Source organism: Streptomyces microflavus (assembly GCF_014650075.1).
GTDB lineage: Bacteria > Actinomycetota > Actinomycetes > Streptomycetales > Streptomycetaceae > Streptomyces > Streptomyces microflavus.
In genome coordinates this window covers 344,284-401,954 of record NZ_BMUG01000006.1, presented here as the reverse complement: position 1 = coordinate 401,954, position 57,671 = coordinate 344,284, and the positions used below count along the sequence as shown (strand labels likewise).

At 72.1% G+C, this 57,671-nt stretch carries 44 protein-coding genes (2 of these 44 only partly in view); 22 read left to right on the top strand and 22 right to left on the bottom strand.

The annotated features are described in order from the left end of the window. From IE264_RS19770 to IE264_RS19730, 9 genes are all read left to right on the top strand, one after another. On the top strand, nucleotides 1-840 hold the 3' portion of the coding sequence (locus tag IE264_RS19770; protein WP_031127237.1) for an iron-containing redox enzyme family protein. Its footprint begins 207 nt before the window's first position; the window shows 840 of its 1,047 coding nt (coding positions 208-1,047); its start codon lies off the left edge, out of view; the stop codon is at nucleotides 838-840. A 32-nt stretch (nucleotides 841-872) separates the two neighbouring features. Continuing rightward, entirely contained in the window at nucleotides 873-1,565 is a 693-nt protein-coding gene (locus IE264_RS19765) for a 2OG-Fe dioxygenase family protein (protein WP_015612333.1), read from the top strand. Between the two features lie 71 nt (nucleotides 1,566-1,636). Then, entirely contained in the window at nucleotides 1,637-2,539 is a 903-nt protein-coding gene (dapF, locus tag IE264_RS19760) for a diaminopimelate epimerase (RefSeq protein WP_229887642.1), read from the top strand. Then, nucleotides 2,536-3,678, top strand: coding sequence for a pyridoxal phosphate-dependent aminotransferase (locus tag IE264_RS19755; RefSeq protein ID WP_051821681.1), 1,143 nt, complete (start codon nucleotides 2,536-2,538; stop codon nucleotides 3,676-3,678). Before dapF ends, IE264_RS19755 begins: the two co-directional genes overlap by 4 nt. Before the next feature lie 2 nt (nucleotides 3,679-3,680). Beyond that, the gene (locus IE264_RS19750) at nucleotides 3,681-6,860 is read left to right on the top strand and encodes a non-ribosomal peptide synthetase (RefSeq protein WP_032753791.1); all 3,180 of its coding nucleotides are present in this window, start codon (nucleotides 3,681-3,683) and stop codon (nucleotides 6,858-6,860) included. Continuing rightward, the gene (glyA, locus tag IE264_RS19745; RefSeq protein WP_032753789.1) at nucleotides 6,853-8,244 is read left to right on the top strand and encodes a serine hydroxymethyltransferase; all 1,392 of its coding nucleotides are present in this window, start codon (nucleotides 6,853-6,855) and stop codon (nucleotides 8,242-8,244) included. The genes IE264_RS19750 and glyA overlap by 8 nt, the downstream gene beginning before the upstream one ends. Next, nucleotides 8,241-10,652 carry a non-ribosomal peptide synthetase gene (locus IE264_RS19740; RefSeq protein ID WP_032753788.1) on the top strand — a complete coding sequence of 804 codons (2,412 nt, stop codon included), beginning with the start codon at nucleotides 8,241-8,243 and terminating at the stop codon, nucleotides 10,650-10,652. Before glyA ends, IE264_RS19740 begins: the two co-directional genes overlap by 4 nt. Next, nucleotides 10,649-11,464 (top strand): thioesterase domain-containing protein, encoded by an 816-nt coding sequence (locus IE264_RS19735; protein WP_032753786.1) that lies wholly within the window; start codon nucleotides 10,649-10,651, stop codon nucleotides 11,462-11,464. Before IE264_RS19740 ends, IE264_RS19735 begins: the two co-directional genes overlap by 4 nt. Then, nucleotides 11,461-12,780, top strand: coding sequence for an MFS transporter (locus IE264_RS19730; RefSeq protein ID WP_032753784.1), 1,320 nt, complete (start codon nucleotides 11,461-11,463; stop codon nucleotides 12,778-12,780). Before IE264_RS19735 ends, IE264_RS19730 begins: the two co-directional genes overlap by 4 nt. A gap of 71 nt (nucleotides 12,781-12,851) precedes the next feature. On the opposite strand, the gene IE264_RS19725 is transcribed toward IE264_RS19730, so the two are convergent. Next, nucleotides 12,852-14,474 (bottom strand): AfsR/SARP family transcriptional regulator, encoded by a 1,623-nt coding sequence (locus IE264_RS19725; protein WP_229887639.1) that lies wholly within the window; start codon nucleotides 14,472-14,474, stop codon nucleotides 12,852-12,854. A gap of 890 nt (nucleotides 14,475-15,364) precedes the next feature. Here IE264_RS19725 and IE264_RS19720 point away from each other — a divergent pair. Then, a complete protein-coding gene (locus IE264_RS19720) occupies nucleotides 15,365-16,105 on the top strand; it encodes a TetR/AcrR family transcriptional regulator (RefSeq protein WP_032753776.1) in 741 nt (246 codons plus the stop codon). On the opposite strand, the gene IE264_RS19715 is transcribed toward IE264_RS19720, so the two are convergent. Both IE264_RS19715 and gcl read right to left on the bottom strand, forming a co-directional pair. Beyond that, nucleotides 16,106-17,023, bottom strand: a complete 918-nt coding sequence (locus tag IE264_RS19715) for a pyridoxamine 5'-phosphate oxidase family protein (RefSeq protein WP_032753775.1) — start codon at nucleotides 17,021-17,023, stop codon at nucleotides 16,106-16,108. A gap of 146 nt (nucleotides 17,024-17,169) precedes the next feature. After that, the gene (gene gcl, locus IE264_RS19710) at nucleotides 17,170-18,954 is read right to left on the bottom strand and encodes a glyoxylate carboligase (protein ID WP_015612322.1); all 1,785 of its coding nucleotides are present in this window, start codon (nucleotides 18,952-18,954) and stop codon (nucleotides 17,170-17,172) included. A gap of 308 nt (nucleotides 18,955-19,262) precedes the next feature. Between gcl and IE264_RS19705 the strand changes: the two genes are divergently transcribed. The 3 genes from IE264_RS19705 to IE264_RS19695 all read left to right on the top strand — a co-directional run bounded on the left by IE264_RS19705 (nucleotide 19,263) and on the right by IE264_RS19695 (nucleotide 20,820). After that, nucleotides 19,263-19,973, top strand: a complete 711-nt coding sequence (locus IE264_RS19705; protein ID WP_015612321.1) for a hypothetical protein — start codon at nucleotides 19,263-19,265, stop codon at nucleotides 19,971-19,973. A gap of 76 nt (nucleotides 19,974-20,049) precedes the next feature. Further along, a complete protein-coding gene (locus IE264_RS19700) occupies nucleotides 20,050-20,613 on the top strand; it encodes a GNAT family N-acetyltransferase (RefSeq protein ID WP_015612320.1) in 564 nt (187 codons plus the stop codon). A 9-nt stretch (nucleotides 20,614-20,622) separates the two neighbouring features. After that, entirely contained in the window at nucleotides 20,623-20,820 is a 198-nt protein-coding gene (locus IE264_RS19695; protein ID WP_032753772.1) for a hypothetical protein, read from the top strand. 34 nt (nucleotides 20,821-20,854) lie between these two features. Here IE264_RS19695 and IE264_RS19690 read toward each other — a convergent pair whose 3' ends face one another. Both IE264_RS19690 and IE264_RS19685 read right to left on the bottom strand, forming a co-directional pair. Beyond that, nucleotides 20,855-22,471: an AMP-binding protein gene (locus tag IE264_RS19690; RefSeq protein ID WP_032753973.1), complete on the bottom strand. Its 1,617-nt coding sequence runs from the start codon at nucleotides 22,469-22,471 to the stop codon at nucleotides 20,855-20,857. Between the two features lie 53 nt (nucleotides 22,472-22,524). Next, complete coding sequence (locus IE264_RS19685) at nucleotides 22,525-24,201, bottom strand: AMP-binding protein (RefSeq protein ID WP_032753770.1); 1,677 nt, start codon at nucleotides 24,199-24,201, stop codon at nucleotides 22,525-22,527. A 133-nt stretch (nucleotides 24,202-24,334) separates the two neighbouring features. Here IE264_RS19685 and IE264_RS19680 point away from each other — a divergent pair, with 133 nt between their 5' ends. Next, on the top strand, nucleotides 24,335-25,177 hold the full coding sequence (locus IE264_RS19680; protein WP_032753769.1) for a response regulator transcription factor: 843 nt from the start codon (nucleotides 24,335-24,337) through the stop codon (nucleotides 25,175-25,177). A gap of 53 nt (nucleotides 25,178-25,230) precedes the next feature. On the opposite strand, the gene IE264_RS19675 is transcribed toward IE264_RS19680, so the two are convergent. Beyond that, complete coding sequence (locus IE264_RS19675; protein ID WP_032753767.1) at nucleotides 25,231-26,367, bottom strand: winged helix DNA-binding domain-containing protein; 1,137 nt, start codon at nucleotides 26,365-26,367, stop codon at nucleotides 25,231-25,233. A 119-nt stretch (nucleotides 26,368-26,486) separates the two neighbouring features. Here IE264_RS19675 and IE264_RS19670 point away from each other — a divergent pair, with 119 nt between their 5' ends. Further along, a complete protein-coding gene (locus IE264_RS19670) occupies nucleotides 26,487-27,365 on the top strand; it encodes a DMT family transporter (RefSeq protein WP_032753765.1) in 879 nt (292 codons plus the stop codon). 7 nt (nucleotides 27,366-27,372) lie between these two features. Here IE264_RS19670 and IE264_RS19665 read toward each other — a convergent pair whose 3' ends face one another. Further along, nucleotides 27,373-28,410 carry a glutathione S-transferase family protein gene (locus IE264_RS19665; protein ID WP_032753763.1) on the bottom strand — a complete coding sequence of 346 codons (1,038 nt, stop codon included), beginning with the start codon at nucleotides 28,408-28,410 and terminating at the stop codon, nucleotides 27,373-27,375. Further along, nucleotides 28,407-29,906 carry an MFS transporter gene (locus tag IE264_RS19660; RefSeq protein WP_032753762.1) on the bottom strand — a complete coding sequence of 500 codons (1,500 nt, stop codon included), beginning with the start codon at nucleotides 29,904-29,906 and terminating at the stop codon, nucleotides 28,407-28,409. Before IE264_RS19660 ends, IE264_RS19665 begins: the two co-directional genes overlap by 4 nt. 89 nt (nucleotides 29,907-29,995) lie before the next feature. Between IE264_RS19660 and IE264_RS19655 the strand changes: the two genes are divergently transcribed. Together IE264_RS19655 and IE264_RS19650 are read left to right on the top strand one after the other, a co-directional pair. Next, complete coding sequence (locus IE264_RS19655) at nucleotides 29,996-30,391, top strand: VOC family protein (protein ID WP_032753761.1); 396 nt, start codon at nucleotides 29,996-29,998, stop codon at nucleotides 30,389-30,391. A gap of 157 nt (nucleotides 30,392-30,548) precedes the next feature. Beyond that, nucleotides 30,549-31,634: a glycoside hydrolase family 5 protein gene (locus IE264_RS19650; protein ID WP_032753760.1), complete on the top strand. Its 1,086-nt coding sequence runs from the start codon at nucleotides 30,549-30,551 to the stop codon at nucleotides 31,632-31,634. A 22-nt stretch (nucleotides 31,635-31,656) separates the two neighbouring features. On the opposite strand, the gene IE264_RS19645 is transcribed toward IE264_RS19650, so the two are convergent. The 8 genes from IE264_RS19645 to IE264_RS19610 form a co-directional block, all read right to left on the bottom strand. Next, on the bottom strand, nucleotides 31,657-32,691 hold the full coding sequence (locus IE264_RS19645; RefSeq protein WP_015612309.1) for an aldo/keto reductase: 1,035 nt from the start codon (nucleotides 32,689-32,691) through the stop codon (nucleotides 31,657-31,659). After that, a complete protein-coding gene (locus IE264_RS19640) occupies nucleotides 32,688-36,551 on the bottom strand; it encodes an ABC transporter ATP-binding protein (RefSeq protein ID WP_032753759.1) in 3,864 nt (1,287 codons plus the stop codon). The genes IE264_RS19645 and IE264_RS19640 overlap by 4 nt, the downstream gene beginning before the upstream one ends. Continuing rightward, nucleotides 36,548-37,939, bottom strand: coding sequence for an LLM class flavin-dependent oxidoreductase (locus tag IE264_RS19635; RefSeq protein WP_032753756.1), 1,392 nt, complete (start codon nucleotides 37,937-37,939; stop codon nucleotides 36,548-36,550). Before IE264_RS19635 ends, IE264_RS19640 begins: the two co-directional genes overlap by 4 nt. A gap of 45 nt (nucleotides 37,940-37,984) precedes the next feature. After that, nucleotides 37,985-38,734: an ABC transporter ATP-binding protein gene (locus IE264_RS19630; protein ID WP_032753755.1), complete on the bottom strand. Its 750-nt coding sequence runs from the start codon at nucleotides 38,732-38,734 to the stop codon at nucleotides 37,985-37,987. Continuing rightward, on the bottom strand, nucleotides 38,710-39,600 hold the full coding sequence (locus IE264_RS19625; protein ID WP_032753754.1) for an ABC transporter permease: 891 nt from the start codon (nucleotides 39,598-39,600) through the stop codon (nucleotides 38,710-38,712). Before IE264_RS19625 ends, IE264_RS19630 begins: the two co-directional genes overlap by 25 nt. Further along, the gene (locus IE264_RS19620; protein WP_032753752.1) at nucleotides 39,597-40,646 is read right to left on the bottom strand and encodes an ABC transporter substrate-binding protein; all 1,050 of its coding nucleotides are present in this window, start codon (nucleotides 40,644-40,646) and stop codon (nucleotides 39,597-39,599) included. The genes IE264_RS19625 and IE264_RS19620 overlap by 4 nt, the downstream gene beginning before the upstream one ends. Before the next feature lie 74 nt (nucleotides 40,647-40,720). After that, on the bottom strand, nucleotides 40,721-41,224 hold the full coding sequence (locus IE264_RS19615; RefSeq protein ID WP_032753751.1) for a flavin reductase family protein: 504 nt from the start codon (nucleotides 41,222-41,224) through the stop codon (nucleotides 40,721-40,723). Nucleotides 41,225-41,578: 354 nt separating this feature from the next. Further along, nucleotides 41,579-42,883 carry an ROK family transcriptional regulator gene (locus tag IE264_RS19610; RefSeq protein WP_032753749.1) on the bottom strand — a complete coding sequence of 435 codons (1,305 nt, stop codon included), beginning with the start codon at nucleotides 42,881-42,883 and terminating at the stop codon, nucleotides 41,579-41,581. Nucleotides 42,884-43,406: 523 nt separating this feature from the next. Between IE264_RS19610 and IE264_RS19605 the strand changes: the two genes are divergently transcribed. Then, nucleotides 43,407-45,815, top strand: coding sequence for a DUF8508 domain-containing protein (locus tag IE264_RS19605; protein WP_032753747.1), 2,409 nt, complete (start codon nucleotides 43,407-43,409; stop codon nucleotides 45,813-45,815). A 25-nt stretch (nucleotides 45,816-45,840) separates the two neighbouring features. Here IE264_RS19605 and IE264_RS19600 read toward each other — a convergent pair whose 3' ends face one another. From IE264_RS19600 to IE264_RS19590, 3 genes are read right to left on the bottom strand one after another with little or no spacing between them, the layout of a single operon-like run. Beyond that, the gene (locus IE264_RS19600) at nucleotides 45,841-46,740 is read right to left on the bottom strand and encodes an alpha/beta fold hydrolase (protein WP_032753746.1); all 900 of its coding nucleotides are present in this window, start codon (nucleotides 46,738-46,740) and stop codon (nucleotides 45,841-45,843) included. Between the two features lie 20 nt (nucleotides 46,741-46,760). After that, nucleotides 46,761-48,035: a beta-ketoacyl-[acyl-carrier-protein] synthase family protein gene (locus tag IE264_RS19595; protein ID WP_032753744.1), complete on the bottom strand. Its 1,275-nt coding sequence runs from the start codon at nucleotides 48,033-48,035 to the stop codon at nucleotides 46,761-46,763. Then, complete coding sequence (locus tag IE264_RS19590; RefSeq protein WP_015612298.1) at nucleotides 48,032-48,265, bottom strand: acyl carrier protein; 234 nt, start codon at nucleotides 48,263-48,265, stop codon at nucleotides 48,032-48,034. The genes IE264_RS19595 and IE264_RS19590 overlap by 4 nt, the downstream gene beginning before the upstream one ends. Before the next feature lie 239 nt (nucleotides 48,266-48,504). Between IE264_RS19590 and IE264_RS19585 the strand changes: the two genes are divergently transcribed. From IE264_RS19585 to IE264_RS19570, 4 genes are all read left to right on the top strand, one after another. After that, nucleotides 48,505-48,951 carry a nitroreductase family deazaflavin-dependent oxidoreductase gene (locus IE264_RS19585; protein ID WP_015612297.1) on the top strand — a complete coding sequence of 149 codons (447 nt, stop codon included), beginning with the start codon at nucleotides 48,505-48,507 and terminating at the stop codon, nucleotides 48,949-48,951. Between the two features lie 73 nt (nucleotides 48,952-49,024). After that, nucleotides 49,025-49,630: a GOLPH3/VPS74 family protein gene (locus IE264_RS19580; RefSeq protein WP_032753743.1), complete on the top strand. Its 606-nt coding sequence runs from the start codon at nucleotides 49,025-49,027 to the stop codon at nucleotides 49,628-49,630. A 79-nt stretch (nucleotides 49,631-49,709) separates the two neighbouring features. Then, nucleotides 49,710-50,441: a nitroreductase family protein gene (locus tag IE264_RS19575; protein WP_032753735.1), complete on the top strand. Its 732-nt coding sequence runs from the start codon at nucleotides 49,710-49,712 to the stop codon at nucleotides 50,439-50,441. A 262-nt stretch (nucleotides 50,442-50,703) separates the two neighbouring features. Next, on the top strand, nucleotides 50,704-52,257 hold the full coding sequence (locus tag IE264_RS19570; RefSeq protein WP_032753733.1) for an N-acetylmuramoyl-L-alanine amidase: 1,554 nt from the start codon (nucleotides 50,704-50,706) through the stop codon (nucleotides 52,255-52,257). Nucleotides 52,258-52,322: 65 nt separating this feature from the next. Here the strand turns inward: IE264_RS19570 and IE264_RS19565 are convergent, their stop codons facing one another. From IE264_RS19565 to IE264_RS19555, 3 genes are all read right to left on the bottom strand, one after another. Continuing rightward, a complete protein-coding gene (locus IE264_RS19565; RefSeq protein ID WP_229887637.1) occupies nucleotides 52,323-53,252 on the bottom strand; it encodes an endonuclease/exonuclease/phosphatase family protein in 930 nt (309 codons plus the stop codon). Nucleotides 53,253-53,316: 64 nt separating this feature from the next. Then, nucleotides 53,317-54,000, bottom strand: coding sequence for a hypothetical protein (locus IE264_RS19560; RefSeq protein WP_032753730.1), 684 nt, complete (start codon nucleotides 53,998-54,000; stop codon nucleotides 53,317-53,319). 87 nt (nucleotides 54,001-54,087) lie between these two features. Beyond that, nucleotides 54,088-57,671, bottom strand: partial view of a S8 family peptidase gene (locus IE264_RS19555; protein WP_229887635.1) — the 3' portion only. Its footprint extends 175 nt past the window's final position; 3,584 of the gene's 3,759 nt are visible here — the last part of the coding sequence; its start codon lies off the right edge, out of view; it ends in the stop codon at nucleotides 54,088-54,090.

The following is a 57,671-nucleotide window of genomic DNA, read 5'->3' as shown; positions in this document are numbered from 1 at the left end:
CAGTTCCTGCTCGACCGGGTCTACCGGCTGCACACCAAGCTCACGGATCAGGAGACGGCCGAGGGCTCGGTCGTCGTGCACGAGCTCGGCCGGCAGCTGGAGGCCGCGACCGCCGAGGCGCAGGACCGGCTGATCGAGCCGGGGCTGCTGGAGGAGGCCCCCACCGAACCGCGGGCCTACCTCTCCTGGCTGAAGAAGACCGCGCGTGAGCACCGGGTGTACAAGCACCCCTACTACCACGAGTTCATCCGCAACCAGGCCGACGAGTCCGACCTGCGCAACTACGTGATGCAGGAGTCCGTGGTCGACGGCCGCTTCGACGATCTGCTGGCGATGATGCAGGTCGGTACGGCGGGTGCGGCGAAGATGGAGATCGCCTCCAACTTCTGGGACGAGATGGGCAACGGCGACCACGCCCAGGTCCACACCACCCTCTTCAACAAGATCTTCGAGGTCTTCGAGATCCCGGACGAGGAGCTGGAGCGCTCGCTCACCGCCAACTCCCTCCTCAACGGCAACCTCGCGGTGCTGCTGTGCCGTTACCGCGCCCTGTACCCCGAGGCCGTCGGCTACCTCGGCATGACCGAGTGGATGGCGCCGGACCGGTTCGTCCAGGTCGTGCACGCCTGGGAGCGGCTCGGCCTGCCGGACGTCGGCATCGTCTACCACCGCCTGCACATCACCATCGACTCCCAGCACGCCCAGGGCTGGTTCCACAACGTGGTGCTGCCCGCCGCCGAGTCCCCCAGGATGCGCCGGGCCATTGCCCGCGGCATCCTGTGGCGGCTCAACTCCTCGGCGACGTACCTGGACGAGCGCATGCCGTCGATCACCGCCTGATTCCACCACCACCCACCAGGAGGGGAGAGCACATGCCGCTCGGCGCCGAAGGATTCACCGTCATCGACCTGCCCGAGGTCGCACCCGACATCCTGCCCAGCTACGACAACTGCCCGGTCGACGACTACATGGGCAACGGGACCCGTTTCAAGCGGTTCTCGCAGTACAAGCTCACGCCCGCCGAGGACGAGAACTGGTCGTTCAAGCGGCTTCCGCACCGCGACTACACCACGTACAAGAAGTTCAACTCGGTCGGCGGCGGCATCCGCCGCGTCTACGAGCCGATCGAGGTGGACTTCACCCCGCTGATCTCCGAGGGCATCCGCGAACTCGGCCTGGACCGGTCCGAGCCGTGGCAGATCAACGTGCACCAGAACCGGACCCGTGCCGAGGGCGGCAGGCCCGGCCCGCTCACCCCGGAAGGGGTGCACCACGACGGGCACGAGTTCGTCATGATCGCCATCCTGAACAAGGTGAACGTGGCGGGCGGCACCACCCGGCTGTGGAAGCCGGGGGCGGAGGCGCCCTTCTGGTCGGGCACGCTCGACGCCGGCCAGGCGGTCCTGCTGGACGACCGGGGGCTCGCCCATGACGTGACCGACGTCCTCTCCGCCGACGGCGGACCGGGCCACCGCGACATCGTGATCATCGCCTTCTCCCGCTGGGCGGAGAAGTGGTACGGCGAGGAGCACGACGCGGCGGCCCTCGAAGCGCAGGACGCCTGATGTACGGGGCCGTTCCCGTCCGGACCTCACCGGGAACGGCCCCGTCCCCCGCCACCTACCTGAGACGAGTCATGACCGACTTCTTCAAGTATCAGGCACTGGGCAACGACTACGTGGTGATCGACCCCCGCTACACCGACCTCCCCGTCACGCCGGAGTCCGTACGGCTCGTCTGCGACCGGCACTTCGGCATCGGCGCGGACGGGGTGCTGCACGGCCCGTTGGAGGAGCCCCGCCCCGGGGTCCCGGTCCCGCTGGCCCTCTTCAACTCGGACGGCAGCGTCTGCGAGCGCAGCGGCAACGGGCTGCGGATGTTCGCCCTGCACCTGGCCGAGCTCGAGCCGCAGGCCTGGGCGGGCGGTGAGCCGTTCACGCTCCGCACGACCGCCGGCGACAGCCCCGTACAGATCCTCGACGCGGCCGCCGGGATCGTACAAGTAGGCCTGGGACGACCCACGTTCGACGCCGCCGCCCTGCCACTGCTGGACGAGGACGGCACCCCCGCCGAGGGGCCGACGCTCTCCGTGCCGCTGACGGTCGGGGAGCACAAGCTCACGGTGACCGCACTCCACAACGGCAACCCGCACACGGTGGTGCCCGTGGCCGAGCCCACCCCCGAACTGGCCCGGAGCCTGGGCCCGCTGATCGCCGGACACGCCCGCTTCCCGGGCCGCACCAATGTGACGTTCCTGCGGGTGGTGAGCCGCGAGCTGCTGGAGATCGAGGTGTACGAGCGTGGCGCCGGTTACGCGCTGGCCTCGGGCAGCAGCGCCTGCGCCGCCGCCTCCGCCGCCCGCGAACTGGGGCTCTGCGCGGACCGGGTGGAGGTCAGGATGCCCGGCGGCAGTGTGGGCGTGGCCCTCGCCCCGGACGGGTCGGTGACCCTGACCGGGGAATCCCAGCAGGTGGCGACGGGTGTGTTCGCCCCGCCGCTGCGCGCCCGGCTGGACCGCACCCCGGAGGCCGGCCGATGACCGCCGCCGCCGGAACGGCCGGCGAGTACCCGATGCAGCGGTGGGTCTTCGAGGACGCCGCCGGACGCTTCGACATCGACCTCGGGGACAGCAACATGCTCCCCGGACGGCTCGACGACCTCACCGTCGACCCCGGTCTGGAGCTGGACTACGGACACGACCGGGGCATCGGCGCGCTGCGCGACCGGGTCGCGGGCCTCTACGACGGCGATCCCGCCTCCGTACTCATCACCCAGGGGGCGCAGCAGGCCCTCTACCTCGTCTACGCCACCCTGCTCGCCCCCGGTGCGCAGGTGATCGTCTTCCGTCCGGGGTGGCAGCAGTCCTGGGACATCACCGCCGATCTGGGCTGCCAGGTCGACTGCGCCCCCTACCGCGAGGATCTGACCTTCGACGTCGAGGCCGCCGCCGCGCTGGCCGGCCCCGGTCTGCGGCTGATCGTCGCCAACTCCCCCTGCAACCCGACCGGCCGGCGGATCGCGGACGCGGACCTGAAGGGGCTGCTGGAGCTGGCGGAGCGGCGGGACGCCTATCTGCTGCTGGACGAGGAGTACGCGCTCGACCTGAGGGACTCCCCCGCACGCTCCAGTGACCGGGTGATCTCGGTCTCCAGCCTCTCCAAGGTGTACGGCTTCCCCGGTCTGCGGGTCGGCTGGCTGTACGGGCCGCCGGAGGTCGTCGAGGGGTGCGCGCGGCGCAAGTTCCTCTCCACCATCGCCAATTCGGTGCTCTGCGAGACGCTGGCCTGCGATGTCCTGGACCACCGGGACCGCTATCTGCGCCACTACGCGGAGCTGACCGGCCAAGGGCTGAAGCTGGTAAGGGAGTTCGCGGAGCGCAACGCCGACGCGGTGCAGCTCGTGGAGCCCGAGAACACCCCCTTCGCCTGGCTCCGGCTGACCACCGGGGAGCAGCCGCTCGCGCTGTGCCGCCGGGTGCTGGACGCCGGGGTGCTGCTGATGCCCGGCGAGACCCTCGGGGCCTCGGACGGTTTCCGGATCTGTTTCGCCCGCGATCCCGAGGCCGTGACCGAGGGGCTGAGACGGATCGAGCCGCTGCTCCGCCCCTCCCCCCAAGTTCCCCCGTCCGCTGCACCACTCAGCGGACAGAACAGCAATCTGCCGAACGGAGTCCTGTGACCATGAGCGCGTCGGACGCTGACGAGTCCCGAATGCATCTGTCCTTCGGGCAGGAGCAGTTGTGGTTCCTGGACCAGATGAACCCCGGGGAGACCACCTACAACGTCCCCACCGCCTACCGGCTGCGCGGCCCGCTGGACCTGCCCGCGCTGGAGGGAGCGCTCAACCTCCTGGTGGCCCGCCACGACCAGCTGCGGGTGACCCTGCACGCCGTGGACGGTGTCCCGCACCAGGTGATCGCACCGGCCGAGGACACCCCGCTGCCGCTCACCGACCTGTCGGGGCTCACGGAGGACGAGCGGGAGCAGGCGCTCGACAAGGCGCTCAAGGCCGAAGCCGACACCCCGTTCGACCTGGCGGCGGGCCCGGTCCGCAGGTTCCAGCTGTTCAAGCTGGCCGAGCAGGAGCACGTCCTCTCCCTGAACTACCACCACATCGTCACGGACGGCTGGTCCGGCGGGGTGATCAGCCGGGACATCACCGAGGCGTACCGGCAGCTGCGGGCGGGCCTCACCCCCGACCTGCCGGCCCCGGCCGCCACCTACGCCGAGCATGTGGAGCGCCAGCGGGAGCAGCGCGCCTCGGGGCAGTGGGAGAGCGAGCTGGACTTCTGGCAGGAACGGCTGGCCGGTCTGGAGGCGCTGGAGCTGCCCGCCGACCGGGTGCGCCCGGCGGAGCCCACCCGGAACGGCGAGACCTTCACGGTCAGCTTCCCCTCCGGCCTGCTGGGCCAGGCGCGCTCCCTCGCGCAGGAGCAGGGCGCCTCGCTGTACATGGTCGTGGCGGCGGCGCTCAAGGTGGTGCTGGCCCGGTACAGCGGTCAGGACGACATCGCGATCGGGGTGCCGATGCTCGGCCGTACCGATCCCGAACTGGAAGACGTCGTCGGCCTGTTCATCAATATGACGGTGCTGCGCTCGGACCTCTCCGGCGGGATCACCTTCGCCGAGCTGATCGAGCGGATCGCCGACAACAACCTGGATGTGTACGACAACCAGGACGTGCCTTTCGACCATGTCGTCGACCGGGTGCAGCCGGTGCGGGACGCGGGGCGCAACCCGCTGTTCCAGATCGCCGTGCAGCTGCTCGGTGAGACGACGACCGGGGACGCGCTCCAGCTGGACGGGCTGGAGACCGAGTCGATCCTGGTCTCCGGCGGGCGCTCCCGCTTCGACCTCTCCTTCAGCTTCATCGAAGGTGCGGACCGGCTGCGGCTGATCGTGGAGTACGCCACCGACCTGTACGACCGCCGCCGGGTGGAGGCGATGGTCCAGCACTTCGAGACCGTGCTGGGCGCCGCCGCCGCCGACCCGGACACCCCCGTCTCCAAGCTGCCGCTGCTCTCCGACGAGGAGCGCCGGGAGCTGCTGGAGGCCGGGCGCGGGGCCGACTTCGACTACCCGACCGAGCCGGTGCACGCCACCATCGCCCGGATCGCCCGGGAGCACCCGGAGCTGGTCGCCACGGTGTGCCGCGGCAAGGAGATGACGTACGGCGAGCTCATCCGGCGGGCCGGGAAGCTGGCGCGGCACATCCGCTCGCGGGGGGTGAAGCAGGAGCAGGTCGTCGCCATCGCGATGGACCGCGACCTCGACGCGCTGGTGGCGATCGTGGGCGTCATGGTCTCCGGGGCCGCGTACACGATCATCGACCCGTCGCACCCGAACGCGCGCCTGGACCACATGCTGCGCGACACCGCGGCGCCGCTCGTCATCACCCGGGACGCCAATGTGGGTGATCTGCCGCCGTCCAGCGGGTGGGAGGTCCTGCGGATCGACACCGAGTGGGAGACGGTGGAGGCCGAGGCCGACGACGTACCGCTGGAGGAGTGGGCGGAGCCCTCGTCCCTCGTCTACGTCCTCTACACCTCCGGCTCGACCGGCAAGCCCAAGGGCGTGATGATCGAACAGCGCGGGCTGCGCATGTTCATCGAGGCCTACCGCAGGACGTTCGGCGAGTGGGGCCACGAGGACCGGCTGCTCCAGCTGCCCGCGCTCACCTTCGACATGTCGCAGGGCGAGATCTTCGCCGGTCTGATCAGCGGTTCCGCGATGGTGCTGGTGGCGCCCGAGGACGCCTCGTCGCCCGAGTCGCTGGGGGCGCTGATGCGCGATCAGCGCGTCACCTACGCGGGTCTCTCGCCGGCGATCCTCTCGCTCGTGGAGGCGGAGCCGTACCCGGACCTCAAATACATCATGGGCGGGGCGGAGGCGCTCCCGGCCGAGCTGGTCAACAAGTGGAACCTGCCGGGCCGCAAGTTCGTGAACCTCTACGGGCCGACCGAGGCGTCGGTGGCGACCACGGAATACCTCTGTGAGCACCGCGAGTGGAAGTCCTCGCCGCCGATCGGGCGCCCGGAGTTCAGCCGGCTGCACTATGTGGTCGACAAGGAGTTCAACCTGGTGCCGGTCGGTGTCCCGGGTGAGCTGCTGATCGGCGGGGACGACGGCCTCTCGCGCGGCTACCTCAACCTGCCGGAGCTGACGGACGAGAAGTTCGTGCCCGACCCGTTCCTGGGCGAGGGGCGTGTCTACCGCACGGGTGACCTGGTGCGCTGGACGCCCGATCTGCAGATCGACTTCATCGGGCGCCTGGACAACCAGGTGAAGCTGCGCGGTCTGCGCATCGAGCTCGGTGAGATCGAGTCGGGGCTGCTGACCCACCCGAAGGTCCGGATGGCGCTGGTGCTGCTGCGCGAGGACGACGGGGAGAAGCAGCTCGTCGGGTACTACACCATCCTCGGGGACACCTCCCCGACGGTCGCGGAGCTCCGGGACCACCTGGGGCGGACCATGCCCGAGTACATGGTGCCGACCGCGTGGGTGGAGCTGGAGGAGTTCCCGCTGACCCCGGCGCGCAAGATCAACCGGGCGGCGCTGCCCGCGCCGGTCAGCGCGGGCGGTGCGGCGGACGCGTACGTCGCCCCGGTCACCCCGACCGAGGAGAAGGTCGTCGAGGTCTTCGGGACGGTGCTGGCGCAGGAGCGTGTGGGCACCGGTGCGAGCTTCTTCGAGCTGGGCGGCAACTCGCTCCAGGCGATGCGGGCCGTCAGCCGGCTGAACAAGCACTTCAAAGTGAAGGTCAACGTCCGTCTGCTGTACGGCGGTGCCACGGTCGGCGCGCTCTCGACCGCCATCGACGAGCTGGTGGCGAAGGCCGGAAAGGCGGGCGGCCGTGCCTGAACCCGTCCTTTCGCAGGCGGAGCTGGCGCAGCAGGGGTCGGCCGCGCTGAGCGCGGCCGATCCCGAGCTGGCGCGGCTGCTGGACGCCGAGGTGGTGCAGCAGCACGCGACGCTCGCCATGGTGGCGTCCACCAGCATCGCCGACCCCTCGGTGCTGGCGGCCGCCGGATCGGCCCTCTCCAACGTGACGGCCGAGGGCTATCCGGGGGCCCGCTACCACCCCGGCGCCTCGCAGTTCGACCTGGTGGAGCGGCTCGCCGTGGAGCGGGCCAAGCAGGCGTTCGGCGCGGCGTACGCCAATGTCCAGCCGCACTCCTGCTCCTCGGCCAACCAGGCGGTGCTGGCCGCGCTGGTCCGTCCGGGCGGGACCATACTCGCCCTGGACCTGGACTCCGGGGGGCACCTCACCCACGGCTCCCCGGCCTCGGTGACCGGGATGCACTACAAGGCCGTGCACTACGGGCTGGACGGCGAGGGGCGGATCGACTACGAGCAGGTGGCGGCGCTGGCGGAGCAACACCGGCCGAGCGTGCTCATCGCGGGGGCCAGTGCCCATCCCCGTACGCTCGACTTCGCGCGCTTCCGGGCGATCGCGGACTCGGTGGGCGCTTACCTGGTGGCCGACATCTCGCACATCGCGGGTCTGGTGGCCGCCGGGGAGCACCCGACGCCGGTCGATCTGGCACACGCCACGACGACCAGCACGTACAAGCAGCTCGGCGGGCCGCGCGGCGGGCTGATCCTGATCGGGCGTGAGCACGCGACGCCCGGCCCCGACGGCCGCACCCCGCTGTCGCGGCTGATGCAGCGGGCGGTCTTCCCGCTCTCCCAGGGGACGCCGAACCCGGCGGCTATCGCGGCGAAGGCCCGGGCGCTCGCGCTGGTCGCGGAGCCCGCGTTCAAGGAGACGATGCGGCTGGTCGTCGACAACGCGGTGGCGCTCGCGGACTCCCTGTCCGCGCTGGGCCACCAGGTCCTGACCGGCGGCACCGACAACCACATGGTGCTGATCGACCTGACGGGCCGGCCGATGACCGGGGTGGTCGCGGAACGGGCCCTGGAGGAGTGCGGGATCCTCGCCAACCGGAACCGGGTCCCGGACGACACCCGGCCGCCGCTCGTCACCAGCGGGCTGCGCCTGGGCACCAACATCCTGGCCCAGCGGGGCATGGGCCCGGCCGGGATGCGCAGCTGTGCCGCGCTGCTGCACCGGGTACTGGAGGCGACGACGGTGAAGAACGAGCGGGAGTACGTGCTCGACGCCGGGGAGCGCGACGCGGTCCGGGCTGGCGTGGCGGAGCTCTGTGCCCGCTACCCGCTGCCGCTCGGGGCGCTTCCCACAGCTCCGGCGGCCTCCGGTGCGCGGGCGGGAGGGGCGGCGTGACGCTCCCTCAGGAAGGTGGCGCCGGGCCCGTCCCGGCGCCCCCCGCGCTGCTGCCCACCGACCGGCCCCGGCAGAGCGAGCCCGCCGGGTGCACCGCCCGTCAGCGGCTGGTGCTCGACGGCGCGGCCGGGGCGGCCCCGGAGGAGCTGCTGCTCGCCGGGTTCGCCGCGCTGCTCCACCGGTACACGGACCAGGCGGAGTTCGGCTTCCGGGTCCGGACACCCGGCGCGGGCTCCTTCCGGCTGAACTGTGCTCTCGGCGAGGGGACGACACCGGCCGCGCTGGCCCGGTCCGTCCTGGAGGGCCGTGAGCCGGTTGCGGAGGGCGAGGAGCCCGCCGACTTCGAGCTGGTGCTGCTGCCCCGCAACGACGGGTCCTACGTCCACCGCATCGTCCAACTCCGTTATGACGCGACCCTGTTCGACCAGGAGACCGTTCTGCGGCTGCTCACCCACTTCCGGACACTGGTGGAGGACGCCCTCGGACGGCCGGACGTCCCCGTCTCCCGGCTGCGGCTGCTCACCGACGGAGAGCTGCGCCGCACCCTGGTGGACTGGAACGACACCGCGGCCGAACTCCCGTACGAGCGCTGCCTGCACGAGGCGTTCGAGGAGCGGGCGGCCGCCGCCCCGGAGGCCGTCGCGCTGATCCGTGGCGCCGAGGAGTGGACGTACGGGGAGGTCAACGCGGCGGCGAACCGGCTGGCGCGTCATCTGCGCGGGCTCGGCGCGGGCGTCGGCGGCCGGGTGGGGATCTGCCTGGACCGCTCGCCCGAGCTGCTCGTGGCGGTGCTGGGCGTGCTCAAGTCCGGCTCCGCCTATGTGCCGTTGGACCCGGACTATCCGGAGCAGCGGATCGCGGCGATGGTGACGGGCACCTCGTGTGCGGTGATCGTCTCCCGGAGCGGGTTCGGGTCGCGGCTCGCCGGGGTGGGTCAGCGGATCGTGGAGCTGGACCGGGACGCGGCCCTGTGGGCCGAGGCCCCGGCGGGGGACGTCGACAGCGGGGTGGCGCCCGGGGACCTCGCGTACGTCATCCACACCTCGGGGTCGACGGGGGCGCCCAAGCCGATCGCGCTGCGCCACCGCGGGGTGATGAACAACATCGCGGACCTCAACTCCCGTTACGCGGTGGGCCCCGGGGACCGGGTGCTCGCCCTGTCGTCGCCCAGCTTCGACATGTCCGTCTACGAGTTCCTGGGGCTGACGGCCGCCGGGGGCACCGTCGTACTCCCGGAACCCGCGCTCGCCAAGGACCCGCAGCACTGGGCCGAGCTGCTGGCCACCCACCGGATCACGGTCTGGAACTCGGCCCCGGCCCTCCTCGAACTCGTCGTGGAGCAGCTGGAGCAGGCCGCCGCCCCGCCGCTGGAGGCCCTGCGCCTGGCCCTGCTGGGCGGGGACTGGGTGCCGCTCTCGCTGCCGGACCGGACACGCCGGGCCGCTCCCGGGCTCCGGTTCGTGGCGCTCGGCGGGGCCACGGAGAGCTCGATCCACTCCACTGTGTACGAGGTCGGCGAGGTCGATCCGGCGTGGACGAGCATCCCGTACGGGCGGCCGATGGCCAACCAGCGCACATACATCCTGGACGGATCGCTCCAGCCGGTGCCGCCCGGTGTCGCGGGCGAGCTGCATCTGGCGGGCATCGGTCTGGCCACCGGCTATCTCGACCGGCCGGAGCTGACCGGGGAGCGGTTCTTCGACTGGTCCTGCGGTGAGGTCACCGGGGAGCGGCTCTACCGGACGGGCGATGTGGCGCGGTACGGCCCCGACGGGCTGATCGAACTGCTCGGCCGGTCCGACTTCCAGGTCAAGGTGAACGGCCATCGCATCGAACTGGGCGAGATCGAGGCGGTGTTGCGGTCCCATGAGGCGGTCAGGGAGGCGGTCGTCGCCACCCGCAGGGACGCGGCCGGTGATCTGCGGCTGGTCGGGTACGTCGTCCCGCACCCGGGCCGGACGGTCCGGCCCCGGGTGATCAGCGCCCATCTCGCGGGCGCCCTGCCGCAGTTCATGGTGCCGGGCGCGGTCCTCGTCCTGGACAGGCTGCCGCTCTCCGCCAACGGCAAGACCGACCGCAGGGCGCTGCCGGCTCCGCCGCCCCCGGACGACGGGGAGGCGTCCTACGCCGCGCCGGCCACCCCGACCGAGAAGGCGGTCGCCGACATCTTCTCCACCGTGCTGTCGGCCCCCAAGATCGGGGCGAACAGTTCCTTCCTCGCGGCCGGCGGCGATTCGCTCCAGGCCATGCGGGCGGTCAGCCGGCTCAGCAAACACTTCGGGATCAAAGTGAACGTACGTCTGCTCCACGGGGGCGGCACCGTCAGCGGTGTCGCCGCCGCCATCGACCAGCTCCTGAACTCCGCTCCCCCTTCGGCGGAACCGAACGACGGAGGCCGGAAACGGTGACCGCCATCCCCACCGACAGCCTCGTCCCGCTCCGCGCGGACGGCGATCTGCCGCCCGTGTACTGCGTCCACCCGGTCTCCGGGTCGCCGTACTGCTACGCCGACCTGGCCCGGCGCATCGACCCGGGCTCCCCGGTGTTCGGCTTCGAGGCCCCCGGCTTCGACGGGATCGACGAGCCCGCCCAGTCGATCCGGGAGCTGGCCGAGGTGCACACCGCCACGCTCAGGGCCGCCCGCCCGCACGGGCCCTACCAGCTGCTCGGCTGGTCCCTGGGCGGGGTCGTGGCCTTCGAGATGGCCCGGCTGCTGGCCGCCGAGGGCGAGGAGGTGCCGCTGCTGGTCGTGATCGACGCGGCGCTGCCCGGCACCCAGCCCTTCCCGCCGGGGCCCGCGCTGGTCCGGTACTTCCTCCACGACTTCCTGGGGCTGGTGAGCGGCGGGGCACCGGAGCTCGACAAGGCGCTGGCGGCCCTCGATCCGGAGGCGGGGCCGCAGGAACGGCTTGAGGCCATAGCGGACTCGGGGACCGTACCGGAGGAGTTCGACGCGGAGTTCCTGCTGGAGCGGTTCACCCTGTTCAGGGCGCACGCGCACGCGATGGTGGACCACGTCATCGACGGGGCCCACGACGGCCCGACCACCCTGGTCAAAGCCGAGCGGTCGGAGCCGCACCTGCTGCTCTGGGAGCCGTACGCGACCCGGCTCGACCAGCACACCGTGCCCGGTGACCACCACTCCATCTGGCGGGAGCCGGGGCTCGTCGCCATCGCGGACATCGTCAACCAGGCACTGCGCAGGGGAGCTTCGGTGTGAGCGAGGACAGCGGCCGTACCGACGGGTCCACCGCCACCGCGAAGGAGGCGGAGCCCCCGCCACCCCGCAGCCTGTGGCACAACCGGGACTTCCTGGTGTTCTGGGTGGGCGAGGGCCTCTCCCTGTACGGCACCCAGATAGCCAACCTCGCCCTGCCGCTCACCGCGGTCCTGGTCTTCGAGGTCGGACCCGAACAGCTCGGCATGCTCCGCTTCGCCCAGCTGGTGCCGTTCCTGGCGCTCGCCCTGGTCTTCGGGGTCTGGGTGGACCGGGTGCGCAAACGCCCGGTGATGCTGGGCGCGAACATCGTCCGGATGATCCTCATCGCCCTGGTGCCGCTGCTGTACCACTTCGGGCTGCTGACCCTGCCGCTGCTGTACGTGCTGGCATTCGGGGTCGGCACGGCGGCGGTGCTCTTCGACGTCAGCTGGATGAGTTACGTACCGGTGCTGGTGAAGGACAAGCGGAGTCTGCTGGAGGCCAACACCAAGCTGAACGCCACGCTGTCGTCGGCCGATGTGGCGGGCCCCGGGATCGCGGGCACGCTGGTCACCGCCTTCTCGGCACCGGCGGCGATGGCCGCCAACGCGTTCTCGTACGCCCTGTCGGTGATCTCGCTGCTGCTGGTCCGGGCGCCGGAGCCGGATCCCCCCGCCCGCACCGAGAAGCGGCAACTGCGCGCCGAGCTGGCCGAGGGGCTGCGCTGGGTGTTCGGCAACCGGTGGCTGCGCGCGATCGGGCTCGTCGGCTGCTCCTGCAACTTCTTCCTGACCATGGTGCAGTCGCTGTTCCTGCTGTACGCGGTGCGGGACAAGGACCTGTCGGCGGCGACCGTCGGCTTCGTCATGGGCGCGGCGGCGGTGGGCGGCCTGCTCGGTGCGCTGATCTCCGGGATGGTGGTCCGCCGCCTGTCGGTGGGGACGGCCTACCGCTTGTCGGTCTCCATCATCTTCCTGGGCCCGCTGCTGGTCCCGGCGGCGGGCGGCCCCTCGTGGCTGCTGGTGGGCCTGTTCGTCGCCTCGTTCTTCCTGGAGTACTTCGGCGCCAGCATCTCCAACGTGATCATCGTGAGCCTGCGGCAGAGCATCACCCCGCAGCCGCTGATGGGCCGGATGACGGCCGCGATGCGGATGCTGCTGTACGGCGGCGGGGCGCTCGGCGGCCCGGTCGGCGGGCTGCTGGCCGGGGTGCTGGGGCTGCACGCGGCGCTCTGGATCGCGGGGGTGCTCTCCGCCGCGATGCTGGTGCCGATCTTCCTGTCGCCCGTGGGGAAGCTGCGGACCATGCCGACCGGGCCGGAGGAGCTCCCGGCCTGACCAGGCTGCCTGTTCCGCTGTCTCCTGCGGGGCGGATGCGGTGGACCCGCGTCCGCCCCGTCGGCCGTCGGCTACCGCAGGACGACGGTCCGGACGTCGGCCATCTCCATCTGTGCGGGCGCCGGTGCCTCCCGGCCGGTCCCGGACTCCCACTCGACCAGCCGGATCAGGGCCGCCTCGCGGTTCCTCGGCGACTCGCGCTCCGCGCACGCGGCGGCGAACCGCTCGACGATGGCGGAGAGCGGGACGGCGGGGTTGGCCGACAGCTCCTCGGCCGCGATCCGCAGGGCCAGCGGCAGCCCGCCGCAGAGCCGCACCAGCCGCACCGCGGCCGCCTCCTGGCCGCGGAGCCGGCCGCCGCAGAGGCTGGTGAGGAGCGATGCCGCGTCATGGTCGGCCAGCGGCCCCATCGTGAGGACATGGGCGCCGTCGCGGGCGGCCAGTCCGCTGAACCGCTGTCTGCCGGTGGCCAGGACGCAGGACGAGCCGCGCGGTATCAGCGGCCTCAACTGGGCGGCGCCGAGGGCCTCGTCCAGCACCACGAGCATCCGGCGGCCGTGCAGCAGGCTGCGGTAGAGCGTGGTGCGGCCGGCCATGTCGGCGGGCATCCGGGAGCGCTCCACACCCAGGCTGACCAGGAGCTGTTCCAGGGCGTCCGACGCGGTCAGCGGCCGGCCCTGGCGGCCGGTGCCGCACAGGTCCACATAGAGCTGCCCGTCCGGGAAGCGGTCCAGCAGCCGGTGGGCCAGCTCCAGCACGAACGCCGTCTTGCCGACGCCCGCGGGGCCGTCAACGACGGCGATGGGTGTGCTCGCGCCGTAGACACAGCGCTCGTCGTCCAACAGCTCCTCGAACCAAGCCAGTTCGGCGGAACGACCCACGAAGCCACGCGCCTGTGGGGGAAGTTGGACCGGGCGGGACAGATCGGGGGCGCCGCCCGGGTGTCTTCGTACGGGACGGGGGGCGGCGGCGGCCTCCCCCTCACGGCGCAGCCTCGGGTGACCGGCCAGGATCTGCTGGTGCAGGCTGCGCAGTTCGGCGCCGGGCTCGATGCCCAGCTCCCGGTTGAGCAGCTGCCGGGTCTCGGTGTAGACGGCCAGCGCGTGCGCCTGGCGGCCGCTGCGGTAGAGGGTGAGCATCAGCAGCCAGCGCAGCTTCTCGCGCAGCGGCTCCTCCCCCACGGCTGCGGAGAGTTCGGTGACGGCCTCCGCGTGGCGGCCCGCGTCCAGCATGTCGGCGGCCCACTCCTCGACGGCGGTCAGCCGGAGGTCCCGCAGCCGGGTCCGCTCCACGGCGGCGAAGGGGCCCGGGACCCCGGAGTAGGCGTCACCGCGCCAGAGGGCGAGAGCCTCCTCGTACCACCGCACGGCCTCGTCCGGGCTGCCCCCGATCCGCGATCTGCGGGCCCGGGCGTGGCGGCGGGTGAAGAGCGTGGCGTCCACCTGCTCCGGGTCCATCCGCAGGCAGTAGCCGCCGGAGACCGAGGTGAGTATCGCCCCCGCCTCGCGTCTGCTGCGCCCCGGTTCCAGCGCGCGCCGCAGCCCGGCCACATAGGTGTGGACCCCGTTCGTCGCGGTCTGCGGGATGTCACCGTCCCAGAGGGCGTCGACGATGTTGTCGACACCGACCACCTCGCCCGCCCGGCTGGCGAGCAGGGCGAGCACCGCGCGCTGCTTGGGAGGCCCCAGAGGCACTTCCTGGCCGTCCCGCCAGACACGTACCGGCCCTAAGAGCTGTATGCGCAACGGTTCCCCCGACGTGGCCAACACTCGGTCGCCTCCTGAGATCGTGATGAGTGCGCACCGCGCCGCGTCGGCGCGGTGACTGGGTGACGGGATCCGGGGTGCGGCTCGCACCGGGTCCCGGTGGGGCACCCCGGGAGGCGCCCCGGGGCGGACCGGATCCACGGCATGACTGTGGACCGGCCGGTCCGGCCCGCGGGCCCTCCGGGAAGGGTGGCGGGCAGGGTGGTGGAGCGGGCCCGGCTCCGGGTGGTCGAGCCGGGGAGCCGGGCAGGCGGAGCTCAGGGCCAGTGGCCCGGACACGCCCGCGGCATCGCGCTCCGCGTGGACGTTTCCCCCGCGATTCCCCTGCGGGGTGAATGACATCGGGTGGAATTCAGACACCCGACAGGATTACGGGCGGCCCGTTTCCTGTCGCCGCCCGTACCTGCCTTAACGATCAACACGGCCTCGCCGCAGATGACCACTTCAGGCGCCTCTCTTCCGGCCATTCCTGTATCCATAAGACGTACGCGTAAGATAACAGTAGCGGGACGATAGTGGGTTGTCACTCACGCCTTTTCGCACTGCCGTAACAGGCCAACTCCCCCTGTGCGGCAGACCTGTGGCGGCATGCGAGGTCATCCCTGACGCGTCCGCGCACTTCACAGCGGTGACCGTGCATTCCCCGGTCGTCCAGTTTATGTGCAGCACCCTTCTGTCAAGCTTTCCCTTCCAGGTATTCACCCGCCCGGCATGATGCCGCCGCCTTCCCTGCCCAGGACGCGGATTCGCCCGAGTGGCCGGAACAATCGGCCCGATCCGGCCGGTTCGCAGGTTGCCTCGCGAAGAAAGATGGATGTATGGAGTCCCGCATACAGCGCTCCGGCCGGACCTGCCGCCCGCCCCGCCTCTCGCAGGAGGCGATACTCGTCGCCGCGCAGCGCATTCTCGACACGGAGGGTCCGGAGCGCCTCTCCATGCGCCGGCTGGCCCGGGAGATGTCCAGTACGGCCATGGCGCTGTACCACCATGTGCAGGACAAGGACGAGCTCCTTCTGCTGCTGCTCGACGCGCACGCCAGGCGCTACCCGCGCCCCGAGCTGCCGAGCGAACCGCGCACCCGTCTCCTCGCCTCGGCCCAGGTGCTGCACGACCTCCTCGCGGACTGCCCGTGGATCGTGGAGGTGCTCTCCTTCGACGACTTCGTCAGCGAGTCCGCGTTATGGATCGTGGAGAACATCGTCGACGCGGCGGTCGAGTGCGGGATGGATCTGGAGGACGCCGTCTACGCCTACCGCGTGATCTGGCACTACACCACGGGCGAACTGGCCATCCGGGTCAGCCGGGAGCGCGTCCAGGCCCGGGCGGAGCGCCCGGAGTACCGTGAACACGCCCTGGAGTTCCTGGACTCGGTGGATTTCCCCCGGCTGAACGCGGTCGGCAGGCGGTGGGCCGGGCTGACCTCGCGGGACGATCACCGCAGGGGCCTGGAAGCGGTCGTCGCCGGGCTGCTGGAGCAGAGGGCCGGGGTGACGACGGGTCAGCAGGCCCGGGTGGAGCGGGTCCCGGCGGACGCGGTGCACGCCTGCCCGTGCTGCTGACTACCCCGGGGCCACCGGCGGGTTGAACCGGGAGAAGTCCGGATCGCTCCAGCGGAGCCGTACCGCGTCCCGGGTCTCCTGGACGGCCTCGATGCGGAACTCCACGATGCGCTGTGCGCCGGGTACGGCGGCCGCCTCGGCGCCGTCCCAGACGGTGTGGGCGGTGCCGGAGAGCTGGAGGAGGTCGCCGGTCTCCCAGTCGGGCACCAACAGCCCTGCCTGCGGGTGGAGTTCGAGGTTGCCCAGGGTGAGGAACATGGCGTTGCCCGCGTAGTCGGGCCAGCGCAGCCGGGTGGGCGAGAGCACCTGGAGGAAGCCGGGGTTGCCGCCCCGGTGCGAGGCGTCCGCGTCGCCGTCCGGGGAGGCGGTGGCGATGAAGAAGCTGTCGGAGGTGGCGAGGGTGAGCTGCTGGACGGTGGTCAGCTCCGCTCCCCGCCGGACCGCGGTGCGACGGCCGCCGCGGTCCGGCGGGAGCAGGATGTGGTCCCGCTTCTGGAGGTACTTGGGGCAGTTGCCGATCACCTGGTCGAGCGCGATCCGTACGCCGTCGGCCTCGGGTGACGAGGTCCCGTTGAGGCGGATACGGCGGCGGGTGGCCGGTTCGATGGCGATCATGCCGATGCGGGTGCCGGCCTCCCGGAGCACCGCGCCGAGCGGGTCGTCGGCCGCGGGCAGCGCGCCGATCGTCAGGGTCCGGGGGTCCGGGACCCCGAGGAAGCCGGGTTCGCCGGTGAGCAGGGTGGACCAGAGGCGCCCGGAGGCGTCGGCCGCACCGACGACGATCATCGGCTGCCGGGCCAGGAACACCGCGGCGGCGTCGGGCACCGCGTCACGGATGGCGCGGAGCGAGCCGGCCGCCGGGTCGCGCAGTCCCGCCCGGTGCTGCACGGCGAGTTCCCCGTCGTGGTAGTCGGCCATGGTCCGCTCCCCGCCCTTCGCCCTCCGGCCGGCCCGTGTGCCGGACGGGCCCCAGGTCCCCGGCGACTGTACCTCCGGACGGGGGCAGGCCCCCGCCCCGGAGAGGAATCCGGTGCGGGGGCCTGGCTTTGGGGGGTGACGGGCGGTCAGGACACCGTCAGCGGGCGGATCGCGGTGGGGGCGTGGGACGGGTCCGTGGCGATGTCCTCGAACTCGTTGACCGAGGCGATGTCGGTGCCGCTCATCGCGATGTTGGTGACCCGCTCCAGGATCGCCTCGACGACGACCGGGACGCGGAACTCCGCGGCCAGCTTCTTCGCCTCCTCGAAGGCGGGCAACAGCTGGTCCGGCTCGGTGACCCGGATGGCCTTGCAGCCGAGGCCCTCGACGACCTTGACGTGGTCGACGCCGTAGACGCCCAGCTCCGGGGAGTTGAGGTTCTCGAACTCCAGGTTGACCTGGAAGTCGATGTCGAAGTTGCGCTGCGCCTGGCGGATGAGCCCCAGGTAGGAGTTGTTCACCAGGACGTGGACGTAGGGGATGCGGTGCTGCGCGCCGACGGCCAGCTCCTCCAGCATGAACTGGAAGTCGTAGTCGCCGGAGAGGGCGACGACCGTGCCCTCCGGGTCGGCGGTGGCGACACCCAGGGCGGCCGGGATCGTCCAGCCGAGGGGGCCCGCCTGGCCGCAGTTGATCCAGTGGCGCGGCCGGTAGACGTGCAGCATCTGCGCGCCGGCGATCTGGGAGAGCCCGATGGTGGTGACGTACCGGGTCTCGGGGCCGAACGCCCGGTTCATCTCCTCGTAGACGCGCTGCGGCTTGAGCGGCACGTTGTCGAAGTGGGTGCGGCGCTGGAGGGTGGCCTTGCGCTCCTGGGTGGAGGCGGCCCACACCGAGCGGTCCTGGAGCTTGCCCGCGGCCTTCAGCTCGCGGGCCACCTCGACGAAGAGCGTCAGCGCGGCCTTGGCGTCGGAGGCGATGCCGAGGTCGGGGGCGAAGATCTTGCCGAGCTGGGTGGGCTCGATGTCGACGTGGACGAAGGTGCGGCCCTGGGTGTAGACGTCCAGCTTGCCGGTGTGGCGGTTGGCCCAGCGGTTGCCGATGCCGAGGACGAAGTCGGACTCCAGGAAGTTCGCGTTGCCGTAGCGGTGCGAGGTCTGCAGGCCGACCATGCCGGCGTTCAGCTCGTGGTCGTCGGGGAGGATGCCCCAGCCCATCAGGGTCGGGACGACGGGGACACCGGTCAGCTCGGCGAACTCCACCAGGAGCTCGGAGGCGTCGGCGTTGATGATGCCGCCGCCCGCGACGAGCAGCGGGCGCTCCGAGGCGTTCAGCATCTCCACGGCCCGCTCGATCTGCTTGCGGGTGGCGGCGGGCTTGTGCACCGGGAGGGGCTCGTACAGCTCGGGGTCGAACTCGATCTCGGTGAGCTGGACGTCGATCGGCAGGTCGATGAGGACCGGGCCGGGACGGCCGGTGCGCATCAGGTGGAAGGCCTGCTGGAAGACGCCGGGGACCTGGGCGGCCTCCAGGACGGTGGTCGCCGCCTTGGTGACCGGCTTCGCGATGGAGGCGATGTCGACGGCCTGGAAGTCCTCCTTGTGCAGGACGGCCGTCGGGGCCTGGCCGGTGATGCAGAGGATCGGGATGGAGTCGGCGATGGCGGAGTACAGACCGGTGATCATGTCGGTGCCCGCCGGGCCCGACGTACCGATGCAGACGCCGATGTTGCCGGCCTTCGCCCGGGTGTAGCCCTCCGCCATGTGGGAGGCGCCCTCGACGTGCCGGGCCAGCGTGTGCTGCACCCCGCCGGAGGCCTTGAGGGCCGCGTAGAAGGGGTTGATCGCCGCACCCGGCACACCGAACGCGTTGCTGACGCCTTCGCGCTTGAGGATCTCAACTGCCGCACGGGCAGCGGTCATACGAGGCATTGAGTGCTCCTGCTCGGGATTGGTGGAGTCGGGCTCTGTCGCGCCACCTGAGAGCACCAATTCCGTATTGCGGAAATTCAGTTCTGCTATACGGAAGCAATCTAAAACGCGGCGCGGTCGCCGTCAAGAGCGGGCGCCTCCGCCCTGCCGGGAAGAGCCGCCTCCGCCCAGCCGGAGGGGGCACGACCACCGGCCGGCGGGAAGTACGCCGATTCCCTCCCCAGAACCTCGCTCCTGGTGGACGATGGGGTGACGAGGAAGGCACGGAGCGCAGTCGTCCGGCGGGTCCGTGCCGGAGGGAGACGATCGTGAAGTCCGTGCCGGTACGGTGCCCGGTCTGCAGCCGGGACCACGCCTACGTCGCACCGGCCTACCCGTGCCCGTGCGGAGCGCCCACCGCCCCACCGCTGCTGCCCGGGGCCCCACCGGTCCCGGTCACGCGGCGCACCTGGGACGAGGACTGGGTCACCGTCCGCTGCACGGCCTGCGACCGGCGGGACCAGTGGCCGCAGCCGGAGCTGTGCTGCCCGTGCGGGGCCCTGCTGCGGATACCGGTGCGGCCGGTGGGCGAGCCCGCTCCCCCGGCCGGGCCCGTCACCCCGGCGCACATCCCGCTGCCGCGCACCGCCGCGCACCCGCGCCCCTCGTTCCGGCCGCGGACGATCCGTACCGGCCATGACGCGGTGAGCGCGGCCGCCCTGTATCTCACCTGGCTCGGCTACCGCGAGGTGGCCCGGGTACGGGTGCGCACCGCGGGCGGGATCGATCTGCGGGCCACGGGACTCGTCGCCCAGATCGACGCGACGACCCGGCCGGTGGAGCTGCGCGCGGTGGAGTGCCTCTGGCTGAACGCCCTGGGCGCTTCGGCGGCCGGGGTGTTCTTCTCGCTCGCGGGGTACGGGGCCGAGGCGCGGGCCCGGGCGGACGGTGTCGGCCTTCCGCTCTTCGTCATGGACCTCACCGGGGCGCCCCAGCCGGTGAACAGCCCGGCGGACGAGCTGGTCAGCACCGGGGCCTGAGCCCCGGGGCTTTCCCGGAGGGACGTTTTCGGGCCACCCCGTACCGGTGGCCCGCCCGGCGCGGCACACTGAGTACATGCGTATCCGCTCCGCCAGACGCTCCGATCTCCGCCTTCTGCAGGACATCGAGCGCGCCGCAGGGGAACCTTTCCGGACCCTCGGCATGACGTCCGTGGCCGACGACGATCCGCCCCCGCTCGACCTGCTGGAGAGCTACCGGCGGGCCGGACGGTGCTGGGTGGCCACCGATCCCCTCTCCACCACCGGCGACCGGCCGCTCGGCTATGTGATCGCCGACCCCGTCGACGGGGCCCTGCACATCGAGCAGATCTCGGTCGACCCGGTGGCGGCCCGCCGGGGCATCGGCCGCGCCCTGATCGCCCACCTCGCCGTCCTCGCCACCGAACAGGGGCTCACCGCACTCACCCTGACCACCTTCAGCGAGGTGCCGTGGAACGCCCCGTACTACACGCGCATCGGCTTCCGGGTGCTGCCCGAGGACGAACTCACCGAGGGGCTGCGCACGATCCGGGGGGACGAGTCCCAGCACGGCCTGGACCGCTGGCCCCGGGTCTGCATGCGGCGCGACCTCCTGCCCGCGCGGCCGTCGGCGGCGGTCGCTGTCGGTGGTGCCTCGTAAGCTAGGGGCATGGATTTAACTCCACGTCATACCGTGCAACCCGCCGTCGCGTCCGCCGCCCAGGCGAACGAGGCCATCCGCGCGCTCGTCGACTCGCGTGCGGGCCAGGACTGGTCCGCCACGGAGTCCGCGACGTACGAGGTGCTGCTCATCGAGTGGGCGGCGGCGACCCGGCCTGACGGCTCCGACATCATCGAAGCCGCCTGACCGGCCGGATCCCACCCCGGCCGGCGGGCGGCGCTCAGCCGCCGTACGTCTCCCGCAGCTCGATCTTGCGGACCTTCCCGCTCACCGTCATCGGGAAGGCGTCGAGGACCCGCAGCCGGCGCGGGATCTTGTAGTGGGCCAGCCGCTCCCTGCAGTACGCGGTGATCTCCTCCAGGACCGGCGGATCGGCCGGGTCCCGGGGGATCACACAGGCCAGGATCTCCTCCCCGTACCGCTCGTCCGGCACTCCGACCACCTGGACGTCGGCGATCTTCGGATGGCCGTGGAGGAACTCCTCGATCTCCCTCGGGTACACGTTCTCGCCACCCCGGATGATCATGTCCTTGATCCGTCCGACGACCTGGACGTATCCGTCGTCGCGCATCACCGCGAGGTCCCCGGTGTGCATCCAGCGGCCCGCGTCGATCACTTCGGCGGTGCGGTCGGGCTGGTCCCAGTAGCCGAGCATCACGCTGTAGCCCCGGGTGCACAGTTCGCCCGCGGCGCCCCGCTCCAGGGTGACCCCGGTCGCCGGGTCGACGACCTTGACCTCGATGTGCGGCAGCGCGCGGCCCACCGTGCCGGTGCGGCGCTCCAGGTCGTCGTCGCGGCGGGTCTGGGTGGAGACGGGTGAGGTCTCCGTCATGCCGTAGCAGATGGACACCTCGTCCATGTGCATCTCGGCGACCACCCGCTTCATCACCTCGACCGGGCAGGGGGAACCGGCCATGATCCCGGTGCGCAGCGAGGAGAGGTCGTAGGAGGAGAAGTCCGGCAGGTTCAGCTCGGCGATGAACATGGTGGGGACGCCGTAGAGCGAGGTGCAGCGCTCCTGCTGGACGGCGGCCAGCACGGCGGCGGGCTCGAAGGACGGCCCCGGGATCACGATGCAGGCGCCGTGCGAGGTGATGGCGAGGTTGCCCATCACCATGCCGAAGCAGTGGTAGAAGGGGACCGGCAGACAGACCCGGTCGGCCTCCGTGTAGGCGATCATCTCCCCCACGAAATAGCCGTTGTTGAGGATGTTGTGGTGGGAGAGGGTGGCCCCCTTGGGGAAGCCGGTGGTGCCGGAGGTGTACTGGATGTTGATGGGGTCGTCGCAGGACAGCTCGGCTTCACGCGCGGCCAGTTGTGCGGAGGTGACGGCCGGGGCGGCGGCGGTCAGCTCGGACCAGGACGGGTCGCCGATGTAGTGGACGGCACGCAGGGACGGGCAGTCGGCGCGGACCTGGCCGACGAGGGCGCGGTAGTCGCTGGTGCGGTGGGCGAGGGAGGCGACCAGCAGGCGGATGCCGGCCTGCTTCAGGACGAACTCCAGCTCGTGCGCCCGGTAGGCGGGGTTGATGGTGACCATGACGGCGCCGATGCGGGCGGTGGCGTACTGCAGGAGCACCCACTCGGGGCAGTTGAGCGCCCAGATGCCGACCCGGTCGCCCTTCTCCACCCCCGACGCCATCAGGGCGCGGGCCAGCTCGTCGATGTCCGCGCCGAGCTCGGTGTACGTCCAGCGGCGGCCGGAGACCACGTCGACCAGCGCCTCACGGTCCCCGTGGGCGGCGATCGCCCGGTCCAGGTTGCGGCCGATGGTGTCGCCGAGCAGGGCGGTGTCACCGGTGCCGTGTGCGTAGGACAGGCCGGTCTCCGCCGACAGCCCGCGCTCGTTCCCATGCCCGTTGCCGTCGCCGGTCCCGTGGGGCAGCTCGCTCACTTCAGGTCCCCCTCGTCGAACTCGGTGCCGGTGCCCAGCGCGGTGCGCTCCCGCAGCTCGATGCGGCGGATCTTGCCTGAGACGGTCTTGGGCAGCTCGGCGAACTCCAGCCTGCGCAGGCGTTTGTACGGGGCGAGCACCGCCCGCGAGTGCTCGAAGAGGACCTTCGCCGTCTCCGGGCCCGGCTCCCAGCCCTCCGCCAGCACCACGTACGCCTTCGGGACGGAGAGCCGCAGCGGGTCGGGGGCGGGCACGACGGCGGCCTCGGCGACCGCTTCGTGCTCCAGCAGCGCGCTCTCCAGCTCGAACGGCGAGATCTTGTAGTCGGAGGACTTGAAGACGTCGTCGCTCCGGCCGACGTAGGTGATGTAGCCGTCCTCGTCGCGCGCCCCGATGTCACCCGTGCGGTAGTAGCCGCCCGCCATCACCTCGGCGGTACGGTCCGGGTCGCCGTGGTAGCCGGTCATCAGGCCGACGGGGTGGCCGGCGAGGTCCAGGGAGATCTCGCCCTCCGCCGCCCCCGGCTGCCCGGTGACCGGGTCGAGCAGGACGACGGTGAAGCCGGGGCAGGGGCGGCCCATCGAGCCGGTCTTGAGGAGCTGGCCCGGGGTGTTGGCGACCTGGACTGCGGTCTCCGTCTGGCCGAAGCCGTCCCGGATGGTGACGCCCCACTCCCGCCGGACCGTCTCGATGACCTCCGGGTTCAGCGGCTCCCCCGCCGCGACGACCTCGCGCGGCACCACCTTCAGCTGGGACAGGTCGGCCTGGATGAGCATCCGCCAGACCGTGGGCGGGGCGCAGAAGCTGGTGATCCCCGAGCGGTCCATCTCGGCCATCAGCCTGGAGGCGTCGAAGCGGGTGTAGTTGAAGATGAAGACGGTGGCCTCGGCCGTCCACGGGGCGAAGAGGTTCGACCAGGCGTGCTTGGCCCAGCCGGGCGAGGAGATGTTGAGGTGGACGTCGCCGGGCCGGAGCCCGATCCAGTACATCGTCGACAAGTGGCCCACGGGGTAGGACACATGGGTGTGCTCGACCAGCTTGGGCCGGGCGGTGGTGCCGGAGGTGAAGTACAGCATCAGCGGCTCGTCGGCGTCCGTCTCCCGGCCGGGAGTGAAGTCGGCGGAGGCGTCGGCCACTTCGGCGTACGGCCGCCAGCCCGCCATCTCCTCGCCCACCGCGATCCGGGTGTACGAGCCCGGCACCTCGTCGAACTTCACGGTGTCCGCGTCCCGCACGAGCACATGGCGCACCCGGCCGCGCTCCACCCGGTCGCGCAGGTCGGCGGGGCCGAGCAGCGGGGTGGCGGGGATGATCACGGCGCGCAGCTTCATGGCGGCGAGCGCGGTCTCCCACAGCTCCACCTGGTTGCCGAGCATCACGAGGATGCGGTCGCCCTCACGGATCCCCTGCTTCTTCAGCCAGTTGGCGGCCCGGTCGGAGCGCTCGGACATCGCCGCGAAGGAGACCTCGGTGCGCCGGCCGTCCTCCTCCACGATGTGCAGGGCGGTGCGGTCGTTGTCCTCCGCGATGACGTCGAACCAGTCCAGCGCCCAGTTGAAGTGGTCGGCCCGGGGCCAGCGGAATCCCTCATACGCCCGCTCGTAGTCCTCGCGGTGCTCCAGCAGGAAGTCCCGGGCGGCCCGGAACGTCTCCGTCGCACTCGTTGCCGACATGTGCCCTCCTCGTTGCGGACCGGACCGGTCGATTAACATCATGCAAACAGTGACCCAGGTCTCACCACCCCCGGACGGGGGTGGCGCTGTCCCTCGGGCGGGGGAGGCGCGGACCGGGTGGGAAGGCGTCGGAGTGCCGGAACCGGTCGATGCGGTCGAGATGCAGACGGCGCTGGCGAGGCTGCGCCGCACGAGCGGGCTGCCGGTGGCCTTCGGCGGCCTGCTGTCCGATGCGCGCCACGCACGGATCGCCGAGCTGAACGGGGCGCAGACCAGCGCGCTGCGCGGCCTGGTCATCTCGGCCGGGAGCGGCCTCGGCGGCAAGGCCATCGCCCTTGCCCGGCCCTGCGCGGTGACGGACTACGCCGCCTCGCGCCACATCAGCCACGAGTACGACCCGGCGGTGGCGGCGGAGGGGCTGCGCTCGGTCGTCGCGGTCCCCGTCGTCGTGCGGCGGACGGTGCGGGGGGTGCTGTACGGGGCGCTGCGCACACCGGTGAGCCTCGGGGACCGGACCTTCGACGCGGCGGTCGCGGCGGCGCGTGACGTGGAGCAGGCGCTCGCGGTCCGCGACGAGGTCCGGAGCCTGCTCGCCCTGACCCGGGAGCAGGTGACCGGTCCCGGTGCGGCTCCCGGCGCCTGGGAGGACGTACGCGAAGCCCATCGGGAGCTGCGCGCACTGGTCCCGAAGGTGGTCGACCCGGCGCTCCGCGACGAGCTGCTGGGCGTCTGCGGGCGCCTCGCCTCGGCGTCCGGGGCGCGGGTCCCGGAGGCCCGGGAGGTGCGGCTCGCGCCGCGCGAGGTGGATGTCGTGGCGTGTGTGGCGGCCGGTGCGACGAACGCGGCGGCCGCCCGCCAACTGGGGCTGCAGCCCGAGACGGTGAAGGGGTATCTGCGCTCGGCGATGCGCAAGCTGGGGGCGCACACCCGGCTGGAGGCGGTGGTGGCGGCGCGCCGGGCGGGGCTGCTGCCGTAACACGCCCCCTCACGCACTTCACCCCCTCAGCCCCCTCAGTCCTCTCAGTCCCTTCAGTCCCCGAAGTCCAGGAACGTCCCGAACCGGACGTCGTGCGATGCCGCGTCCGTCATCACCGTAAGCATCCGCACCGCCTCCTCGGTGATCTCCGCACGCTCGCCGCCCCGCAGGGTGCGCAGCGGCTGCACGGTGAGGGTCCCCGTGTCCCCCTCGCGCTCCACCCGCCAGATCGCCTCGAAGAACCCGTCGACCATGACGGTCCCGTACGACTGGTTGCCCACCCCGTTGCGGCCCCTGTTCACCTCCGCGATCAGGCGCGAGCGGTCGTCGTGGCCGAGGAGCACGTTGTCGAACTCGGGCAGGAAGCGCGGCGGGGCCGGGGTGTCCGGGTCGGGCCGGGGGGCGTCGGGGAGGTCGAAGAGCTCGGTGCCCCGCTCGTCGCGGAAGGTGAGGAGCTGGGGCCGCAGCCGGTCGAAGACCTCCCGCAGGCGGGTCAGCCCCGCCCAGCGCTGCATGTCCTTGACCGAGGCGGGGCCGAAGGCGTTCAGGTAGCGCAGGACGGTGGCGTCCGGCGCGGGAACCGGCTCCGAGGCTCTGCCGAGCCAGTGTTCCGCCGTGGTCAGGGCGACCTGCCCGCTGCGCTCCCACAGCCCGCGCGGGGTGACCTGGACCAGTGGCAGCAGGCACCGGGCGGCCACCGTGAGGGCGAGCGGGTCGGCCTCGGGCCACCGGCCGAGCAGCTCCTCACGCAGCTCTTTGACCGGGCGGGGGCGCTCCTCCACCAGCTCCCTGCTCACGGCGGCGAGCCGGTCCAGGTCCACCCCGGCCAGACCGTGCCGGAAGGCCTTCAGCTCCCGGTCGCGCGCCGCCTGCACCAGCGGACGCAGGGTCAGGGCGTCGTCCGCCGTATGGGTGTGGAGCGTGGAGCGGAGGGTGACGATCCGGACCACTTCACGGGACTCCATCAGACGGGACAGCTCCCCGGGGTCGAACTCCGCCAGCCGTGAGTAGAGCTGGAAGTACGGCGGCCTGGTGTTCTGCGCCTGGAGCCCGACGAGATGGGCGACCGCGTCCTTGGCGGACATCGCGGACCGGCGCAGCAGGAGCTGGCGGTCCAGGGTCGCCCGGTTCAGCGCCCGGGTGGTCAGGACGGCGGGGTGCGCGGCGGTGCGGGGTGTCTTCGCGGCCATGGTCCGTACGGTAGCGGCGCATGCGGACAGGTACGGTCCGCGAAGCCGGGAAGTACGGCGTTGGGCCCACCGGCCCCACGCGCCGCGCGCTCCTCCCCCGCCCGCCCCATGATGAACCGGTGATCAGTGTCCTCTTCGCCGTCCTGACCGCCCTGAGCAACGGTTCCGCCTCGGTGCTCCAGCGCCGGGCGGCGATGGAGGTGCCCGACGACGAGGCGATGCACCTGTCCCTGATCGGTCATCTGGTGCGCCAGAAGGTGTGGCTGGCGGGGATCGTCCTGGTGATCGTGGCGGCCGTCTGCCAGGCGGTGGCACTGGCGACCGGGCCGATCTCGGTGGTGCAGCCGATCTTCGTCATCGAGCTGCCCGCGACGCTGCTGCTGGCCGGCTGGATGATGCGGGTGCGGGCGCCGCGCACGGTCTGGTACGGCGTCGCCGCGGTGACCGTCGGTCTCGCGGTGGGGCTCGCGTCGGCCGCGCCGGTCGACGGGACCGACTCCGTAAGGGGCGCGGACTGGGTCCCGACGCTGCTGCTGACCGGGGCGTTCGAGGCGGTGCTGATCGTCACCGCGCTGCGGGTGCGCGGCAACGCCCGGGCGGCCCTGCTGGGGCTGGCCGCCGCCTGCGGCTACGCGCTGACGGCGGCGCTGATGAAGGACGCGATGTCGCACCGCGGGCCGGGCGGCGGGGCCGTCGCGCTGCTGACGTCCTGGCAGCTCTACGCGACGGCGGCGGCCGGGGTGGGCGCCCTCTTCCTGCTCCAGAACGCCCTCCACGCGGGCAGTCTGGTGGCGGTGCAGCCGATGCTGACGCTCGGGGACGCGCTGATCAGCATCCTGTACGGGGTGACGCTCTTCGAGGAGGAGCTGCGCACCGGCTGGTGGCTGCTGCCCGAGCTTGCCGGGCTGGGGCTGATCGCCACCGGCTGTGTGGCACTGGCCCGCTCCTCCCTGGCCACCGACACGCTCGCCCCGCCGCCGGAGCCCCGGGCGGGCTGAGGCGGGGTCAGACCTGCTCGGCCGGGGTGACGTCCTCCCCGGAAGGTACGGGCCCCGGCGGGGTGCCGTCGCCGAACGGGCGGCCGCCGAGCTGTTCGCGGTGGTGCGGGGTGGTCCAGCCGGAGAGGTCGGGGCCGAGGGGGACGATGCCGGTCGGGTTGATGCCCGTATGCACCTGGTAGTAGTGGCGCTTGATGTGGTCGAAGTCGACCGTGTCCCCGAACCCGGGGGTCTGGTAGAGGTCGCGGACGTACGCCCACAGGACGGCGTCCTCGGTGATCTTCGTACGGTTGCACTTGAAGTGGCCGTGGTAGACCGCGTCGAAGCGGACCAGGGTGGTGAAGAGGCGGATGTCGGCCTCGGTGATGGTGTCGCCGACCAGGTAGCGACGGTCCGCGAGACGGGCGGAGACCTGGTCGAGGCGGGCGAACAGGGCCTCGTACGCCTCGTCGTACTCCTGCTGGCCGCTGGCGAACCCGGCCTTGTAGACGCCGTTGTTGACGTCCCGGTAGATGCCCTCCATGACCTCGTCGATCTCCGCGCGCAGCGGCTCGGGGTAGAGGTCGGGGGCGCCGGGGCGGTGCAGGGCGGTCCACTCGGTGGCGAGGTCCAGGGTGATCTGCTGGTAGTCGTTGGTGACCAGCTTGCCGCTCGGTACGTCGACGATCGCGGGCACACTGACACCCCCGGGGTAGTCGTGTTCCCGGGCGTCGTACGCCTCGCTCAGGTAGCGGATGCCGAGCACCGGGTCCTTGCCGCCCGGGTCGAGGGTGAAGCGCCAGCTGCGGTCGTCCTGGATGGGATCGGTGACGGCGAGGGAGAGGGCGTCCTCCAGGCCGAGGAGGCGCCGGGAGACCAGGGAGCGGCCGGCCCAGGGGCAGGCCCGGCTGACGACGAGCCGGCAGCGGCCCGCCTCGACGGGCCATCCGTCGCGGCCGTCGGCGGTGATGCGGTCGGCGAAGTGGCTGCGGGACCGCTTGAACGGCTTGTGGCCGTAGGAGGTGTTGCCGTCGCTCCCGGCGCTCTTCTCGGATGTGTCGCTCATGCCGCGCTCCTCGTCGGGTCGGTGTGTTCGGTCCGTTCACGTCGTCTGCCCCGCCGGTCGGCTCCGACGTCGGCAAGGGCCACGATCAGGGCGGCCAGCACGAAGGCGACCGAGACGATCAGCCCGTGGTCGTACGCGTCCGCCCAGCCCTCCGGGCCGACCTGGGCGAAGAACACCGCGCCCACGGCGGCGATCCCGACCGCGGAGCCGACCCGCTGCCCGGTCTGGAGGGTGCCCCCGGCGCTCCCGGCCCGGGGTACGGGCACCTCGGCGAGGGTGAGCGTCTGGTTCGGGGCGATCACCAGGCCGCTGCCGAGCCCGGCGAGGAGCAGCGGGGCGGCCATCGCCCAGCCCGCGCCGCTGCCGGGGACCAGGTGGACGGCGAGCGCGGTGCCCGCGAGGCCGAGCGCGACCATCGTGAGTCCGGCCACCACCAGCGGGCGGCCGAACCGCCCGACGAGCCGGCCGCCGATCGACGCCGCGACCCCGGAGCCGAGGGCGAAGGGGGTGATGGCGAGTCCGGCCTGGAGTGCGGAGTAGCCGAGACCGGACTGGAGGTAGAGGGTCGTGACGAAGAAGATCGAGGTGAACCCCGCGAAGTAGAACAGGATCAGCAGGCACCCCAGCCAGTAGGAGCGCAGCCGGAACAGCGCGAGGTCCAGGACCGGGTGGGTGGGGCCGCCCGTGCACCGGGCCTCCCAGGCGACGAAGGCCGCGAGCAGGGCGGCCGCGAGCACGACCAGCAGCCACTTGCCGTTGCCCTGCCACTGCTGGGCCTGGACGAACGGCAGCAGCAGGGCCAGCACACCGGCGCCCAGGAGGGCGACGCCGACCGGGTCCAGATCGCGCGGCCGGACCCGGCCCGCGGACGGGGTGTCCGGGAGCAGCCGGCGGGCCAGCAGGAGGCAGACGACGCCGAGCGGGAGGTTGACGTAGAAGACCCAGCGCCAGCCGTGGTCGGGGCCCGCCGCCTGGATCAGCAGGCCGCCGAGGAGCGGGCCCACGGCGGTCGAGATGCCGACGACCGTGCCGAACATGCCGAAGGCGCGGCCGCGCTCGCGCCCGGAGAACATCTGCTGGATCAGCGCGGAGATCTGCGGGGAGATCAGACCGCCCGCGATGCCCTGGACCAGACGGGCGATCACCAGCCACATGCTGGACTGGGCGGCTCCGCAGGCGGCGGAGGCGAGGGTGAAGAGGGCGAGCCCCGCCATGAAGACCGCCCTTCGTCCGCGCGCGTCGCCGAGGCGTCCCGAGGGGATCAGGAAGAGGCCGAAGGCGAGGGCGTAGCCGGAGAGCACCCATTGGAGGTCGGACTCGGGGGTGTTCAGCCCTTCGCGGATGGACGGGAGGGCCACATTGACGATGGAGACGTCCAGCAGGGTCATGAAGCCCGCCACCAGGCAGACCGCCAGCGCCTTCCAGCGCCGGGGGTCGGGGCCGCCGGGGGCGGCGTCGCGTCCGGCCGGGCCGGGATGCGCCGCGCTCTGTGCCATGGTTCGCACCTTAGGTCGGGCCGGGTGTTTCCTCATCCGGACGTCCGGGGCACGGCGTGTCCGGGACGGCCGGGGGTACCTGTTCCCGCATGACTGTGGAGAAAACGAGCGTCCTCGTCCTTGACTGTGCCGAACCCATGGAGCTGGCCGAGTTCTACGCCGGTCTGCTCGACGCGGAGGTACGGATCGGCTCCGACCCCGACTTCGTGGAGATCGTCGGCAACGAAGGTGTCCGGCTGGCGATCCGCCGGGACCACGGCTACGCACCGCCGAGCTGGCCCCGCCCGGAGGACTCCCAGCAGGCGCATCTGCGGATCCTGGTGAGCAGCGACGACATCGACGAGGCCGAGCGCGAGGCGATATCGCTCGGGGCCAGGCCCGTCGACACCGGTGACAGCAACAGCGGTCCGCGCGATGTCCGGGTGTACGGGGATCCGGCGGGCCACTCGTTCTCGCTGGCGGTGTACCCGCTGCCGGTGAGCTGAGCAGCAGGGGGGAACCCAGGGGCTCTTCGGGGCCCCTTTTCTCTTGGGCTCAATAGACAGGAAAGTTTCCCAACACTGTTGCGCCAATTGGAAGGAAGCTTTACTTTCAGTTCTGCCGCCATGGCGCCTCCCACCCCCATCCGAAGGGAGCACCACCATGCACCAGCGCACCACTCCCCCCACCGAGCCCACCCCCACGGCCGGCCGACGACGATTCGCCCGAAAGGCCCTGCTCGCCGCGTCCGCGCTCGGCGTGGTCACCGCACTCCTGGCCCCCGTCCGGGCGGGTGCCGCCCCGGCCCCCGCCGCCCCCACGGCCAAAGCCGCGACGCCGCTCGCGGCCAACGGCCAGCTCTCCGTCTGCGGCCGGCAGCTCTGTAACGCCTCAGGCCAGGCCGTCGCCCTCAACGGCATGAGCACCCACGGCACCCAGTGGTACGCCCAGTGCGTCACCGACGGGTCGCTCAACGCCCTGGCCACCGACTGGCGCGCCGATGTGCTGCGCGTCTCCACCTACGTACAGGAGGGCGGGTACGAGACCGACCCGGCCGGGTTCACCGCGCGGGCGCAGAAGTTCATCGACGCGGCGCACGCGCGCGGCATGTACGCGGTCATCGACTGGCACATGCTCTCGCCGGGCGATCCCAACGCGAACCTCGCGCGGGCCAAGACCTTCTTCACCGCGATGGCGAAGAAGTACAAGGACCACCCGGGCGTGCTCTACGAGATCGCCAACGAGCCCTCCGGGGTGAGCTGGTCGGCCATCAAATCCTACTCCGAGCAGATCATTCCGGTGATCCGGGCGCAGGACCCCGACGCGGTGGTCCTGGTCGGGACGCGCGCCTGGTCCTCGTTCGGGGTCTCCGAGGGCTCCAACGAGTCGGAGGTCGTGAACAACCCGGTCCGCGCCTCGAACATCATGTACACCTTCCACTTCTACGCGGCCTCGCACCGCGAGGAGTACCTCAGCGCCCTGGACCGGGCCTCCGACCGGCTGCCCGTCTTCGTCACCGAGTTCGGGACGCAGAACTACGCGGGCGAGGGCGCCAACGACTTCGCGATGTCGCAGCGCTACCTCGATCTGATGAAGCGCAAGAAGATCTCCTGGACCAACTGGAACTACTCCGACGACCACCGCTCCGGTGCCGTCTTCAAGACCGGTACCTGCAACGGTTCCAACTGGACGGGGACCGGGGTCCTGAAGGAGGCCGGGGTCTGGATCCGCGACCGCATCCGCCAGTGACCCCGGCCCCCGTCCTTCGCCGTCAGGCCGTACGGCGGCGCAGGGAGGCGTCGGTGAGGACCGCCGGGGTGTAACCGGCGTCGCGCGCCGACAGGTTGGTGCCGGGCGGGACGATCTCGTCGATCCGGTCGAGGACGTCCCGGCTCAGCCTCACCTTGTCGGCGCCGAGCTGGCTCTCCAGCTGCTCGAAGGTGCGCGGCCCGATGATCGCCGAGGTGACGGCCGGGTGCTCCAGTACGAAGGCCAGGGCGAGTTGGACGAGGGTGAGGCCGGCCTCGTCCGCCAGGGCCGCGAGGGCGTCGGCCGCCTCCAGCTTGGCCGCGTTCTCGGGCGCGGCGATGTCGAACCGGGCGGCCTGGCGCTCGGCGCGGCTGGAGGCCGGCTGCTCGGCGCCCTTGCGGTAGCGGCCGGTCAGCCAGCCGCCGGCCAGCGGGCTCCAGGACAGCACGCCGAGCCCGTACCGCTGCGCCACCGGCAGCACCTCGCGCTCGATGCCCCGGGCGAGCAGCGAGTACGGGGGCTGCTCGGCGACGACCCGCTCGCGGCCCCGGCGCTCGGCGATCCACTGGCCCTCCACGATCGCGGAGGGCTCGAAGGTGGAGGTGCCGATGTAGCGGATCTTTCCCTGGCGGACCAGGTCGGTCAGGGCGCCGAGCGTCTCGTCGAAGTCGGTGTCCGGCTCGGGGCGGTGGACCTGGTAGAGGTCGATCCACTCCGTACCGAGGCGGCGCAGGCTGTTCTCCACCTCGCGGATGATCCAACGGCGGCTGTTGCCGAACTCGTTGGGGTCGTCGCCCAGCCGGCCGTGGAACTTGGTGGCCAGCACCACGTTGTCGCGCCGGCCGCCCGCGAGCGCCTTGCCGACGATGGTCTCCGACTCGCCCTGCGAGTAGACGTCGGCGGTGTCCACGAAGTTGATGCCGGAGTCCAGGGCGTGGTGGATGATCCGGACGCTGTCGTCGTGATCGGTGTTGCCCCGGGCGCCGAACATCATGGTGCCCAGCGCGAGGGGGCTGACCTGGACGCCGGTGCGGCCGAGGTTGCGGTATTCGGTCATCCTGCACTCTCCTTGACGAGCTGACTGGTGGTGTCGGGGTGGTCCTGCGGCGTCTGCCGGAAGGCCTCCCACAGGCGGTGATACGGGCCCCGCGCCGCGAGGAGTTCGGTGTGGGTGCCGCTCTCCACGACGGCTCCGGCGTCGAGGACGACCACCCGGTCGGCGCGGGCGGCGGTGGTCAGCCGGTGGGCGACGACCACGGTCGTACGGCGACGGCACAGGGCGTCCGTCGCTGCGGCGACCCGGCGTTCGGTGGCCAGGTCGAGCGAGGCGGTGGCCTCGTCCAGCAACAGCACGTCCGGGTCCACGAGTTCGGCCCTGGCCAGGGCGAGGAGCTGGCGCTGTCCGGCGGACAGGTTGCGGCCCCGCTCCCCCACCTGCTGGAGATAGCCGAGCCGGAGCCCGGCGATCATCTCGTGCGCGCCCACCGCGCGGGCGGCGCTCTCCACCTCGGCGTCGGTGGCTTCGGGGCGCCCGTAGGCGATGGCGTCCCGCACGGTGCCGCTGAAGAGATGGGGCTCCTGGGGGACGAGGCCGAGGCGCCGCCGGTAGCCGGCCGGGTCGAGGTCGCGCAGGTCGTGGCCGTCGACGCGTACGGTCCCTGCGGTCGGGTCGTAGAAGCGGGCCAGCAACTTGACGACGGTGGACTTGCCCGCTCCGGTCGCCCCGACCAGGGCGACGGTCTCGCCGGGGGCGATGCGGAGCCGCAGCCCGTGCAGGACCTCCTGGCCGCCGCCCCCCGCGTAACCGAAGGACACCTCGTCGAACTCGACCTCGCCGCGCAACCTGCCGACAGCGAGCGGCTGTTCGGCCGCAGGAGTGCCGGCCGGGGTGCGCATCAGGGAGCGGAGGCGGCCGAGGCCGATCACCGCCTGCTGATAGCCGTCGAAGACCTGCGAGAGCTGCTGGATCGGTGAGAAGAACAGCTCCACGTAGAGGAGGAAGGCGATGAGCGTGCCCGCGCTCAGCTCGCCGGAGCGCACCTGGCCCGCGCCGACGACCAGGACGGCGGCGGTCGACAGGGTCCCGAGGAACTCCACGAACGGGAAGAACGTGCCCATGTACCGCTGGGCGCGCAGCCGTGAGTCCCTGAATCCCCAGGCCAGTTCGGCGAAGTCGCGGGCGTTGTGCTGCTCGCGGCGGAACGCCTGGGTGACCCGGATCGCGGTCACGTTCTCCTGGAGGCAGGCGTTGACCGCGCTGACGCGCTCCCTCGCCTCCCGGTAGGCGGGCACCGAGTAGTGGCGGAAGAGGGCGGTCGCGGCGATCAGGACGGGGAGGGCGACGAGCAGGACGACGGCGAGGCCCGCGTCGATGACCAGGAGCGTGACGAGCACGCCGAGGACGGTCAACAGGCTGACGACGGCGGTGATCAGGCCGGTCTGGAGGAAGGTGGACAGGGCGTCCACGTCCGTGGTCATCCGGGTCATGATCCGGCCGCCGAGCTCGCGCTCGTAGTAGTCCAGGCCGAGCCGCTGGAGCTGGGCGAAGGTCTTCACCCGGAGGGTGTAGAGGAGCCGCTCGCCGGTGCGTCCGGTGGTGCGGACCTGGGCCACCCCGATCAGCCAGTTCACCGCGACGACCAGTCCCGCGACGGCGGCAGCCGCCAGGAGGACTCCCCCGGCCTGCCGGGCGACCCCGTGGTCCACCCCGTGGCGTACGAGGACGGGGACGGCGATCTGCGCGGCCGCGTCCAGGGCGACGAGCAGCAGCCCCAGGAGGAGCGGGAGAAGGAAGGGGCGCAGCAGAGTGCCGAGGTGGAACTCCCGGTCGGCGGCGACCGCTTGGGCGGTGGTCACCTTCGGGTCGGCCTCGGGCAGCGGGAGGCGGGCGAGGCCGGCGATCAGCTCCGGACTGGGCGGGGCCGAGCCGAGCACCCCGCCGCCGGGTCCGCCGCGACCGGGTCCGGAGGTGGCGGCGGCCTCGGCGAGCGCCTGGGCGGCGCGGACGGCGGTGCCCTCCTCGGTGTCGGCGGCTCCGGCCGCCTCGCGGTGCCACAGGTCCTCGGTCACCCCGCCGGCCGGGGCCTCGGGCACGGGTTCGGAAGCCGTGGGTTCGGCCGTCGACAGCAGCGTACGGAACAGGGCGGACCGGGAGCGGAGTTCGTCCAGGGTTCCGGTGTCGGTGACGCGGCCGCCGTCCAGCACCGCGATCCGGTCGGCGAGCTCCAGGGTGGAGCGGCGGTGGGCGACGATCAGCGTCGTACGGCGCCGGGTCGCCTCGTGCAGCCGGGCGTGGATCTGGGCCTCGACCCGGGCGTCGATGGCGGAGGTGGCGTCGTCCAGGACGAGGACGGCCGGGTCCGCGGCGAGGGCGCGGGCGAGCGCGATGCGCTGGCGCTGGCCGCCGGAGAGGGTGAGGCCCTGTTCGCCGACGACGGTGTCGTACCCCTTGGGGAGGCGTTCGACGAACTCGTCGGCGCGGGCGACCCTGGCCGCCTCGCGGATCTGTTCGTCCGTGGCGTCCGGGGCCCCGTAGGCGATGTTGGCGCGGACGGTGTCGGAGAGCAGCAGGCTCTCCTCGAAGACATAGCCGATCCGGGAGCGGAGCGAGGCGAGGGTCAGTTCGCGTACGTCGGTGCCGCCGACGGTGACCGATCCGGAGGGTACGTCGTAGAACCGGGGCAGCAGGGCGGCGGCGGTGGACTTGCCCGAGCCGGCCGAGCCGATCAGGGCGACCGTCTCGCCGGGGCGGACGTCGAGCGTGAAACCGTCCAGGAGCGGCGCCTCGTCCCCGTAACCGAAGGTGACGTCCCGCCAGGAGAGGGCAGGCGGGTGCTCGGGGTCGTCGGGCAGCTCGCGGGCGTCCGGCACGTCGGTGACGGCCGGGGCCTCGTCGACGACCTCCAGGACGCGTTCGGCTCCCGCGCGGGCCTGCTGCCAGACGGTGAGCAGGGTGGCGACCTGGCGTACGGGGGTGACGAAGGAGCCCAGATAGGTGGTGAAGGCGAGGAAGGTGCCGAGCGAGATCCGGCCGTGCAGGGCCATCCAGCCGCCGAGGGCGAGGACGGCGACCTGGCCGAGGGCGGGGACCGCCTGGAGCGCCGGGTTGTAGCGGCTGGTGAAGCGGACGACGCGCAGCCGGGAGGCGAACAGGGTGCGGGCGCGCTCCTCCAGGCCGGTCAGCTCCCGGCTCTCCTGGCCGAAGCCCTTGACGACCCGGACGCCGGTGACGGTCGCCTCGACGGTGGAGGCGACCTCGGCGGCCTCCTGCTGGGCGTGCCAGTTGGCGGGGAAGAGGTCGCGGCGGCTGCGCAGGGCGATGGCGTAGAGCAGCGGTCCGACGATCAGCGCGACGACGGTGAGCAGGGGCGAGAGGCAGGCCATGAAGAGCAGCGAGAAGACGAACATCAGGACGTTGCCCGTGAGGTTCGGCAGGAACTGCAGGAGGGTCTGGATGAGGGTGATGTCGGAGATGGACCGGCTCACCACCTGTCCGGTGCGCAGCCCGTCCTGCTGGGCGCCGCCGAGCCGCAGGAGGGCGGCGAAGGCGTCGTTGCGCAGGTCGTACTGGACGCCGAGGGAGAGCCGCCCGGAGCGGTAGCGGCGGGTGAAGCTCGCGCCGAAGCGTACGGCGCCGAGCGCGGCGAGCAGGCCGATCCAGGGGGTCAGGGAGGTGGTGGTGCCCCCGGCCACCCCGTCCACCACATGGCGCAGGACCAGGGGCAGGGTGGCGGTGGCGACGGCGGCGACGAGTGCGGCGCCGAAGGCGAGGAGCAGGTCGGTGCGGTGGCGCAGGCAGTAGGCGAGCAGCCGGCGGGCCCAGCCGGGTGCGGGTGGGGCTGCGTCGGGCGGCTGTGCGGTGCCGGACCCCGGCCGCTGCCCGGGTCCGGCACCGCTGCGCGTCGTACAGTCGGTCACCGGGCCCCCGCCGCGGCCAGGCCGATGCCGGTGTGGGCGGCGGCCGGGTCGATCTCGTCGAACAGCCGGTTGGCGGGGCGCGGCAGGCCGTAGTGGTCGCGCAGGGTGGCGCCGGTGTACTCGGTGCGGAAGAGGCCGCGCTCCTGGAGGATCGGCACGACCCGGTCGACGAAGACCTCCAGGCCGGAGGGGAGCACGGCGGGCATGATGTTGAACCCGTCGGCGGCCCCGCTGTCGTACCAGTGCTCGATGGTGTCGGCGACCTGCTCGGCGGTGCCGGCGAAGGTGCGGTGGCCGCGTCCGCCGCCGAGCCGCCCGATGAGCTGCCGTACGGTCAGGTGCTCGCGGCGGGCCAGCTCCACGATGAGGGTGTAGCGGCTCTTGGCGCCCTCGATCTCGTCCTCGGTGGGGATGTCCTCGGGGAGTTCGGCGTCCAGGTCCAGGTCGTCCGGGGCGATCTTGAGGCGCAGGGCGAGCTGTCGTTTGGCGTACTCGGGGACGATGAGGCGGTCGAGCTCGGCGTCCAGCTCGCGGGCCTCGGCCTCGGTGTCGCCGATGACGGGGACGATGCCGGGTAGGATCTTGATGCCGTCCGGGTCGCGGCCGAGCGCCACGGCCCGTGCCTTGACGTCCTTGTAGAAGGCGATGCCCTCCTCCAGGGTCTGCTGGGCGGTGAAGACCGCCTCGGCGTACCGGGCGGCGAAGTCCTTGCCGTCCTCGCTGGATCCGGCCTGCACGAGCAGGGGGTAACCCTGCGGCGGGCGCTGGACGTTGAGGGGTCCGTCGACGCGGAAGAACTCGCCTCGGTGCCCGATGGCCCGGACCCGTTCGGCCAGCGCGTGGACGCCGCTCTCCTTGTCGGCGACGACGGCGTCGTCCGCCCAGCTGTCCCAGAGCTTGGTGGAGACCTCGACGAACTCGGCGGCGCGGCGGTAGCGCTCGCGGTGCAGCGGGGTGTCGTCCAGGCCGAAGTTGCGGGCGGCGTCGGCCCCGGCGGTGGTGACGATGTTCCAGCCGGCCCGGCCGCCGGAGACGTGGTCCAGGGAGGCGAACCGGCGGGCCAGGTTGTAGGGCTCGTTGTAGCTGGTGGAGGCGGTGGCGATGAGCCCGATGTGCTCGGTGGCCCCGGCCAGCGCGGTGAGCAGGACGGTGGGCTCCAGCTTGGCGGCCGGGCGGCGGCCGGGGTCGCCCATGAGGACCGGGCTGTCGGCGAGGAAGAGGGAGTCCAGGCGGCCGCGTTCGGCTATCCGGGCGAGGTTCTTGTAGTGCTCGATGTCGGAGCCCGCCTCGGCGGGGCTCTCGGGGAGCCGCCAGGACGCCTCGTGGTGTCCGGTGGACATGAGGAAGGCGTTGAGGTGGAGCGGCTTGCGGGACTTGGCGGAGGGCATGGGTGTCTCCAGAAGGGTGCGGGGTGGACGCGCGCGGCGGGTGGTTCAGGCGGTCGGCGGCGGCTGCGCCACCCCGAGGGCCGTGAGCAGGGTGTCCCGGTACTCCTGGAAGCGGGCGTCGCGCCGGGAGCGCGGGGTCGGCAGGTCGATGGCGAGGTCGACGGAGATCAGCCCCTCCTCCAGGACCAGGACCCGGTCGGCGAGTTCGACGGCCTCGTCGACGTCGTGGGTGACCAGGAGCAGCGCGGGGCGGTGGCGTTCGTACAGTTCGCGGAGCAGGCCGTGCATCTTGATCCGGGTCAGCGCGTCGAGGGCGCCGAACGGCTCGTCGGCCAGGAGGAGTTCGGGTTCGCGGACCAGGGCACGGGCGAGCGCGGCGCGCTGTTGTTCGCCGCCGGAGAGCTCGTGCGGCCAGGAGCGGTCGCGGCCGGCGAGGCCGACCTCCGCCAGGGCGGTGAGGCCGCGCTCGCGGGCGCCGGGGCCGCGCAGCCCGAGGGTCACGTTGTCCAGGACCCGGAGCCAGGGCAGCAGCCGGGAGTCCTGGAAGGAGAGCGACACCCGTTCGGGGACGGTGAGTTCACCGGATCCCTCGACCGTGTGGTCCAGGCGGGCGACGGCCCGCAGCAGGGTCGACTTCCCCGATCCGCTGCGGCCGAGGAGGGCGGTGAACTCCCCCGGCGCCAGGGTCAGGTCCAGCTCCTTGAGGATGATCCGGTCGCCGAACTTCCGTACCAGCCGCTTCGTCCGGACCGCGGGCCGGACCTCGGTGATCAGCCCGCCAGGGTGCGTCGCCATGACAGGACCCTCCTCTCGATGGCGCGTACGCCCGCGTCCGAGGCGAAGCCGAAGATCCCGTAGGCCACCAGGCCCACGATGATCACGTCGGACTGGGCGTACAGCTGGGCCTGGAACATCATGTAGCCGATGCCGCTGGTGGCGTTGATCTGCTCGACGACGATCAGTCCGAGCCAGGACGAGGTGACACCGAGGCGCAGACCGACGAAGAAGCCGGGCAGCGAGCCGGGGACGACGACCTTGCGGACGAACTGGGCGCGGCTGAGGTCGAGTCCCTCCGCCAGCTCCACGTACCGGCTGTCGATGGAGGTCAGGGAGGCGAAGGTGTTGATGTACATGCTGACCGCGACACCGAGGGCGATGACGGTCACCTTCATCTCCTCGCCGATGCCGAGCCAGAGGATCAGCAGGGGCAGCATGGCGAGCGAGGGGATGGCCCGCTTGATCTGGAGCGGTCCGTCCAGCAGGTACTCGCCGCTGCGGCTCAGTCCGGCCGCGACCGCGAGGAGCACTCCGCTGGTGACACCGAAGAACAGGCCGAGCCCGGCGCGCTGGAGGGAGATGAGGACGTTGTCCTGGAGGCGGCCGGTGGCGACCAGGTCGGTGGCGGTGGAGATCACGCTCCCGGGGCCGGACAGGATGCGCGGGTCCAGGTAGCCGGAGGCGGACGCGGCCCACCACAGGGCGACGAGCAGGACGGGGCCGATGAGCCGGCCGAAGGGGAGGGACCGGCCGGGGCCGAGCCGTCGGCGGGTGCCGCGGGCGACGGTGGGGCCGGGCTCCCGGGGCGGGCCGGCCGGGGGCGCCGCACCCTTGGTGAGGACGGCGGGCCCGCCGGTGCGGGCCGTGGGCAGCAGGTCGGTCATGAGGTCTCCCGGTATTCGGCCGGAACGGACTGGGCCGCCAGGCCCTCGAAGCGGCGGTCGAACAGGTCGGCGACGTCCTGCTTCGGTACGAAGCCGCCCTCGGCCATCAGGTCGGCGGTCTCCTGCTCCCACTCGATGGCCTTGTCCCAGCTCACCGGGAACTGAGGCTTGTTGAGGGAGGAGACGATGCGCTTGCCGTCGGCCACGGAGACGCCCTGGTCCTTCACGTAATAGGTGTCGATCCACTCGTCGGTGTGCTCCCACGCCCAGACCAGGCCCTTGGCCCAGAGCGGGATGAAGTTGCGGACGGCGGCGGCCTTCGCCGGGTCGTTGAGCACCTCCACCGGGGCCCACAGGATGGTGAGCAGGTCCACGACCTCGGTCTTGATCGCGGCGGCCCCGTCCTTGGCGTACTGGTCGAGGTACTTGGTGAGGGCCGGTTCGCCCAGCGGTGCCACGTCGACCTGCTTGGACTGCAGGGCGGTGAGGAACTGGGTGCTGGGCAGGGCGACGAGCTGGACGTCGCTGTTCTTCAGCCCGGCCGCCTTCAGGGCGCGCAGGACGACGACGCCCTGGGCCTGGCCCTGGGAGAAGCCGATCTTCTTGCCCCGGAAGTCCTCGGCCGAAGCGATGTCGGAGCCCGGGGCGGTGGCGAAGGTGTAGATGGGCCGGGGGCGCACCTGGACCGCGACGATCTTCGTGTCGACGCCGATGGCCTTGGCCTGGATCGGCGGAATTCCCGCATTGGAGGCGAGGTCGATGGACTCGGCCCGGAACCCCTGGATGATATCGGGGCCCGCGCTCAGGTTCGGCCATTCCGAAACGGTGAAGGCGAGGTCCTTCTTCAGGCCGGCGGGTTCGAGCTGGAGCCTGGTCTGGCGTACCGCGACGGTGAGTTTCGTTCCCGGCGGTGGATCGCCCGAGGGGAGTTTTCCGGCGGGCTCGGAGCTGGCGGTCGTCTTCACCTGCGGGGAGCAGGCGGCGAGGCTCAGAACCGTGCCTGTGGCGAGGGCGAGAAAGGATCTGCGGCCCACGGTTCTCTTCATCGCGGATTTCGTTTCGGCGTTTGCCGCGGAGCTGGTGTTCGCATCGTGACGTGACATGGGGTGTGTTCCTGTGCTCAGAGGGAGTGGTAGGTGCCGTTGTGGAAGAGCAGCGGGCTGCGGCCCTCGTCGAGCCAGGAGTCGGTGACCCGGGCGATGACGATCCGGTGGTCCCCGGCGGGCACGATCTGTTCGGTCTCCAGCCGCAGCCAGCCGGCCACCCCGTCGAGCACCGGCTCCCCCTCGGGCAGCCGGCGCCAGGAGGTCGGGGCGGCGAACCGGTCGATGCCACTGGTGGCGAAGGTCCGGGCGAGGGATTCCTGGTCGGCGCCGAGGAAGTTGACGACGGTGGAGGCGGCCCGTTCGACATGGGGCCAGGAGGAGGTGGTGGTGCCGATCCCGTAGGAGACCAGCGGCGGGTCGAGGGAGAGCGAGGTGAGCGAGGTGGCGGTGAATCCGACGGGCCCGCGGCCGGAGTCGGTGGTGACGACGACCACGCCCGCCGGATAGCGGCGGAACACCTGCTTGAAACGGTCCGGGGCGTACCCGGCGGCATACGAGGAAACGGTGACGGTCAACATCTCTCCCGGAGTGGAAAGGCGGAAAAGGGCGTGCGGCGGCGGAGCGGCGGCACGGAAAGGGAAAACGGGCGGGAAAGGACACGCGACCGGCTGCGGCAGGCCGCGGGGAACGCCCGTGAATCAGCGGAGTGTTATCGGGGACCCGGACAGGGGCGACAACAGAAGGGCCGGGAGAATTCCCTCACCGGCGCAGCCGTGCGACAGCGGCATGCCGTGCGGGGCATGCTCTGCTGAATACGCTGGCGGCTGGTCATGGATCCATCTTCCCGTTCGGCCGGCGGGCCGGTCAACAATGCAACTTTCTGAATTAAGTCGGATTCCCCGCCGGCCGTACGCGGCTGCTGAACCTCCCGGTCAGGACACCGCGGGCAGCGCGGGCCAGGGCCCCAGCGGGTCGGTGTACAGCGCGCCGAGCGCGACCGCGCCGCCCGCCGTGGCCAGCACCGATCCGGTGAAGCTGCTCGGCACCACGGCCCGTTCGGGGTCCTCGCAGACCCAGGACCGCTCGGCCACCTCGGCCCGCAGATCGGCCAGACACTCCGGGATCCGGCCGGCCCCCGGCTCGACCACCACGAGGACCTCGGGGTCGAACATGTCCAGCAGCAGCGCCGCCGCCCGGCCCACCAGTCTGGCCCGCCGCCGGAACAGGGCGAGCGCCCGGGCGTCACCGGCCAGTGCCCGGTCGAGGAGTTCGGTGAACGTGCCGACGACCAGGCCCTGTTCGGTGGCCCGGCGCACCATGGCCCGCTCGGAGACCTCCGACTGGAGGCAGCCGGCCCGGCCGCAGGAGCACGGTTCGGCCCCGCCCGATCCGCCCGAGCCCAGGGGCAGATGGGCGACGCTGCCCGCGCCGGAGCGGGGGCCCAGATGCATGGTCCCGGAGCTGGCGAACGCCGCGTCCACCACCGCGCCGACGAAGAGCAGGACGGTGCTGGCCCGGGTCGACGCCTCGCCGAAGAGCTGCTCGGCGCGGGCCAGCGCCCGGGAGTGGCTGTCCACATGGACGGGCAGCCCGGTCGCGGCTTCGAGGATCTCCCGGACCGGGACGTCCCGCCAGCCCAGGTGCGGGTGGTCGACGACGACTCCGGCACCGGGGTCCACCCGGTGCCCGGTGGCGAAGCCCAGGGCGAGGACGGTCCGGCCTGCGGCGTGTGCGTCGACCAGCCGGGGCAGCCGGTCGGCGAGGTCCCGCAGCAGCGCGGGACCGGTGGAGAGCCCGCGCGGGGAGCGGCCGGGGACCGTGGCGTACGGGCCCTTCGCGCCGATCGCGTGCGGCTGGCGGTCCTCGGCGACGATTCGGCCGCGCAGGTCCATGAGGGAGACGGTGGAGTGGGCGACGGCGACGTGCGCCCCGGCGACGAGATAGCGGCCGGTGTCGATCTCCACGGGGATGTGGGGGCGGCCGAGGCCCTTGGGCCCGACGGTCTCCGCGCTCTCCCGGACCAGCCCGCGGGCCAGCAGGTGGCCGACGTGGCCGGTCACGGCGGCCGGGGAGAGGCCGGTGAGGCGGGCGACGTTGGAGCGGGCGACCGGCCCGTGGTCGAGGATCGCGCTCAGCACGGAGCCGGTGCCGGAGACCCGGCGGGCGGGCCCGGCGGCGGGGATGTCGGAGCGGCGCAGCGGGGCGGGGCGGCGGGCGGGCGCAGTCAGACGCTTCACAGGTGTCTTCCAGGTCCTCGGTGGCAGCGGGCCGTGCGGGGAGGCTCTCGGGCGGAGCCTCGGACCTCGACCCGTCGGCGCGGCCGGGGGGTTGCGGCTTCTCCCGTGGAACGGTTGCCCCGGCGTGCGCACGCCGGAGGGGCTCCGGCTGCGGTCGCTCAGGGGCTCGGTGCGTTCAGGCCTGGTGACACGCCGCGGAGCACACGCGCTTCAGGTCGACATGACCTCGCGTCGTCAGGTGTGCGGATCGCTGCATGGCGCGCAACGTAGCCGGAACGGCGTAACCCGGTCAAACCGTTGACCGCATGGTGGACGGCCGTCTCATGGGGGCGTGTTGCCCGGATATTGCCGCACGTGACGGGCGTGTGGCGGGCGCGCGACGAGCGGCGCCGGGGGTCCGCGCGAGGCGCGACAGCCTGTTCTCCATCCGGATGATGCCGGGAATTAACCGATGATGCCTTGTCATGCCCCGTTCTACGCGCATAGTTTTTGGCTCTTACCACCAAGCTGAGGGGCACCTGCCGTGCAGATATCCAGATCCGGTTCCGTCCTGCTGACCGGTGCCGTCGCCGTGGCGCTCGCGGTGACCGCCCTGCCCACCGCCCAGGCGGCCCCGTCCGCCACCGCGGTGATCTCCGAGGTGTACGGCGGCGGTGGCAACTCCGGTGCCACGCTGACCCGGGACTTCGTCGAGCTGGCCAACGCCGGCGCCACGCCGTTCGAGGTCGGCGGCTTCAGCGTCCAGTACCTGCCGGGCGCTCCGTCGGCCGGTTCGCAGTGGCAGGTCTCCGCGCTCACCGGGACGATCGCCCCCGGCGGCCGCTACCTCGTCGCCCAGGCCGCGGGCACCGGCGGCACCGTCGCCCTGCCCACCGCGGACGCCACCGGCACCATCGCCATGGCCGCCGGAAGCGGCACCGTGGCGCTGGTCTCCGGCACCACCCCGCTCACCTGCAAGACCGCGGCGGAGTGCGCCGCGGAGGCCCGCATCGTGGACCTGGTCGGCTACGGCTCCGCGGTCGTCCGGGAGGGCAGCGGCCCGGCCCCCACCGCCTCGGCCACCGCCTCCGTCTCCCGGGCCGCCTCGCTCGCGGACACCGACGACAACGCGGCCGACCTCTCCGCCGGTGCCCCGACCCCCGTCAACGCGGCGGGCGAGACGTCCGGCGGCGGCCAGGAGCCGGAGGAGCCCGGCCCGACCGAGCCCGGCACCGTACGGATCCACGACATCCAGGGCACGACCCGTGTCTCCCCGCTCGACGGCACGGCGGTCACCGGCGTCCCGGGCATCGTCACCGGCGTACGGACCACGGGTTCGCGCGGCTTCTGGATCCAGGACACCGCGCCCGACAAGGACGCCCGCACCAGCGAGGGCCTGTTCGTCTACACCGGCTCCGCCGCACCGGCCGTGAAGGCCGGCGACTCGGTCCTGGTGAGCGGCAAGGTGGCCGAGTACTACCCGGGCACCGGCACCCAGTCCATCACCCAGCTCACCGCGCCCCGCACCACCGTGCTCTCCTCCGGCAACGCGCTGCCCGCCCCGGTCGTCCTCGACTCCCGCTCGGTGCCCGGCCGTTACGTGCCCTCGGCGGGCGGCGGCGCGATCGACGCGCTGCCCCTAGTCCCGAAGCGGTACGCCCTGGACCTGTACGAGTCCCTGGAGGGCGTCCGGGTCCGGATCGCGGACACCCGGGTGACCGGCGCGACGACGGCGTACGACGAGATCTGGGTGACGGTCAAGCCCCGGGAGAACCCGACCCGGCGCGGCGGCACGCTCTACGCCTCGTACGAGGACCAGAACACCGGCCGCCTCAAGGTGATGTCGCTGGACCCGGCTCAGCCGATCCCGACGGCGAACGTGGGTGACGTGCTGAAGGGCCGCACCACCGGCGTGCTGGACTACGCCTCGTACGGCGGCTACAACGTGCAGGCCACCGAGGTGGGCACGCTCGTCGACAAGAAGCTGCGGCGCGAGGTGACCCGCAAGCAGAAGAAGGACGAGCTCGCCGTCGCCACGTACAACGTGGAGAACCTGGACGCGGGCGACGAGCAGGCCAAGTTCGACAGGCTGGCCGAGGGCGTCGCGGTCAACCTCTCCTCGCCCGACATCGTCTCGCTGGAGGAGATCCAGGACGACAACGGCGCGGTCAACGACGGCACGGTGGGCTCCGAGGCGACGCTGAAGCGGTTCACGGACGCGATCGTCGCGAAGGGCGGCCCGCGCTACGCCTGGCGCTACATCTCCCCCGAGAACAACAAGGACGGCGGCGAGCCGGGCGGCAACATCCGTAACGTCCTCCTCCACAACCCGAAGCGGGTCTCCTTCGCCGACCGGCCGGGCGGCGACGCCACCACGCCGGTCCAGGCGGTGAAGACCCGCAAGGGCGTCGAGCTCTCCGCGTCCCCCGGCCGGATCAACCCGGCGAGCCCGGCGTGGGCCGACAGCCGCAAGCCGCTGGTGGGCGAGTACACCTTCCGGGGCGAGCCGGTCTTCGTCATCGGCAACCACTTCGCGTCCAAGGGCGGCGACCAGCCGCTGCACGGCCGCTACCAGGAGCCGACGCGCTCCTCGGAGACGAAGCGGATCCAGCAGGCCGCCGAGGTCAACGCGTTCGTCACCTCGCTGCTGAAGGCGGACAAGTCGGCGCACGTCGTCACCCTCGGGGACTTCAACGACTTCGCGTTCTCCCCGACGTTCACGGCGCTGACCAAGGGCAAGGTCCTCAAGCCCCTGATCACGACGCTGCCCGCATCGGAGCGGTACAGCTATGTCTTCGACGGCAACTCGCAGACCCTGGACCACATTCTGACGAGCCCGGCGATCCGGCGCTTCGACTACGACGTGGTGCACATCAACGCGGAGTTCGCCGACCAGGCGAGCGACCACGACCCGCAGGTGGTCCGCGTGAAGATCAACAGCCTCTGGTACTGACCCCGGGGCCCGGTGGGCCGGACTCTCAGGTCCGGCCCACCGAGGCACCTGCCTGACGCGGCAGGCTGACGGGGGTGGCCGCGGGCGTGCCCTCCAGGAAGAACCGTGACACCAGCTCCGCCACCTCGACGGCCCGCTCCAGGACCACCCAGTGGTCGGACTCCCCGATCGTCAGGAACCGGCTGCCCGAGATCGTCGCCGCGAACTCCCGCTGCCGCTCCGGCGAGGTCACCGTGTCGTGCTCCCCGGCGAAGACCAGCGCCGGTACCCCGCTCAGCCCGCCGGAGAAGTCCGGCCGGTCGGCCAGCGCCCGGTAGAGCGAGTCCGCCGCGTGCGGCGAGTGGGAGAGCGCGTGCAGGAACGAGCGGCGCACATAGCGGCGCGCCAACTCACGTCGGTGGACCGGCCGTTCGGGATCCAGGCACATCAGCGCGTCGGCCGCCAGCGCCGCGAACCCCTCGTGGTCCCCGCCCGCCAGCACCTCCCGCGCCCGCTCCCAGCAGTCGACCTGGGCCTCGTCGATATGGACCGGTACGCCGCCGAGGGCGAGCCGGGCCACCCGCTCGGGGTGGCGCTGGGCGAAGCCGAAGGCGATGGCGGTGCCGTAGGAGAAGCCGAAGAGGTTCATCCGGGGGGCGCCGAGGTCATCGGCGATCTGGAGCACGGCCCGCCGCAGGATGTCGGCGCTGGGGCCGGGCGGGAGGGGGTCGGCGGAGCCCATGCCGGGCAGGTCGGCGGTGACCACGTCGGTGGCCGGGCCGAGGTGGTCGTCCATCTGGGGCCAGCCGTACATGCCCTGGAGGGCGCCGCCGAGGACGAGCGCCGGTTCGGTGACGGGGGGCCTGCCGCCGGAGGCGTACGGCAGGACGCGGTAGCCGTAGCGCACTCCGTCCACCGACAGCGTCCGGATGATCTCCTCGGGCATGCCTCTCAACTCCCTTAGCCTCAGGCCCTGGTGAGGACGAGCGCCGCATTGTGGCCGCCGAAGCCGAGCGAGGTCTTCACCGCGCAGTCGAAGGAGGCGCTGCGGGCCTCCTTGGCGACGACGTCCATCTCGATCAGCGGGTCGGGTGCGTCCAGGTTGACGGTGGGCGGCACCAGTTGGTGCTGGAGGGCCAGCACGGTCAGCGCGGCCTCGATGCCGCCCGCGGCGCCGAGGGTGTGCCCGGTCATCGCCTTGGTGGAGGTGACCAGCGGGCTCTCGCCCAGGACACGGCGGAGCATGGCCGCCTCGATGAGGTCGTTGGAGAGCGTCGAGGTGCCGTGCGCGTTGACGTGTCCGACGTCGGCCGGGGAGAGCCCGGCGTCGGCGAGTGCGGTGCGCAGGGCGCGTTCGATGCCGAGGCCGTCGGGGTCCGGGGCGACGGCGGAGTGGGCGTCGCTGGAGGCTCCGTAACCGCTCACGTGGGCGCGGACGGTGGCGCCGCGGGCGCGGGCGTGGTCGGGGTGTTCCAGGACCAGCAGGCCCGCGCCCTCGCCGACGACGAAGCCGTCGCGGTGGGTGTCGAAGGGGCGGCAGGCGGCCCTGGGGTCCTCGCGGCGGGTGGAGACGGCCTTGAGGCGGCAGGCGCTGGCGATCAGGAGGCGGGTGCAGGTGGATTCGGCGCCGCCCGCGATGACGATGTCGCAGGCCCCGGAGCGGAGCATCTGGTGGGCGGTGCCGATGGCGACGGTGCCCGAGGAGCAGGCGGTGGAGACGGCCTGGCTGGGGCCCTGCACGCCGAGGTCGAGGCTGACGCTGCTGGCCGCGCCGTTGACGACGCTGAGGGGGGCGAGCTTCGGGGAGACCCGGCGGGCGCCGCGCTCGGTGAGGGCGGCGTGCTGCTCGTCGTAGAACGGGAGCCCGCCGTGGGCCGAGCCGATGACGATGCCGACCCGGCCGCTGTCCCAGACCGCCGGGTCGAGCCCGGCGTCCGCGACGGCCTCGCGGGCGGCGACGACGGCGAGCTGGGCGAAGCGGTCCATCAGCCGCTGGGCGGCCACCCCGAGCACCTCGCGCGGGTCGCAGTCGGTGACGGAGTAGAAGAAGTCGCAGGGCAGCTCGGCGAGTTCGGGCCGGGGGCCGACGGACGGGACGAGGCCCTCGGTGACGCCGTGCCAGGCGGCCCCGACGCCCGTACCGGCCGCGGTGACCAGGCCGACGCCGGTGACGGCGGCGGCGAACGGGGCGAGCGGCGTACGACGGTAGGGCCCGGTCACGGGGGCCGCCGGGGCGCTCATGCGGTGGCCTTGACGTGGACGACCTCGATCAGCCGGCCGAGGGTGTCGCGCGAGGTGAGCGCGACGTCCTCCAGGTCGACATCGAGCCGGTCCTCGATGAGCAGCCGCAGCTCCTCCAGGGCGAGGGAGTCCAGCCGCAGCCGGTGCAGCGGAACGTCGGGGCGCAGCGCCTCGGGGTCGGTTCCGAACTTCGCTACCAGCAGGGCGCTGATCTCTTCCGAGGTGCTCATTGGCGCTCCTGGGCTCAGTGACGCGGTGACGCCGGCCGCGCGGTTGGGGGTGAGGTGGGGAGGGGCCATCGGGGGACGCCGGCTGCTCCGGAAGGACCCTTTATACGCCTTCACCGAGGGGTTCCCGGCCCGCGTTCCCCCGTGCGGTGGGAGGGCTGTCCAGGTGTACGAATCCCCGGGTGCGGCCGGACGGGGGTGCAGGATGGAGAGACGGACCGTACGAGGTGAAGGAGAGGCCCATGGCTGCGGACGCGGACGGTGCGGCGGAGGTCGAGGTGAGCCCCACCGGCTGGGTGGCCCGGCAGGCGGAGCTGTACGAGTCGTCCGGCGGCACGAAGGGCACCACCCAGCTCGGAGTTCCCTGCCTGCTGATGGACTACGTGGGGCGGCGCAGCGGGGCCGTACGGCGCACGGTGCTGATGTACGGGCGGGACGGCGAGGACTACCTGATCGTGGCCTCCAACGGGGGCTCGGACCGCCCGCCGCTCTGGTACCTGAACCTGCGGGACAACCCCGAGGTCGAGCTCCGGGTGGGGACCGAGCGCTTCCCGGCCGTCGCGGCGACGCTCCCGGCCGAGGAGAAGGCCCGGGTCTGGCCGCGCCTGGTGGAGCTGTTCCCTCGCTACGCGCAGTACCAGGCGGGCACCGGGCGGGACATCCCGGTGATCCGGCTGACGAGGCGCTGACGGGGGCCGTGGCGCCGGTCGGAGGGATACTGATCGTGACGATTCTCCGTCGATGTTCCGAGAGGAGCCGTTCATGACCACGGCGAAAGACCTGTTCATCATCGCCATGGAGCCGAGGCCGGAGCACACCGTGGGGCAGGGCGATCTGTCGCTCGCACTCGCGGGAGCCGAGCTGGTCGATCTGCTCGGTGCGGGGGCCATCACCGTGGACGACGACCGCATCGTGCCGGGCGAGCCGTCGGCCCTGCAGGACCGGCTCCTCGGCGAAGCCGCGGCGCGGCTCACCCGGCAGCCGCCCCACGAGCCGGTCGAGGACTGGCTGTGGCGCCGGGGCAAGGACCTCTCGGCGGCCTACCGGGCGGCGCTGGAGGAGGACGGTGAACTGACCCGCAAGCGGAGCAGCCGGCTCTCCTTCGGCCCGGAGCGCGTGGAACCGGCCGACACACCCGCCCGCCGGGCGGCGGCCGCCCGCTGGGAGGAACGGGAACCCGTCCTGGCCTCGCTCGTCTCGGCGGTCGGTGTCGGGGGCGGACCCTCCGACGACGATCCGGGCCCGGACGACGAGTCGGTGACGGCCGTGCTGACCGCCGTCCACGATGCGGTGATGGAGCTGGAGGCGGTACGCCAGCGGCGGACCATCGAGAACTCGGCCTTCGCCAACCTCTGGCGCGGCCCCTGAGGCGGGGGAACACCTCGGCCCCCGGCCCGCAGGAGCACCCCCTGCCGGGGGCGGGGAGTTCTGCCTAGACTCCGCGATCATGACCATCGAAACGGTTCAGGCCGATCCCTCCGCCCCCGGCGGCCCCGCTCTCTTCGACACCATGTCCACCATGCGCGCCATGCGCCGCCTCAAGCCGGACCCCGTCCCGGACGAGCTGGTCGACCAGCTCATACAGGCCGCCGTCTGGGGGCCCAGCGGCGGCAACATGCAGTGTTACGAGTACGTCGTGGTGACGGACCGCCAGGTGATGGCGCGGCTCGCCCCGCTGTGGAAGCGGTGCGTCGACTCCTACCTGGCGACGACCGGGAAGTACGCGCCGAAGGGCATGGACGAGGCGGCGTACGGCCGGATGGTCGCCGCGATCGAGTACCAGCGCGACCACTTCGCCGACACCCCGGCGCTGATCGTGCCGTGCTACCGCTTCCCGGAGCCGCGTCTGGACGAGGAGGGCCTGATCGCCTCCGCGCAGGCGCTCGGCCCGGAGGCGAGTGAGCGGATGATGGCCTCTCAGACCCGGTTCCAGGCGCTGGCGGAGGGCTCCTGCGTCTACCCGGGCGTCCAGAACCTGCTGCTCGCGGCGCGGGGTCTCGGGCTCGCGGCGAACATCACCATCTGGCACCTGTTCCTGGAGCAGGAGTGGAAGCGGGAGCTCTCCATCCCGGAGGACATGGCGACGTTCGCCGCCGTTCCGGTGGGGTGGCCGCAGGGCAACTTCGGGCCGGTGCGGCGGCGCCCGGTGGCGGACGTCATCCACCGGAACCGCTGGTAGCGAGGACGGGGGCCGATCAGCCCATCACACCCCCTGTCGGGTGATACTCCCCGTCACCCGACAGGCCGTAATTGCCCGTCAACTCCCTTACTTATCAGGTCAGTTGTGCGACACGCCGCGACCCGGCCGTCATTGTCATGCCCTTCTCAGCTCGCTAGCCTGGGTGCGCTCGCAGCCCCTCGGTCCACCACCCCGGGCAGAGGGCTTCTCTCTTCTCCTCCCGCGGATTTCCCCACAGATTCCCCACAGAGCAGGAGCACCCATGCCCAGAAGCACCGTCGCCCGCACCCGGGCGCGCGCGTCCGTCCTGGCGGCCCTCACGGTCACGGCCCTGGTCGCCACCGGCCAGCCGGCGACCGCCGCCCCCGCCCCGCCCGCAGCCGAACCGCTGAACCGCGCCTTCGACAGGGCGGCCCAGGAGTACGGCGTACCCCGCGATCTGCTGGCCGCCGTCGGCTACGGGGAGAGCCGGCTGGACGGCCATGCGGGGCTGCCCAGCCAGGCGAACGGCTACGGCGTGATGCACCTGGCGAGCAACCCCGAGAACCGCTCCCTGGAGAAGGCGGCGGCGCTGACCGGCGAGCCGGCCGAACGGCTGCGCCGGAACACCGCGGCGAACATCCTCGGCGGCGCCGCCGTCCTGCGCGACCACGCCGACCGCCTCGGCCTGGACCGTGCGGAGCGGCGCGACGTGAACGCCTGGTACCCGGCGGTCGCCCGCTACAGCGAGGCGGAGGGACCGGCCGCGGCGCTCTACGCGGACACCGTCTTCACGTTCCTCGCCCAGGGCCTGACCGCTACGGCGCCCGGCGGCGAGCAGGTACGGGTCCCCTCCCGCCCGGTCGCCCCGGACAAGGACGAGGTCTCCGCGGCCGGGGTCTACGCGCAGAGCCCCGACTACCCCTCGGGCCTCTGGGTCCCCGCGTACTCCGGGAACTTCGTCGTCGGCCGCAAGGCGACCGTCGACAAGGTGATCATCCACACCACCCAGGGCTCGTACGCGGGCTCCATCAGCTGGTACCAGAACCCGGCCTCGAAGGTCAGCGCGCACTACACGATCCGCTCCTCCGACGGCGAGGTCACGCAGTCGGTCCGGGAGAAGGACACCGCCTGGCACGCCGGCAGCGTCAACTCCTCGTCCGTGGGGATCGAGCACGAGGGTTACGTCGACAACCCGGCCTGGTACACGGAGGCGATGTACCGTTCCTCCGCCGCCCTCACCCAGCACCTCGCCGCGCGGTACTCCATCCCGAAGAACCGGTCGCACATCATCGGCCACAGCGAGGCGCCCGGCGCCACCCACACCGACCCGGGCCCCAACTGGGACTGGAACCACTACATGCAGCTGATCGGGGGCACCCCCGGCACCCCCGGTGACAGCCTGACCTTCCCCTCGTACGCGCTCCAGCAGTCGGGCTCCTCGGGCCCGCAGGTGACGGCCGTCCAGCAGCTGCTCAACGCCCAGGGGTACGCGGCCGGCACGGCGGACGGCATCTTCGGCCCCACCACCAAGAGCGCCACGCAGGCGTTCCAGCGCGCCCGCTCCCTCACCGCCGACGGCGCGGTCGGCCCGAAGACCTGGACGGCCCTCCTCTCCGCCGGCACCACCCCGGCACTCGCCCGCGGCAGCTCTGGCGACGCGGTGAAGCGCCTCCAGCGCTCCCTGACGGCGGCGCTCGGCACCACGGTAGGCGTCGACGGCAGCTTCGGCCCGTCGACGGAGACGGCCGTACGCAACTACCAGACCGGCCGCGGCCTGGGCGTCGACGGCAAGGTGGGCCCGGCCACGTGGGGGGCGCTGCAGGCGGGGCGCTGACCGGAGCGGAGCGCTGCTCCGGCCGGTACGCCGGTGACCCGCGGGGCCCGGGGCGGCCGCGCGGGTCAGCCGATGGCCACCCGTGCCGTACCGGTCAGGATCCGGTGGTCGGAGCACGGGGTTCCGCCCGCGCAGGACGCACCGATGGCGAGGGAGTCGGCGCTGTACGGGCCGGCGACCCGGCTCTCCCGTACGAAGATCTGGTCGATCTTGCGGTAGACACCGCACGGCGGTCCGGGGCTTCCTGCCGCCTCGACCGTGTGCTCGCCGTAACCCGGGCAGTGGGCGGAGTCGTCGTCGTCCAGCTCGCGGTGGCTGCCCGTGTTGTCCGGGTTGTTCGGTGTGTCGGCCGAGGGCGCGTAGTACCCGTTCATACGGCCGTAGTTCGGCTGGGCGTTGAAGTCACCGGCGATGAGGTAGGTGTCGCCCGCCGCGTCGAAGGAATCGAGGATCCCCCGAACCGCGTCGAGTTGGCGCACGTTGTCCGGTACCCCGTCGGTGAGCGTGTTGCTGGTCGTGATGTGGACGGTGCAGAACCGCATCCGAGGGGTGTCCCGCAGGGGTGCGCAGAGCATCTTGCGGCTGCCCTTCTTCCCGTCCCACGGCAGCACGTACTGGTTGGAGTTGCCCAGGGGCTGCTTGCTGAACAGGGCGAGACCGAACGTCTCACCGCCGTCACAGATGCCCGGATCCGCGTCGCGGGTGGCGGCGAAGCGGGAGAAGGTGGTGGGATCCTGCGGCCAGCCGGCCGCTGTCAGCCGCTCCTGGATCGCCCGGTACTGGCCGAAGCAGATCTCGTTGAACGAGACGAGGTCCGCGCTGCGGTTGCGGATGGAGGCGACCGCACCGTCGACCATGCCGTCCGTCACCGATCCGGCGTGCAGTGTGTTGCCGGCGACGTTCCAGTGCCACACGTTGTACGTGGCCGTCGTCGCTCCGGCGGCATTGCCCGGAGCCGCCTGCACCAGCAGGGCGGCCACCGCGGCCAGAATCACGCCTGTGCGCCTGCGCCACACCATGGTCCACCCCGCCGGTCACTGGATCAGAACGTCGGCGACTCTAACTCACGGCTCCGGCACCGGCACCGGACGGGTACCCGATCTCCTTGATGTCCTCGGCCAGCTCCGCGGGCACCCGCTCCGGGGCGAGCGCGGCGATCACCTCGTCGGTCAGGGGACGCAGGGCGTAGACATGGCGTACGGCTTCGAGGTCCACCGGGACCTCGAAGTAGTCCTCCGCCCACTCCTGGTAGGACTCCGGGGTGCCCGTGACGAGGAGCTGGAAGAGCCAGTCCGCACCGTCGGAGTCCTCGCCGTCCTCCGGGAACTCGATGGTGCCCGCCCGCCAGCGGTCGTCGGTGGTCTCGCGCCAGAGGCAGGCGGTGACCACCGGCAGCCCGAACTCGTCGGTGAACGAGGGCTCGTCCACGTAGGCGCGGAAGACTGCGGGGACCTCGTCGAGGACGCCGGGCCAGGGCGCGTCGTCCACGTAGGGGCTCATCGGGGACTCGTGGTCGAAGCCGCGGGCGTAGACCCCGGCGGCGGAGAAGACCAGGGAGTACTCGCCGCCCGAGCCGTCCCGCATCGAGGCCATCGCCTCCGTGGGGGACCAGTGGGCGTCGAAGCCGTGCCAGCGGTGGTCCCATTCGGGGCAGAGGATCGCGTCGAGCATCGCCAGGGAGCGGCAGAGGTCGTTGAGGGGGGATATGCCCGGCAGCCGGCGGGCAACGTCGTGAACGCTCATGCGCTCATCCAACCGCACGGGGCGGCGCTCCACGCACGTGGTCCCGCACCCCCGGGTCATGAGGATGCGGGACCATGTCTCAGCAGGTCACTTCAGGCCGAAGGCCCTGATGATCTCCTGGTCCACGACGAGCCCGCCGGGGCCCTCCGCGTGGGCCTTGAGCGAGACCGATGCCGCGCCCTTGGCGGGGGTGCGGAACTTCGCGGTCCATTCGCCGGTGCTCTTCCTGCGCAGTTCGGCCTTGGTCCAGTGCTTTCCGTCGTCGTAACTCACCGACAGCGAGGCCTTGTTCGCCTTCACCGCGCCCGGCAGCCACTCCTGGGTGCCGGAGGAGAGGCCGATCTCCGTCCAGCGGCCGGCCCTGACGTCGCCGGCCAGGTCGGTGTCGACGTCGTAGTCCAGCTGGAGCAGCGGGATGTCGGTCTGGTACGGGCCGTTCGGGTCGAGCGCCCCCGAGACGAAGCCCCACTCGGTGTGGGTGCGCGTGGAGCTCTTCCAGGTCTCCGCGTCCCGCACCGAGTCGATGACCAGGCGGTACGGGAGCTTCTGCGGTGACAGGTCCCAGGCGTATCCGGCCCTGCCCGCACCCTTCTTGATCAGGGTGTCGCCCTGGTGGACGGCGTACGAGGTGGTGTCGTACTCGTCCTCGGGCATCGAGCCGGAGTGGCCCTCGCCCGCGTCCGTCCAGGGCGTGATGTTGAACTGCATGTCGTTGTTGGCCGTGCGGAACGGGCCCCAGTAGCCGGTGCCCAGGCGGGGGCGGGTGACCGGGGCGAACCACTCGGCCCGGTACTCCTTGCCCGGCCGGTAGTCGAGCTCGGCGCTGCGCATCTCGGCGGCGAAGTCGGTCTGTTCGGCGTTGAGGACCGAGTGGTTCTCGTACCAGAAGGAGTCACCGGGGAGCGGGTTGACCCACTCGGTGCGGACGCCGGGGAACTTCTCGTACTCCTCGAAGCCGAGGCCGGGTCCGTACTCCGGGATGTCGTAGCGGTAGCCCGCGCCGAGGGTCTTCCGGTGTCCGTAGAAGGTGTTGGTCACCTTCGCCAGGTCGCGGGTGGAGGGCGCGAAGGCGAGGGAGCGGTCCGGGATCGTTCCGTCGTGGCGGTCCACCAGGTCGTAGACGTACGCCGCGAACTTCTTCTGGTCGACGGTCACCTTCTTGCCGCGCTGCGCGGCCCGGATCAGGGGGTCGCCCGCGAGCTTCTGGACCGAGGCGACGGGGATCGTGGACTCCTCGCCGTACGGGACGTAGGACTCCATGGCCCGGCCCCGGCCGTCGTGGACGACGAACAGCGCCTTGGCTCCGGCGGCCACGGCGGCGGCCAGCCGGTCGGCGGGGGCGACGGTGTCGCTGCGGGTGACCACGACGGCCCTGCCGCGCGCGTTCAGGCCCTTGTAGTCGGCGGCCGCGCCCTTGCCCGCGTACACCGCCGTCAGCTTCTGCTCACTGTCCTCGGCGACGGCCGAACCGCCCTGGACGGTGACCGGCACGTCGTGGCCGTCGGCGGTGAGGTCGATCAGCTCCTCGCCCTGGCGCCAGCGGGTCAGGAAGCTGAAGCTGCCCTGGGTGACCTTCTTGGTGGGGCTCGCCCACAACTGGTCGTACGTCAGAGGGATCTGGTAGGCGTCGCGCTGGACCGTGCCGTCCGGAGCCGTACGGGCCATGTCGTAGCGGAGCTGCCGAGTCTCGGTCTCCTTCGGCGTCCGCACGCTCACCTTGCGGGCCTTGGAGGCGTCGAGGGTGACGGTGGCGGACTCGGTGAGGATCGTCTCGGGGGCGGCGAGGAAGGCGACGGCCTTGGAGTCGGGGCGGTCCCCGTCGATGTCGACCGAGGCCCAGGCGGTGTAGTTGCCGGGCGGCAGGCGCAGGGTGGTGTCCCCGGTGACCTGGACGAGGCCCAGCTGCGGGTCGCCCAGTTCGGCGAGGACGACCAGGCCGTCCATCGGCTTGCCCGCGCGGTCGCGGAGCCTCAGCGTCAGGTCGTGGAGCTCCTTCTCCTTGGTGAGCGCGAAGCCGGTGTGGGCGACGGTGGTGCCCGCCGCGTCGGTGGCGACGACCTGGCCGGAGAACGTGGTGTCGTTCGGGACCTTCGCCGGGTCGAGGGACAGGACCGCTTCGGCCGTCGCGCCCGCCGGGACGGTCAGCGTCGGGGTGGAGAGCGTGTAGGCCGCCTCGTCGGTGTCCGTGGCGAGGTCGAGGGTGATGTCCTTGTCACCCGTGTTGCGGTAGGTGATGGTGCGTTCGGCGACCGGGTCGGTCGGGCTGTGCGGCCAGTCGTACGACGCGACCTGGACCGAGCCGGTCGCCTCGACCGTCGTGTCGATGGCCGCCTTCACGTCGAGCCGGCCGGTCCCCTGCTCGTACGGGGTGTACGCGTCGAGCTTCTCGGAGGAGGTCATCAGCGCGTCCTTGATGCGCTGACCGGACCAGTCGGGGTGACGCTGCTTCAGAATCGCCGCCGCGCCCGCGACATGGGGCGTCGCCATCGACGTTCCGGACATCGACTGGTACGGCCCCTCGATGCCGGGGACGGACTGCGATGCCGCCGCGTTGATGTCGACGCCGGGGGCCGACAGGTCGGGCTTCAGTCCGTGCGAGCGGACCAGCGGGCCCATGGAGGAGAAGCTCGCGCGGGCGTCCTGCTTGTCGACGGCGGCGATGGTGAGCGCCTTCTCCGCCGAGCCGGGTGAGCCGATGGTGCCCGCCCCGTACGCGTTGCCCGCGGCGATCACGAAGAGCGGACCGCCGTCCGCCGAGAGGGAGTCGACCGCCTGGGACATCGGGTCGCCGCCGTCGTCCGGCACCGGGGAGCCCAGGCTCATGGAGACGACGTCGGCCCCTTCGGCCTTCGCCCACTCCATGGCCTCGATGATCCCGGAGTCCGCGCCGGACCCCTCGTCGCTGAGCACCTTGCCGACGAGCAGGTCGGCCGCGGGGGCGACGCCCTTGTTGGCGCCGTCGGACGCAGCGCCCGAACCGGCGATGGTGGAGGCGACGTGCGTGCCGTGGCCGTTGCGGTCCTCCACCTCCTCACCGGGGATGAAGCTGCGGGAGGCGACGATCCGGTCCTTGACGTCCGGGTGGGCGGCGTCGATGCCGGTGTCCAGGACGGCGACCTTGGTGCCCTTCCCGTCGAACCCTGCGGCCCACGCCTGCGGGGCGTTCACCTGCGGCACCGAATCCGCCAGCAGCGCCTCGGAGCGGCCGTCCAGCCAGAGTTTCGCGATCCCGCTGTCGAGCGAACGGGCCCGCGGTGTACGGGTGATGGCGTCCCAGAACGTCCGCGCGTCGCCCTTGTCGGCCTGGAGCGCGGCACCCTGGATGGAGGCGAGCGTGCGGGTCTTCTCCGCGCCGCGCGGGGCGGCCGGGAGCGCCCGGGCCTTCCCCTCCGCCGCCGGGTAGGTCGCGATCAGCGGGATCGAGCCGGTGCCCTCGTCGTCGTACCCCATCCGCACCAGGGCCGAGACGTTGAACAGCCGCCGGTCCAGCCTGCCCGCCGCGAGCAGCGCGGTGGCCTCGTCGGGCAGGACGTGGATGTCGCCGCCCGCCTGCTGGACACGGACCCCGCCGCTCGCCCCTTCGGGACGGTCCACGGTGACGGTGTCCTGGCCGTCGGGCCCGTCCACGTACCGCACGACGTCCCCGGTGACGAGGGTGACGGTGCGTATCT

Excerpts from the sequence above, each read along its gene's own strand:
- IE264_RS19765 (WP_015612333.1), top strand. The coding sequence starts at position 873 with ATGCCGCTCGGCGCCGAAGGATTCACCGTCATCGACCTGCCCGAGGTC.
- dapF (WP_229887642.1), top strand. The coding sequence starts at position 1,637 with ATGACCGACTTCTTCAAGTATCAGGCACTGGGCAACGACTACGTGGTG.
- IE264_RS19755 (WP_051821681.1), top strand. The coding sequence starts at position 2,536 with ATGACCGCCGCCGCCGGAACGGCCGGCGAGTACCCGATGCAGCGGTGG.
- IE264_RS19750 (WP_032753791.1), top strand. The coding sequence starts at position 3,681 with ATGAGCGCGTCGGACGCTGACGAGTCCCGAATGCATCTGTCCTTCGGG.
- IE264_RS19720 (WP_032753776.1), top strand. The coding sequence starts at position 15,365 with ATGGAGTCCCGCATACAGCGCTCCGGCCGGACCTGCCGCCCGCCCCGC.
- IE264_RS19715 (WP_032753775.1), bottom strand. The coding sequence starts at position 17,023 with ATGGCCGACTACCACGACGGGGAACTCGCCGTGCAGCACCGGGCGGGA.
- gcl (WP_015612322.1), bottom strand. The coding sequence starts at position 18,954 with ATGCCTCGTATGACCGCTGCCCGTGCGGCAGTTGAGATCCTCAAGCGC.
- IE264_RS19700 (WP_015612320.1), top strand. The coding sequence starts at position 20,050 with ATGCGTATCCGCTCCGCCAGACGCTCCGATCTCCGCCTTCTGCAGGAC.
- IE264_RS19695 (WP_032753772.1), top strand. The coding sequence starts at position 20,623 with ATGGATTTAACTCCACGTCATACCGTGCAACCCGCCGTCGCGTCCGCC.
- IE264_RS19685 (WP_032753770.1), bottom strand. The coding sequence starts at position 24,201 with ATGTCGGCAACGAGTGCGACGGAGACGTTCCGGGCCGCCCGGGACTTC.
- IE264_RS19675 (WP_032753767.1), bottom strand. The coding sequence starts at position 26,367 with ATGGCCGCGAAGACACCCCGCACCGCCGCGCACCCCGCCGTCCTGACC.
- IE264_RS19665 (WP_032753763.1), bottom strand. The coding sequence starts at position 28,410 with ATGAGCGACACATCCGAGAAGAGCGCCGGGAGCGACGGCAACACCTCC.
- IE264_RS19660 (WP_032753762.1), bottom strand. The coding sequence starts at position 29,906 with ATGGCACAGAGCGCGGCGCATCCCGGCCCGGCCGGACGCGACGCCGCC.
- IE264_RS19655 (WP_032753761.1), top strand. The coding sequence starts at position 29,996 with ATGACTGTGGAGAAAACGAGCGTCCTCGTCCTTGACTGTGCCGAACCC.
- IE264_RS19650 (WP_032753760.1), top strand. The coding sequence starts at position 30,549 with ATGCACCAGCGCACCACTCCCCCCACCGAGCCCACCCCCACGGCCGGC.
- IE264_RS19645 (WP_015612309.1), bottom strand. The coding sequence starts at position 32,691 with ATGACCGAATACCGCAACCTCGGCCGCACCGGCGTCCAGGTCAGCCCC.
- IE264_RS19635 (WP_032753756.1), bottom strand. The coding sequence starts at position 37,939 with ATGCCCTCCGCCAAGTCCCGCAAGCCGCTCCACCTCAACGCCTTCCTC.
- IE264_RS19630 (WP_032753755.1), bottom strand. The coding sequence starts at position 38,734 with ATGGCGACGCACCCTGGCGGGCTGATCACCGAGGTCCGGCCCGCGGTC.
- IE264_RS19625 (WP_032753754.1), bottom strand. The coding sequence starts at position 39,600 with ATGACCGACCTGCTGCCCACGGCCCGCACCGGCGGGCCCGCCGTCCTC.
- IE264_RS19620 (WP_032753752.1), bottom strand. The coding sequence starts at position 40,646 with ATGAAGAGAACCGTGGGCCGCAGATCCTTTCTCGCCCTCGCCACAGGC.
- IE264_RS19615 (WP_032753751.1), bottom strand. The coding sequence starts at position 41,224 with ATGTTGACCGTCACCGTTTCCTCGTATGCCGCCGGGTACGCCCCGGAC.
- IE264_RS19600 (WP_032753746.1), bottom strand. The coding sequence starts at position 46,740 with ATGCCCGAGGAGATCATCCGGACGCTGTCGGTGGACGGAGTGCGCTAC.
- IE264_RS19595 (WP_032753744.1), bottom strand. The coding sequence starts at position 48,035 with ATGAGCGCCCCGGCGGCCCCCGTGACCGGGCCCTACCGTCGTACGCCG.
- IE264_RS19590 (WP_015612298.1), bottom strand. The coding sequence starts at position 48,265 with ATGAGCACCTCGGAAGAGATCAGCGCCCTGCTGGTAGCGAAGTTCGGA.
- IE264_RS19585 (WP_015612297.1), top strand. The coding sequence starts at position 48,505 with ATGGCTGCGGACGCGGACGGTGCGGCGGAGGTCGAGGTGAGCCCCACC.
- IE264_RS19580 (WP_032753743.1), top strand. The coding sequence starts at position 49,025 with ATGACCACGGCGAAAGACCTGTTCATCATCGCCATGGAGCCGAGGCCG.
- IE264_RS19575 (WP_032753735.1), top strand. The coding sequence starts at position 49,710 with ATGACCATCGAAACGGTTCAGGCCGATCCCTCCGCCCCCGGCGGCCCC.
- IE264_RS19570 (WP_032753733.1), top strand. The coding sequence starts at position 50,704 with ATGCCCAGAAGCACCGTCGCCCGCACCCGGGCGCGCGCGTCCGTCCTG.
- IE264_RS19560 (WP_032753730.1), bottom strand. The coding sequence starts at position 54,000 with ATGAGCGTTCACGACGTTGCCCGCCGGCTGCCGGGCATATCCCCCCTC.